Annotated in this window: 43 protein-coding genes, 3 tRNA genes and 1 pseudogene (1 of these 47 running past the window's edge); 30 read left to right on the top strand and 17 right to left on the bottom strand. The window is 62.8% G+C overall.

Going from position 1 to position 57,671, the window contains the following annotated elements; all coding sequences use genetic code 11:
* The 4 genes from glp to RTQ46_RS21725 form a co-directional block, all read left to right on the top strand.
* A protein-coding gene (gene glp, locus RTQ46_RS21740; protein WP_312439671.1) for a gephyrin-like molybdotransferase Glp crosses the window boundary here: on the top strand, positions 1 to 456 show its end. It extends 768 nt beyond the left edge of the window; 456 of the gene's 1,224 nt are visible here — the last part of the coding sequence; its start codon lies beyond the left edge, outside the window; its stop codon occupies positions 454 to 456.
* A gap of 11 nt (positions 457 to 467) precedes the next feature.
* Complete coding sequence (moaD, locus tag RTQ46_RS21735; protein ID WP_312439670.1) at positions 468 to 725, top strand: molybdopterin converting factor subunit 1; 258 nt, start codon at positions 468 to 470, stop codon at positions 723 to 725.
* Positions 726 to 982: 257 nt separating this feature from the next.
* Positions 983 to 1,276 carry a hypothetical protein gene (locus RTQ46_RS21730; protein ID WP_312439669.1) on the top strand — a complete coding sequence of 98 codons (294 nt, stop codon included), beginning with the start codon at positions 983 to 985 and terminating at the stop codon, positions 1,274 to 1,276.
* A gap of 12 nt (positions 1,277 to 1,288) precedes the next feature.
* A complete protein-coding gene (locus tag RTQ46_RS21725; RefSeq protein ID WP_312439668.1) occupies positions 1,289 to 3,313 on the top strand; it encodes a PQQ-binding-like beta-propeller repeat protein in 2,025 nt (674 codons plus the stop codon).
* A gap of 101 nt (positions 3,314 to 3,414) precedes the next feature.
* On the opposite strand, the gene RTQ46_RS21720 is transcribed toward RTQ46_RS21725, so the two are convergent.
* On the bottom strand, positions 3,415 to 3,642 hold the full coding sequence (locus RTQ46_RS21720) for a hypothetical protein (RefSeq protein WP_312439667.1): 228 nt from the start codon (positions 3,640 to 3,642) through the stop codon (positions 3,415 to 3,417).
* Positions 3,643 to 3,775: 133 nt separating this feature from the next.
* On the opposite strand from RTQ46_RS21720, the gene RTQ46_RS21715 reads away from it, so the two are divergent.
* From RTQ46_RS21715 to RTQ46_RS21705, 3 genes are all read left to right on the top strand, one after another.
* On the top strand, positions 3,776 to 5,017 hold the full coding sequence (locus tag RTQ46_RS21715) for a TIGR03862 family flavoprotein (RefSeq protein ID WP_312439666.1): 1,242 nt from the start codon (positions 3,776 to 3,778) through the stop codon (positions 5,015 to 5,017).
* Positions 5,018 to 5,104: 87 nt separating this feature from the next.
* On the top strand, positions 5,105 to 5,440 hold the full coding sequence (locus tag RTQ46_RS21710) for a PadR family transcriptional regulator (protein ID WP_312439665.1): 336 nt from the start codon (positions 5,105 to 5,107) through the stop codon (positions 5,438 to 5,440).
* On the top strand, positions 5,437 to 5,979 hold the full coding sequence (locus RTQ46_RS21705; protein WP_312439664.1) for a DUF2812 domain-containing protein: 543 nt from the start codon (positions 5,437 to 5,439) through the stop codon (positions 5,977 to 5,979). The genes RTQ46_RS21710 and RTQ46_RS21705 overlap by 4 nt, the downstream gene beginning before the upstream one ends.
* 3 nt (positions 5,980 to 5,982) lie before the next feature.
* Here RTQ46_RS21705 and RTQ46_RS21700 read toward each other — a convergent pair whose 3' ends face one another.
* From RTQ46_RS21700 to hpnC, 6 genes are all read right to left on the bottom strand, one after another.
* A complete protein-coding gene (locus RTQ46_RS21700; protein ID WP_312439663.1) occupies positions 5,983 to 6,789 on the bottom strand; it encodes a head GIN domain-containing protein in 807 nt (268 codons plus the stop codon).
* A gap of 11 nt (positions 6,790 to 6,800) precedes the next feature.
* Entirely contained in the window at positions 6,801 to 7,598 is a 798-nt protein-coding gene (locus RTQ46_RS21695) for an HAAS signaling domain-containing protein (protein ID WP_312439662.1), read from the bottom strand.
* A 45-nt stretch (positions 7,599 to 7,643) separates the two neighbouring features.
* Complete coding sequence (locus RTQ46_RS21690) at positions 7,644 to 7,805, bottom strand: hypothetical protein (protein ID WP_312439661.1); 162 nt, start codon at positions 7,803 to 7,805, stop codon at positions 7,644 to 7,646.
* Between the two features lie 142 nt (positions 7,806 to 7,947).
* Positions 7,948 to 9,303, bottom strand: a complete 1,356-nt coding sequence (gene hpnE, locus RTQ46_RS21685; protein WP_312439660.1) for a hydroxysqualene dehydroxylase HpnE — start codon at positions 9,301 to 9,303, stop codon at positions 7,948 to 7,950.
* A gap of 4 nt (positions 9,304 to 9,307) precedes the next feature.
* On the bottom strand, positions 9,308 to 10,141 hold the full coding sequence (hpnD, locus tag RTQ46_RS21680) for a presqualene diphosphate synthase HpnD (RefSeq protein ID WP_312439659.1): 834 nt from the start codon (positions 10,139 to 10,141) through the stop codon (positions 9,308 to 9,310).
* Between the two features lie 46 nt (positions 10,142 to 10,187).
* Complete coding sequence (gene hpnC, locus RTQ46_RS21675) at positions 10,188 to 11,060, bottom strand: squalene synthase HpnC (protein WP_312439658.1); 873 nt, start codon at positions 11,058 to 11,060, stop codon at positions 10,188 to 10,190.
* 297 nt (positions 11,061 to 11,357) lie between these two features.
* Here hpnC and RTQ46_RS21670 point away from each other — a divergent pair, with 297 nt between their 5' ends.
* The 3 genes from RTQ46_RS21670 to RTQ46_RS21660 all read left to right on the top strand — a co-directional run bounded on the left by RTQ46_RS21670 (position 11,358) and on the right by RTQ46_RS21660 (position 15,850).
* A complete protein-coding gene (locus tag RTQ46_RS21670; protein ID WP_312439657.1) occupies positions 11,358 to 12,500 on the top strand; it encodes an efflux RND transporter periplasmic adaptor subunit in 1,143 nt (380 codons plus the stop codon).
* Positions 12,497 to 15,586 carry an efflux RND transporter permease subunit gene (locus tag RTQ46_RS21665; protein ID WP_312439656.1) on the top strand — a complete coding sequence of 1,030 codons (3,090 nt, stop codon included), beginning with the start codon at positions 12,497 to 12,499 and terminating at the stop codon, positions 15,584 to 15,586. Before RTQ46_RS21670 ends, RTQ46_RS21665 begins: the two co-directional genes overlap by 4 nt.
* A gap of 181 nt (positions 15,587 to 15,767) precedes the next feature.
* Positions 15,768 to 15,850: transfer RNA gene (locus RTQ46_RS21660), tRNA-Leu, on the top strand.
* Positions 15,851 to 15,920: 70 nt separating this feature from the next.
* Here RTQ46_RS21660 and RTQ46_RS21655 read toward each other — a convergent pair.
* On the bottom strand, positions 15,921 to 17,489 hold the full coding sequence (locus tag RTQ46_RS21655; RefSeq protein ID WP_312439655.1) for a hypothetical protein: 1,569 nt from the start codon (positions 17,487 to 17,489) through the stop codon (positions 15,921 to 15,923).
* 17 nt (positions 17,490 to 17,506) lie between these two features.
* The gene (locus tag RTQ46_RS21650) at positions 17,507 to 17,689 is read right to left on the bottom strand and encodes a hypothetical protein (RefSeq protein ID WP_312439654.1); all 183 of its coding nucleotides are present in this window, start codon (positions 17,687 to 17,689) and stop codon (positions 17,507 to 17,509) included.
* Positions 17,690 to 18,294: 605 nt separating this feature from the next.
* On the opposite strand from RTQ46_RS21650, the gene tig reads away from it, so the two are divergent.
* From tig to RTQ46_RS21610, 8 genes are all read left to right on the top strand, one after another.
* Positions 18,295 to 19,635, top strand: a complete 1,341-nt coding sequence (gene tig / locus RTQ46_RS21645) for a trigger factor (protein WP_312439653.1) — start codon at positions 18,295 to 18,297, stop codon at positions 19,633 to 19,635.
* A gap of 86 nt (positions 19,636 to 19,721) precedes the next feature.
* On the top strand, positions 19,722 to 20,339 hold the full coding sequence (gene clpP, locus RTQ46_RS21640) for an ATP-dependent Clp endopeptidase proteolytic subunit ClpP (protein ID WP_409518361.1): 618 nt from the start codon (positions 19,722 to 19,724) through the stop codon (positions 20,337 to 20,339).
* A 203-nt stretch (positions 20,340 to 20,542) separates the two neighbouring features.
* Positions 20,543 to 21,811: an ATP-dependent Clp protease ATP-binding subunit ClpX gene (gene clpX / locus RTQ46_RS21635; RefSeq protein WP_312439652.1), complete on the top strand. Its 1,269-nt coding sequence runs from the start codon at positions 20,543 to 20,545 to the stop codon at positions 21,809 to 21,811.
* A gap of 276 nt (positions 21,812 to 22,087) precedes the next feature.
* Positions 22,088 to 24,499 (top strand): endopeptidase La, encoded by a 2,412-nt coding sequence (gene lon, locus RTQ46_RS21630; protein ID WP_312439651.1) that lies wholly within the window; start codon positions 22,088 to 22,090, stop codon positions 24,497 to 24,499.
* 203 nt (positions 24,500 to 24,702) lie between these two features.
* A complete protein-coding gene (locus tag RTQ46_RS21625) occupies positions 24,703 to 24,975 on the top strand; it encodes an HU family DNA-binding protein (RefSeq protein ID WP_065309571.1) in 273 nt (90 codons plus the stop codon).
* A gap of 111 nt (positions 24,976 to 25,086) precedes the next feature.
* Positions 25,087 to 25,163: transfer RNA gene (locus tag RTQ46_RS21620), tRNA-Asp, on the top strand.
* 17 nt (positions 25,164 to 25,180) lie between these two features.
* Positions 25,181 to 25,257: transfer RNA gene (locus RTQ46_RS21615), tRNA-Asp, on the top strand.
* A gap of 345 nt (positions 25,258 to 25,602) precedes the next feature.
* Positions 25,603 to 27,525, top strand: coding sequence for a SurA N-terminal domain-containing protein (locus tag RTQ46_RS21610; RefSeq protein ID WP_312439650.1), 1,923 nt, complete (start codon positions 25,603 to 25,605; stop codon positions 27,523 to 27,525).
* A 168-nt stretch (positions 27,526 to 27,693) separates the two neighbouring features.
* Here RTQ46_RS21610 and RTQ46_RS21605 read toward each other — a convergent pair whose 3' ends face one another.
* Positions 27,694 to 28,269, bottom strand: coding sequence for an arylesterase (locus RTQ46_RS21605; RefSeq protein ID WP_312439649.1), 576 nt, complete (start codon positions 28,267 to 28,269; stop codon positions 27,694 to 27,696).
* Between the two features lie 220 nt (positions 28,270 to 28,489).
* Between RTQ46_RS21605 and RTQ46_RS21600 the strand changes: the two genes are divergently transcribed.
* Entirely contained in the window at positions 28,490 to 29,137 is a 648-nt protein-coding gene (locus RTQ46_RS21600) for an ABC transporter ATP-binding protein (protein ID WP_409518362.1), read from the top strand.
* Between the two features lie 139 nt (positions 29,138 to 29,276).
* Here RTQ46_RS21600 and RTQ46_RS21595 read toward each other — a convergent pair whose 3' ends face one another.
* The gene (locus tag RTQ46_RS21595) at positions 29,277 to 30,818 is read right to left on the bottom strand and encodes an NAD(P)H-hydrate dehydratase (protein WP_312439647.1); all 1,542 of its coding nucleotides are present in this window, start codon (positions 30,816 to 30,818) and stop codon (positions 29,277 to 29,279) included.
* A gap of 126 nt (positions 30,819 to 30,944) precedes the next feature.
* Here RTQ46_RS21595 and RTQ46_RS21590 point away from each other — a divergent pair, with 126 nt between their 5' ends.
* Complete coding sequence (locus tag RTQ46_RS21590) at positions 30,945 to 34,517, top strand: hydantoinase B/oxoprolinase family protein (protein WP_312439646.1); 3,573 nt, start codon at positions 30,945 to 30,947, stop codon at positions 34,515 to 34,517.
* On the opposite strand, the gene RTQ46_RS21585 is transcribed toward RTQ46_RS21590, so the two are convergent.
* Positions 34,499 to 35,428, bottom strand: coding sequence for an AraC family transcriptional regulator (locus RTQ46_RS21585; protein WP_312439645.1), 930 nt, complete (start codon positions 35,426 to 35,428; stop codon positions 34,499 to 34,501). The two genes, RTQ46_RS21590 and RTQ46_RS21585, sit on opposite strands and share 19 nt — an antisense overlap.
* A gap of 175 nt (positions 35,429 to 35,603) precedes the next feature.
* Between RTQ46_RS21585 and RTQ46_RS21580 the strand changes: the two genes are divergently transcribed.
* Together RTQ46_RS21580 and RTQ46_RS21575 are read left to right on the top strand one after the other, a co-directional pair.
* On the top strand, positions 35,604 to 36,656 hold the full coding sequence (locus RTQ46_RS21580) for an NAD(P)-dependent alcohol dehydrogenase (protein WP_312439644.1): 1,053 nt from the start codon (positions 35,604 to 35,606) through the stop codon (positions 36,654 to 36,656).
* A 193-nt stretch (positions 36,657 to 36,849) separates the two neighbouring features.
* Positions 36,850 to 38,112 (top strand): HD-GYP domain-containing protein, encoded by a 1,263-nt coding sequence (locus RTQ46_RS21575; protein WP_312439643.1) that lies wholly within the window; start codon positions 36,850 to 36,852, stop codon positions 38,110 to 38,112.
* 123 nt (positions 38,113 to 38,235) lie between these two features.
* On the opposite strand, the gene RTQ46_RS21570 is transcribed toward RTQ46_RS21575, so the two are convergent.
* On the bottom strand, positions 38,236 to 39,861 hold the full coding sequence (locus RTQ46_RS21570; protein ID WP_312439642.1) for a response regulator: 1,626 nt from the start codon (positions 39,859 to 39,861) through the stop codon (positions 38,236 to 38,238).
* Between the two features lie 363 nt (positions 39,862 to 40,224).
* Here RTQ46_RS21570 and purL point away from each other — a divergent pair, with 363 nt between their 5' ends.
* Complete coding sequence (purL, locus tag RTQ46_RS21565; RefSeq protein WP_312439641.1) at positions 40,225 to 44,274, top strand: phosphoribosylformylglycinamidine synthase; 4,050 nt, start codon at positions 40,225 to 40,227, stop codon at positions 44,272 to 44,274.
* Between the two features lie 337 nt (positions 44,275 to 44,611).
* Positions 44,612 to 45,067, top strand: a complete 456-nt coding sequence (locus RTQ46_RS21560) for a tellurite resistance TerB family protein (protein WP_312439640.1) — start codon at positions 44,612 to 44,614, stop codon at positions 45,065 to 45,067.
* Between the two features lie 116 nt (positions 45,068 to 45,183).
* Here the strand turns inward: RTQ46_RS21560 and RTQ46_RS21555 are convergent, their stop codons facing one another.
* On the bottom strand, positions 45,184 to 45,726 hold the full coding sequence (locus tag RTQ46_RS21555) for a hypothetical protein (RefSeq protein WP_312439639.1): 543 nt from the start codon (positions 45,724 to 45,726) through the stop codon (positions 45,184 to 45,186).
* Positions 45,727 to 45,876: 150 nt separating this feature from the next.
* On the opposite strand from RTQ46_RS21555, the gene RTQ46_RS21550 reads away from it, so the two are divergent.
* Positions 45,877 to 47,928, top strand: coding sequence for a hypothetical protein (locus RTQ46_RS21550; RefSeq protein ID WP_312439638.1), 2,052 nt, complete (start codon positions 45,877 to 45,879; stop codon positions 47,926 to 47,928).
* 69 nt (positions 47,929 to 47,997) lie between these two features.
* Here the strand turns inward: RTQ46_RS21550 and RTQ46_RS21545 are convergent, their stop codons facing one another.
* Positions 47,998 to 48,441: a hypothetical protein gene (locus tag RTQ46_RS21545; RefSeq protein WP_312439637.1), complete on the bottom strand. Its 444-nt coding sequence runs from the start codon at positions 48,439 to 48,441 to the stop codon at positions 47,998 to 48,000.
* Between the two features lie 128 nt (positions 48,442 to 48,569).
* Entirely contained in the window at positions 48,570 to 49,739 is a 1,170-nt protein-coding gene (locus RTQ46_RS21540; RefSeq protein ID WP_312439636.1) for a helix-turn-helix transcriptional regulator, read from the bottom strand.
* A gap of 286 nt (positions 49,740 to 50,025) precedes the next feature.
* Between RTQ46_RS21540 and RTQ46_RS21535 the strand changes: the two genes are divergently transcribed.
* Genes RTQ46_RS21535 through RTQ46_RS21525 form a run of 3 tightly spaced genes read left to right on the top strand, consistent with a single transcriptional unit; the run spans position 50,026 to position 53,760 of the window.
* A complete protein-coding gene (locus RTQ46_RS21535) occupies positions 50,026 to 50,709 on the top strand; it encodes a VWA domain-containing protein (RefSeq protein WP_312439635.1) in 684 nt (227 codons plus the stop codon).
* Position 50,710: 1 nt separating this feature from the next.
* A complete protein-coding gene (locus RTQ46_RS21530) occupies positions 50,711 to 51,478 on the top strand; it encodes a PP2C family serine/threonine-protein phosphatase (protein ID WP_312439634.1) in 768 nt (255 codons plus the stop codon).
* Positions 51,475 to 53,760 carry a hypothetical protein gene (locus RTQ46_RS21525; protein WP_312439633.1) on the top strand — a complete coding sequence of 762 codons (2,286 nt, stop codon included), beginning with the start codon at positions 51,475 to 51,477 and terminating at the stop codon, positions 53,758 to 53,760. The genes RTQ46_RS21530 and RTQ46_RS21525 overlap by 4 nt, the downstream gene beginning before the upstream one ends.
* 222 nt (positions 53,761 to 53,982) lie before the next feature.
* Here the strand turns inward: RTQ46_RS21525 and nadB are convergent, their stop codons facing one another.
* A complete protein-coding gene (gene nadB / locus RTQ46_RS21520; protein WP_312439632.1) occupies positions 53,983 to 55,596 on the bottom strand; it encodes an L-aspartate oxidase in 1,614 nt (537 codons plus the stop codon).
* Positions 55,597 to 55,801: 205 nt separating this feature from the next.
* On the opposite strand from nadB, the gene RTQ46_RS21515 reads away from it, so the two are divergent.
* Together RTQ46_RS21515 and RTQ46_RS21510 are read left to right on the top strand one after the other, a co-directional pair.
* A complete protein-coding gene (locus tag RTQ46_RS21515; protein WP_312439631.1) occupies positions 55,802 to 57,190 on the top strand; it encodes a TIGR03013 family XrtA/PEP-CTERM system glycosyltransferase in 1,389 nt (462 codons plus the stop codon).
* 1 nt (position 57,191) lies between these two features.
* Positions 57,192 to 57,671, top strand: a pseudogene (locus tag RTQ46_RS21510) (PEP-CTERM system histidine kinase PrsK); the annotation flags it as partial.

Raw genomic sequence — 57,671 nt, 5'->3', positions numbered from 1 at the left:
TCGGTCGGCGAGGAAGACCATATCAAGCCGGCGGTGGAAGCGGAAGGGCGGCTGAACCTGTGGCAGATCGCCGTCAAGCCCGGCAAACCGCTGGCATTCGGCGAGGTGCAGGAGGCATTCTTTATCGGCCTGCCCGGCAATCCCGTGTCCAGCTTTGTCACCTTTTTGCTGTTCGTGCGCCCGTTTATCCTGCGCCTGCAGGGCGTGACGGGCAGCGTGGCGCCGCGCAGCTACCGGCTGGCGGCCGCGTTCGAGCGCGTCAAGGCCGACCGCCGCAATGAGTTCCTGCGCGCGAGGGTCAACGGCGACGGCGAGCTGGAACTGTTTGCCAACCAGAGCTCGGGCGTGCTGACCTCCACCGTCTGGGGCGATGGCCTGATCGACTGCCCACCGGGCCTGTCGATCGCGCGCGGTGACATGCTGCGTTTTATCCCGTTCAATGAATTGTTGTACTGAAGGAGCAGGGCGTGAAGATACAGTTGCGGTTTTTTGCCAGCGTGCGCGAGCTGGTGGGGGCGGGACAGGAAGTGCTGGCCATTCCTGATGCAGCAGCTACCGTCGGCGACGTACGCGCACTGCTGGTGGCGCGCGGCGGCAGCTGGGCCGAGGCGCTCGGCGAAGGCAGGCTGCTGCGCATGGCGCATAATCAGCTGATGTGCAAGGCTGATACGCCGCTGGCCGATGGCGATGAGGTGGCGTTTTTTCCACCGGTGACCGGCGGCTAGTCTTGTGTTTTGTGCGCCGGCCGCCTGCCGGTGCGCTTTCCTCTTTGCCTTGGTGCAAGTTCAAGCCGGCCGGAACGTTTTATAACGTGTTTCCCTGCAGACACAAAAAACGCTCATGGTGCCAGGGCCCGAGCCTGATTTGCCGGGCTCGCGTCCGCTGCTGGTCGAAGCATGGCGCCCTGTCGCCATCCCGTTTGCATGGCACGGCAATATATGCGGCAGTGGCAGATTCGGCACGCTGCACAGGCTGCATCCGCATGCCTACCGTCCACCGGCAACATGCGCGAGGCGGCGATGTGTTCGGTCACCATACGGCGCTGGCCGTCGATCCGGCCAATTACCCTGAAAACCGATTTTTAGCGTGCATGTTTTCCATTGCTGCAGTCGCAGTGAAACGAATACGAGCGAGGGCGACATTGTCTGCCGGTACGGTGCGGTTCGATCGCTATTTGATTGCCAACTTGTTTATTGAAGAAAATGTAAATCCAGGTAAAGAAAAGAATTGTATATTTCTTAAAGGAAACGCTAAAATTGCATTCCTTTCTTTTTAAAAAATAAACATAATGAGTGCAAAGCAGACTTTTGCCGCTTTATTGGCCAGTACGATGGTCCTGTCAGCCTGCGGCGGCGGCGGTGGCGGTGGTACGGAATCGCCCAATGCCAGCAACCCTTCCTCCGGAGGCACTCCGGCCGCTGACCAGGGTTGGCTGACCTTCTCTCCCAGCCCTGTCAAAGTGGACGCGGTGCAGGGGCAATCCACTGCGTTTGCAATCGCTGCACACGCCAGCAAGGCAATTGCCCAGAATTTCAATATCGGTATTTTTGAAGATACCGGCTTGATCACGACAGAAGTGAATGTCAGTGGCGGCGCCACCCAATTTGACTACAATGCTGTACTGCATGTAAGTCCATTGCTGGCGGCCGGCACCCGCAGTGGTACTTTGGTGGTCAGGTTATGCGAAGATGACCCGATGACTTGCAGCAAACCGATCAGTGGATCGCCATGGAGGGTGCCGCTGACAGTCAATGTCACTGCACCGACCTCGGGCCCGACCCCGCCAACTGATCCGACATCGCCAACCACGCCGGTCACGCCAACGACACCTGTCACGCCAACGACACCTGTCACGCCCCCTGCGCCGGCGCCGGTCAGTTTGCAGTTCAGCAAGCCAGCGTATGACGCCAGTTTTACACAAGGCGAGCCAACCACGCTCAATCTGATGGCTACCAGCAGCCGCGTCATCGAAGGCGAGGCGAAGGTGGGCGTATTTGAAAAAACAGGGCTGCTGACCAGCGGCGGCGGCAATCTTCAGCCTGCAGGTCAACAGACTTACAGTATCAGCCTGCCGTTGAACGGGAACCTCGCTGCAGGCCAGTACAACGGCACGCTGGAAGTCCGGGTATGCCAGGATGATCCGTCGATTTGCAGCAAGCCGGTCAGCGGTTCGCCGTGGAGCCTGCCACTGCGCGTGAATGTCACCCCAACCATCAACCTGAAGGCGATGACTGTGCTGCCGGGCGTGCCAGCGTGGAGCACTCATCAAGGGAACGCCGGCCACACTGGTGCCATCGCCGCCACCGTCGATCCATCGGCCTTTACGCGCCGCTTCAATCTGCCAACCACGGATCAGTACGCAAGCACCATTGCTGCTGACGGCAATGTCATCTATGTCGTGCGCAGGAGCAGAGCCAGTTCTGTCACCTGGACGCTGCAGGCCATCAGCGAAAGCAGCGGCACGGAACTGTGGCAGGCCAATCTGGGCAACCTGTATAACGTCAACCCGCCGGCGGCGGCGAACGGCAAGGTGTATCTCACTTCCACCGGACACGGCGATTCCTATATGTGGATATTCGACCAGGCGACCGGCGGGCTGCTGGCGAAACAGGCAATGTCGTCGCAGTGGTCGAATTACATGGCGCCGACCATCTATAACGGCAGCGTCTACTCGAACTATGGCTACTACGGCGGCATGGCCAAGTACGACGCCACCTCCGGCGCGCAACAGTGGACTGCTTCGCTGGCGCAGTACGACGGCTGGACGCCAGCCGTGGACAGCCAGTACGCTTACACCTATGTCGGTGGTGTTTTCTCTGCCGTCAACAACGCTACCGGCAAGATTGAATACAGCGTAACGGACCCGGCTTTCGACTGGCGCGGTTGGAGCGCCAGCAGCTCCGTTGTGCTGGGCAACGGCATGTTGTATGCCACGGAGGGGGGGCGCCTGACGGCCTTGAATCTGGCTACGCGCGCCATCAGCTGGTATGTGCAGGGCAACGGGGCGACCGGTCAACCGGCACTGAGCGCCCAAACGCTGTATCTGTTGCACGCCAACGGCACGGTGCTCGAAGCGCGTGATCCCGCTTCAGGCTCGGTGCAGTGGGTCGCCAGCCTGGGAGGAAAATACAATCAAGTCGTCGTCACCGGCAACCTTGCTTTCGTCAGCAACGCCAGCAATACCCTGGCTGTCGATCTGGGCACGCGTCAGGTGGTCTGGTCTTATCCGCTGGGCGGGACGCTGGCCATCTCCCAGCGCGGAGTACTGTATATCGTTGCCCCGCAAAAAATCGCAGCGGTGAATCTGAAGTAAAGTAACTGCGGAACGCGTTGCCATCTTCGTCAATCATGTCTTATGACGATAAGATGCGCGACGCGTTACGGGATGCGCATCATCCGTGATGCTGAGCAAGCCTATGCCTTCGGCTTGCCCTCATCCCCACACATTGCGCACTGCACCGCCTTGCGGTAGCGCCAGTATTTCGAGCCGATAAAGATGGCCGAGGCAAGCAGCGACCAGGCCAGTGCGCTCAGGACGTCGGCCTGGCTGGTGGTGCCTTTGCTAAACTCGACGACCACCAGAATAATGAACAAGATACCGCTGGCCAGCAAATAGCGGGAAATCCAGAAACCTGCGCCCATCGTCTTCTCCTGTGTGCGTTAACCGTGATCAATGACGCTCTGACTGTCGCAGTATGCATCAATTCGGTGGCCAACTGCCACTGCTTGGCCTTAAGTCGACTAAAATGCCGGGGTTTTCTTTCGCAGCTTTTTTATGTCCAGCACACCCACTTTACGCATTGCCGTGATCGGCGGCGGTCCCGCCGGCCTGATGGCGGCCCAGGCGGCGGCCGAACGCGGCGCGCAGGTCGACCTGTTCGACGCCATGCCGTCGGTCGGCCGCAAATTCCTGCTGGCCGGGCGCGGCGGCATGAATATCACGCATGCCGAGGGGTACCAGTCCTTTGTCACGCGCTATGGCAGGCAGTCGCACCGGCTGCGCCCTGCGCTCGACCAGTTCGGCCCGCAGCAGGTGCGCGACTGGGTGCATGGCCTGGGCGTGGACACCTTTGTCGGCTCGTCGAACCGCGTGTTCCCAACCGACATGAAGGCGGCGCCCTTGCTGCGCGCCTGGCTGCACCGGCTGAGGGAAAGCGGGGTGCAGTTCCATATGCGCCACCGCTGGACCGGCTGGCAGGATGGCCAGCTGGCGTTCGATACGCCCGAGGGCCAGCGCCTGCTGGCGTTCGACGCCGTGATCCTGGCGCTCGGTGGCGGCAGCTGGGCGCGGCTCGGTTCCGACGGCGCGTGGGTGCCGGTGCTGCAGCAGCAGGGGGTGGCGGTGGTGCCGCTGGCGCCAGCCAATTGCGGCTTCGACGTAGCCTGGAGCGAACATTTCAGCAGCCGCCATGCGGGCGAGCCGCTGGCCACCGTGGCGATCACGGCGAAAGATCTTGATGGCCTGGTCATCAAGCGCCAGGGCCAGTTCGTGATCACTACCGGTGGCGTTGAGGGTAGCCTGATCTATGCGCTGTCGGCGGCGCTGCGCGAGCAGATTGCGGCCGATGGCAGCACCACCATCTGGCTCGACCTGGTGCCCGATTTCAGCGCCGAACGCGTGTTCGATGAAGTAACGCGCCCGCGTGGCGCGCGTTCGATGTCCAGCCACCTGCAAAGCCGGCTCGGCATCAAGGGCGTCAAATCGGGCCTGCTGCGCGAATGCATCAGCGCCGCCGACTTTGCCGACCCCGAAAAACTGGCGCGCGCCATCAAGCTGCTGCCGGTAACCCTGCTGCGCCCGCGTCCGATCGATGAAGCCATCAGCAGCGCCGGCGGCGTCGCATTCGACGGCATCGACGGCAGCATGCTGCGCGCCATGCCGGGCGTGTTCGTGGCGGGCGAAATGCTCGACTGGGAAGCGCCGACAGGCGGCTATCTGCTGACAGCCTGCCTGGCCGGCGGCAAGGCTGCCGGCGAGCAAGCTGTTGCGTGGCTGGATACATTCCGCTCTCCATAATTGTATTGACAATAAAAAACCGCATGCGCTAATATCGGGTCTCGCTATATCGACTTTCGATATAGCGAACAACGATATAGGAGCGTCATGGACGATATCGATTTTTCGCGCTACCTGCCCTTGTCCGAGGCGACGTTCTACGTGCTGGCCTGCCTGCACGAACCCTTGCACGGCTACGCCATCATGCAGAAGGTCGATGCGCTCAGCGAGGGCAGCGTCAGCATCGGACCCGGCACGCTGTACGGTGCCTTCGCCACGCTGGAAAAGCAGGGTCTGGTCGTCAAGGTCAGGGAGGAGGAGCGGCGCAAGGTATATGGCATGACGGCGCTGGGGCGGCGCGTGCTGGCCGAGCAGTCCAGGCGCCTGGCCATCATGGCCGCCGCCGCGCACAACACATTGGCACTTCGGGGAGAGAACGCATGAGCGCAGCGATGGACGGACAGCGGGTAAGGAAATTCAAATGGTGGTGGGCGTGGCAGGATGGCATGCATGAAAAGTGGTTGCAGGCACAGGCGCGCCAGGGACTGCACCTGCGTGCCACCGATCCGCTGGGCGTGATGATGAGCTTCGAGCGCGGCGCGCCGGCCGAGATGGCGTATCGCTGGGACTATCCCGGTATCAATGCCGATCCCGCCTACACGCAGCTGTTTGTCGATGCGGGCTGGGAGCGTGTGGTGGACGTGGCTGGCTGGCGCTGCTGGCGCAAGCCGGTGGCCAACGGCAAGACTCCGGAAATTTTCACCGATGCCACTTCGAAGGTCGGCAAGTACCGGCGCAATCTCGGCTATGTACTGTTGGCCGGCCTGCCGCTGCTGCTGGTGGTGGCCATGCCGGCCTCGCGCCAGGCCATACTGGCCGAGCCGCGCGTGGCGGTGGTGGCAGGCCTGGGCCTGCTGATGGTGGCGTATGGCGCTGCCGGATTGCTGCTGCGCATACGCCAGGTGCGGACAAAGCGGGCGTAACGCCTAATGCCAGACAATGTCCCCGGACCCCGTGCGCTGCGCGTCGCGCTGGCGCGGGTTGCCGTGCACATGGATGTCGCCGCTGCCGCGCAAGGTCAGCCGGGCGTTGTCGCGCACGAAGACGGTGGCCTGGCCCGAGCCCTGGACGCTGACGGTGGCCGTGTCGGACGCCAGGTGTTCGGCATCGATATCGCCTGAACCGCTCAGCTCGCTGTTCAGGACCCTGGTGTTGCCGCTGGCGTTCAGATTGCCCGAACCGATCAGCTCCAGCGAGATCTTGTCGCTGTTGCCGGCATTGATGTCCAGATTGCCGCTGCCGTTGACGGACGCTTCCACTTCCTTGTAGCGTCCCGTGAAGCTGATATCGCCCGAGCCACCCAGTTCCAGCGTGAACTTGTCGCCGCTGAAGCCCGTGATGCGGCTGCTGCCATTGCCATGCACTTCGACGCCCGTCAGCGCGGGCAGCACCAGTTCCACCTGCAGCGGCTGCTTATGGTGGAACAGCATGCCTTTCGGACCGATATGGATGGTGGCGCCGTCCACGGTGGTGTCCACATTGGCCAGCAGGCGCTGCTCGCCGCTGACTTTCAGCGACGGCGTGGCGCCACGGCGCAGGGTCAGGTCGATCGGTCCGCTCAGGTCCACATGGGTGACCGTGGCGGGGATGGTGCGGGATTCGGCGCGTAACGCGCGGCCGGCGGAACTGCTGGGGCTGCTGATGCCCTTGGCGCGCAGCGCCGTATAGGACATCGCGATCAGGACCAGGGCCAGCACGAACATGGACAGGCCAACTTTGAACAAGCGTTTCATGGCGGGCTTTCTTAGTGACCTTTGAGCAGGGAAACATTCATGGCGATATAGCGGCGCAGGCCGATCAGCGTATAGCGGCTGACGACCAGGCTGAGCAGGAACAGGGCGATGCCGCCCAGCACCATGCCCATGCCGAAGACGGATTGCGTGGTGCGCGCATCCTGGTCCAGGTCGGTGGAGATATGGATGCCGCTGCCGGCCAGCGCCTCGGCCCGTTCAATCATGCGCGAGGAGGCGGGCGGCGCGTCCGGCGTGCCTGACGGCTCGGGGGGGCGCTGGACCTGGCCTGGCAGGTGATCGACTTCGATGCCCGTGACGCCGATCGTGATGCGGGTCTGGCGCCGGTCGTCGCCTTCGCCGCCATCGTCGTCATGAACCAGCATGTAGCGCAGCGGGCCGTCAAGCACCAGTTCGTTGGCGCCCGACAGGCCGCTGGCCGTGATCGCGATGCCGGCAAGATAAAAGCTCAGGCTCACGGCATACAGGGTGGCCAGCAGCGCCCCGTAGACGGCGGCGGGTATCACCATGAACAGGTTGAAGATGGCCAGGCCGGCGAGCGAGACCAGCAGGCGCAGCAGGTTGACCGGGGTCTTTCTGAGTTCGAAGGCCTGGCGTTGCGTATTGCTGCGCAGGGTGAGGGCGATTTTTTTCGGGTCACCGAGCTCATGCGCAATTTCCGGCGCGCTGCGGCCGGCCGCCAGTCCTTCATTGAAGGTCTGTTCATAATAGCTCATGGTTTTGGCGACCAGGTCCGGCGGGAGGCCGCTCAGCGCGCGCCGCAGCGCGTCAAGGTATTCCTGTTGATGCATGGTGTGTTTCCTGTGCAATGTTCTTGCTGACTATGCCGAGACTGCTCAGCCAACTGCCGGCAGCAGCATGCTGGCCTGGCTCAGCATCAACGGCGCGTGCTGCGCCGGATGGCCCTGCTGCGTGCCGGCGACGACCGCCATCGCCGCCGCCACGAAAGCAAGCAGCAACAGGGTTTTGCAGGCGGTTTTGAAGGGCGTCGTTTTCATGATGGTGTCCGTGCTCGCTGGTTTGTCGATGATCAGACTGTATCCAAACGCTGGCCTGCGCACCAGTGCGGTGCGACAGGATGCAATTTTCAAGGAGCCAGCGACGCCAGAGGGCGATGCACGGCGGGTTGCGCCGGCTTGCTCAGTGCGACCTGGCCGGGCGCAGGAGTGCGGCAGCCTGCACGCCGCTGCGTACCGCTGCCTCGATGGTGGCCGGATAATGGCTGGCCACATCGCCGCTGGCGGTATAGTCGCCGGCCAGCACCAGGCCCGGCAAACCGCTGGCGTTGCCCGGCCGCTGCAGATCGGGCGTACAGGCAAAGGTGGCGCGTTTTTCGGTAATTACCTGCGTCCAGACAGGTGCCGCCAGCTGCGCCATGTCCAGCGCCTGCGCCAGTTGCGCCGCCACCGCCTGCGCCAGCGGCCCATGGCCCTGCGCGGCCGCCGCGCCCGAGGCGCTGATGACGACCGCCAGCAGCCCGCCCTGGCGCGCATCGAGCTGGCCCCGGTCGAACACGAACTGGCCCCAGTGCGCCAGGTCCGGTGCGTCAAGCAGGGCGTAGAACGGCAGGCCGAGGCGCACGCTGGCGTCGTATCGCAGATAGCAGGTGGTGATCGGTTCGTACTCGAAGGCCTGCAATGTCGCGACGACATCGTCGACAGCCGGCGCCTGCAATCCTTGCAGCAGGGTGGCCGCCTGCATGCAGGAGGTCGCCAGCACCACGCCGTCATGCGTCCCGGCGCCATTCACTTGCCAGCGGCCATCGGGCTGCTGCAGCAAGGCTTCCACCTTGCTGCCCAGCATGACTCGTCCACCCTTGCTTTCCACATAGCGGATGGCCGCTTCGGGAAACAGCGCGCTCAGGTCGGTTTTCGGGATCAGCATGTCCGAGGCGCTGCGCTTGCGCGCGCCCAGGCTGTCGCGCAGCACATTGACAAACACCCGGGCCGAGGCGCGCTCGGGCGCGGTATTCAGGGCCGCCAGGCAAAGCGGACGCCACATCAGGCGGATCAGGCGGTCGGTCTGGTCGAAGCGTTCCAGCAGTTCGCTGACCGTGCAATCGTTGTACAGCTGCCAGCCCATCCAGCGCATGGCGCTGGAAAAGCGGATCAAGGCCACCTTGTCGGCGCGCGCCAGGCCGTGGGCGCGCAGCAGCGCCCACGCCAGGTGCAGCGGCGCCGGCCAGCGCGGCGCGACAAAATCCATGCCGTCACTGCCGGCCGGATAGCGCATCTGCAAGGGCAGGTCGAGAATCAGCTCGCGCGGGTCTTGTGCGGCCAGTTTGAGCAGGCGCAAGGTTTCGGTGTATGCGCCCAACAGGATATGCTGGCCGTTGTCGAATACCATGTCGTCGCGCTCGACACGGCGCGCCCGCCCGCCGGGCGTGCGGGCCGCTTCGTGGACGGTAACGCGATGGCCGGCGCGCGTCAGTTCCATGGCGGCGGCGCAGCCGGCCCAGCCGCCGCCAATGACGGCGAACGACAGGGGTTCAACCACAGGCTTAGCCACGAACCCAGGTCTTCCAGGCCAGCCACAGTTTGCGGATCGGTGTCAGCGAAATGCGCTGCGTGAGCACATGGTAGCCGTCGCGCTCGACTTCGTTGAGCACGGTGCGGTAGATGGCGGCCATGATCAGGCCCGGGCGCTGGGCGCGGCGGTCTTCGGCAGGCAGCAGCGCAAACGCGTCGTCGTAGGCCTGTTGCGCGCGCGCCACCTGGAAGCGCATCAGCTTTTCAAAGTTGTCCGTATGGCGGGCGTTCAGCAGGTCGGCCGCCGTGACATTGAATTGTTGCAGTTCGCTGATCGGCAGGTAGATGCGCCCCTTGCGTGCATCTTCGCCCACATCGCGGATGATATTGGTCAGCTGGAAGGCATGGCCCAGTTTTTCCGCGTACAGCAGGGTTTCCGGGCGGGTCGCGCCAAAGATGCTGGCCGATAAAATGCCGACCACGCTGGCAACGTGCCAGCAATAGCGGCTCATGGCCTGGTAATCGAGGTAGCGGGTCTGGTTCAGGTCCATTTCCATGCCGTCGATAATCGCCTGCAGATGCTTTTCTTCCAGCTGGTAGACGGCCAGGTGGGGCTGCAGCGCACGCATCACGGGATGCGTGGGGTTGCCTTCGTACATGGCCTTGACTTCCTTGCGCCACCAGACCAGCTTGGTACGTGCCACGTTCTCGTCCGTGCAGTCGTCCACCGTATCATCGACCTCGCGGCAGAACGCATACAGGGCCGTGATCGCCTTGCGGCGTTCGGCCGGCAGGAACAGGAAGCTGTAGTAGAAGCTGGAACCGCTCTGGGCGGCCTTTTGTTGGCAATATTCGTCGGGAGACATAGTCAGAAGAGCAAGGGTTACAGATCGAAGCCGCTATTCTATCGTCTTACAGAGTGGGCGACGGGGGAAATAGCTGGTTTACTTGAGCAGCCTGGGCCACGCTTTTGCGCGACATGCGCATGGCGCGCCACAAAATGACCAGCCAGTCGCGTTTGGCGAGCGTCGGCCGGCGGCGGAACACGTCGTAATTGACCGCTTCGATCAATTCCAGGATGCGCAGTCCGCCCTGTATTACCAGCCGCAGTTCCCAGCCGATGCGTCCGCGCAGGCGCAGAGCCAGCGGCGCGCCGGACAGCATCAGCGCGCGCGCACGCGCCACCTCGAAACGCATCAGCGCGCTCCATTTGCCATGCGCCTCTGGCCGCTCGAAGGCGGCCGGCGAAACGGCAAAGCGCGCCAAATCCTCCATCGGCAGGTAGATGCGTTCCTTCTCGCGGTCGATGGCAACATCTTGTAAGAAATTAATTAGTTGCAAAGCAGAACATATTGCATTCGAATCGCGTACATTCTCTTCATCGGCGGCCTTGTACAGGCTCAGCATCAGCAGGCCGACCGGATTGGCCGAGCGGGCGCAATAGTCGAGCACATCGCCATAGCTGGCGTAGCGCGTGGTGACCACGTCCTGTTTGAAGGCAGACAGCAAGTCGTAGAACGGCTGTATCGGCAACTCGAAGCGGGCGATCACGCCGGCCAGGCGCACGAACATGGGATCGGTTTCAGGTTCATGGCGTTCGATGCGTTGCAGCGCCGCCTCGTAGGCGTGCAGCGCGGCCAGCCGTTCGGCGGGCAGCGCGTCGCCTTCGTCGGCCAGGTCATCGGCGCTGCGGGCAAATGCATAGATGGCTTCAACCGCAGGCACCAAGCGGCGCGGCAATAAAACGGATGCGACGGGAAAATTTTCGTAATGGTCTACAGGCATGAACACACTTCTCAAGTCATGCATGGACGCCATGGGCGACCGATGCAAAGGCGACACAGTAAATAGTTATCGGCAAAACAAACACAAAATTAATGACGCATAAGTCACTAAAAAGATTCGGCACGATTATAATTACTAACCGGAAAGTCAGTAAGAGCAAATCGTCCTTGCCTGACTACCCCGATATTGTCACAAATTTAAGGATATTGCGTGAGAAAAAGTTTGGCTCCACCCAGTCGGCAAGCAAAAAGTTTCCTCATATAAAAATCTACAGCCCGCATAGTAAAGGAAAATACCTTGTTTGCCCTGAAAACCCTGCGCCGCGAGACCGGCGCCCCAGCTCTTCCTGCGCTGCGCCTTGTTGCCGCCGCCGTCCTTGTTGCCACCTTGGGCGCCTGTTCCAAACCGGCGCCCAAGGTGGAAGATGTGCGTCCCGTGCGCGCCATCGTGCTGGCCAGCAGCAATGTCGATGTCAATGCCGAATTCTCCGGCGAAGTGGTGGCGCGCGTGACGTCGCAGCTCGGTTTCAGGGTGGGCGGCAAGATCGTCGAGCGCAAGGTCGATGTGGGCGCTGTCGTCAAGCGCGGACAGGTGCTGATGCAGCTCGACCCGCAAGACCTGCAATTGTCACAGGCGCAGGCCAGGGCCAGCCTGAACAGTGCGGAAACCAGCCGCGACCTGGCACGCGCGGAACTGAAACGCTACCAGGATTTGCGCCAGCAGAATTTCGTCAGCCAGGCCGTGCTCGACAGCAAGGATGCAACCTACAAGGCGGCCCAGGCGCAGGTCGAAGCGGCGCAGGCCGTGTATCGCGGCCAGGCCAACCAGTCCGGCTATGCCAGCCTGGTGGCGGACGGCGACGGCGTGATCACGCGCATCGATGCCGAAGTGGGCCAGGTGGTATCGCCCGGCACGCCGGTGGCGGTGCTGGCACGCAACGGCGACAAGGAAGTGGTGATCGGCATTCCGGAAGACAAGGTCGACGCCATGCGCGGCGTGAAAAACGTGGTGGTGCGGCTGTGGGCCGATCCGAAACAGGCGCTGCCGGGCAAGATCCGCGAAGTGTCGCCGGTGGCCGACGCCGCCACGCGCACCTATCTGGCCAAGGTCACCATCCCCGATGCGCCGCAGGCGCGCCTGGGCATGACGGCCGTGGTGCAGTTCGCCTCGACCACGGCCACGCCACAGATCCGCGTGCCGCTGACGGCGCTGTTCAATGAAAAATCGCAAAGTTCGGTGTGGGTGGTGGAACACGGCGCCGTCAAGCTGGTGCCGGTGACCATCGGTGGCGTGGCCGGCAACGACTTGTTGCTGACGTCGGGCGTGAAGGAAGGCCAGACGGTGGTGACGGCCGGCGTCAACCTGCTCAAACCGGGACAGAAGGTCACCATCCTGGGTAGCGAGCTGGCAACGCCGGCGCCGGTGCGGAGCGCCAAATGAAGGGCGGCTTCAATCTGTCACGCTGGGCGCTCGAACATATACCGCTGACACGCTACCTGATGGCCGTGCTGCTGATCGGCGGCATGCTCAGCTATGCCAACCTGGGCCAGGACGAGGATCCGCCATTTACTTTCCGCGCGATGGTGCTGCAGGCTTACTGGCCCGGCGCCACCGCCTTGCAGATGGCCGAGCAGGTTACCGACAAGCTGGAACGCAAGCTGCAGGAAACGCCGTATATCGACGAGATCACCAGCTATTCCAAGCCCGGTGAAACCTTGATTTTGCTGGAATTGCGCGAATCGACGCCGCCCAAGGAGACGGCGGCTGCCTGGTACCAGGTGCGCAAGAAGATCGGCGACATCAAAAATACCTTGCCTTCCGGCGTGGCGGGACCGTTCTTCAATGACGAGTTCGGCGACACCTATGGCTCCATCTTTGCCCTGTCCGGCGACGGTTTTACCTATGCCGAGATGAAAGATTACGCGGACGATGTGCGCCAGCAACTGCTCGGCGTGTCGCAGGTAGCCAAGGTGGAGCTGTTCGGCGTGCAGGATGAAAAGGTCAATATTGTCTTTTCGCACAAGAAATTCGCCCAGCTGGGCATTCCGTTCGAGGCCATCGTCAACCAGTTGTCCGAACAGAACGGCATCAATGCCACCGGCGTGCTGGTCACGCCCACCGACAACCTGCAGGTGCGGGTAACGGGGGCGCTGGTCACCGTCAAGGACCTGGAAAACCTGGAGCTGCGCGCCAACGGCACCACCTTCCGCCTCGGCGACTTTGCCACAGTGAAACGCGAATTCATCGATCCGCCCAAGGACAAGATGCGTTTCAATGGCAAGGAAGTGATCGGCCTCGGTGTCTCGATGGAAAAAGGCGGCAATATCATCGAGATGGGCAAGGCCCTGCAGGCGACCGTGTCGCGCATGGAGAAAGCATTGCCGGTTGGCATACAGCTGGAACGCGTTTCGAACCAGCCGGCCTCGGTGTCGGCCTCGGTGGGCGAATTCGTCCATACGCTGATCGAAGCGATCCTGATCGTGCTGGCGGTCAGCTTTGTCGCGCTGGGCCTGCATACCAAGCCGCTGCGCATCGACGTGCGCCCGGGCCTGGTGGTGGCGCTGACGATCCCGCTGGTGCTGGCCGTCACGTTCCTGTTCATGCGCATGCTCGACATCGACCTGCACAAGATTTCGCTGGGCGCCTTGATCATTGCGCTGGGCCTGCTGGTGGACGACGCCATCATTGCCGTCGAAATGATGGTGCGCAAGATGGAGGAGGGCATGTCGCGCTTCGACGCGGCCACCTTTGCCTATACCTCGACCGCCATGCCGATGCTGACGGGCACGCTGATCACGGTGGCCGGCTTTTTGCCGATCGGTCTGGCCAAGTCGACGGCCGGCGAATACACGTTCTCGCTGTTTTCCGTCAATGCGCTGGCGCTGATCATCTCGTGGGTGGTGGCGGTAGTGTTTACCCCGTATATCGGCTACCTGCTGCTGAAGGTCAAGCCGCACGCCAACAACGACCATGAACTGTTCGACACGCCGAACTTCCGCCGGTTCCGCCGTGCCGTCACCTGGTGCGTGGAGTGGCGCAAGACCACCATCGTCGCCACGCTGGGCGTGTTTGCGCTGGGCATCTATGGCTTCAATTTTATCGAGAAACAGTTCTTCCCCGATTCCAGCCGGCCGGAACTGATGGTGGAACTGTGGTCGCCCGAAGGCACGACGTTTGCGGCGAATGAAAAGCAGGTAAAGAAATTCGAGGCATTTGTCAGCCGTCTCGACGGCGTGGAAAGCGTCACCAGCTATGTCGGCACGGGCAGCCCGCGTTTTTACCTGCCGCTCGATCAGATCTTCCCGCAGACCAATGTCTCGCAGGTGGTGGTGCTGCCGAAAAGCCTGGCCGACCGCGAACTGCTGCGCCAGAAGATCGTCAAGGTGTTCAAGCAGGATTTCCCGGAAGTGCGCGGCCGCGTCAAATTGCTGCCGAATGGCCCGCCGGTGCCGTATCCGGTGCAGTTCCGCGTCACCGGCACCGAAGTGGACAAGGTGCGCCTGATCGCCGACCAGGTCAAGGACATCATGCGCGCCAACCCGAACACGGTGGGCGTGAACGATAACTGGAATGAGTCGGTGAAAGTGTTGCGGCTGGACCTGGACCAGGACAAGCTGCGCGCGCTGGGAATCACGTCCAAGACCGTGATGCAGGCGGCCAATACCATTCTCTCAGGCACGGTGATCGGCCAGTTCCGCGAGGATAACAAGCTGATCGACATCCAGGTGCGCCAGCCACTGGAAGAGCGCAACACGATCTCGGTGCTGAACGACACGAATATCCCGGCCGCCAACGGCAAGTCGGTGACGATTTCGCAGATCGCCCGCGCGCACTTCGTGTGGGAGCCGGGCGTGGTGTGGCGTGACAAGCGCGAGTGGGCCATTACCGTGCAGTCCGACGTGGGCGACGATATCCAGGGCGCTACCGTGTCGACCCAGCTGGCGCCGCAGCTTGACGCCTTGCGGGCGAAATTGCCGGCCGGGTACCGGATTACCGTCAAGGGCGTGGCGGCCGACAGCGGCGAGGCGGAAGCGTCGATCGCGGCCAATCTGCCGCTGGCGATCTTTATCATCTTCACCCTGCTGATGCTGCAGCTGCACAGTTTTTCGCGCGCGTTGCTGGTATTCCTGACGGGGCCGCTGGGCGTGGCGGGCGCCGCGTTTGCCCTGCTGGCGCTGGGCCGGCCGCTCGGTTTCGTGGCCAACCTGGGCATTATCGCGCTGTTCGGCATGATCATCCGCAACTCGGTCATCCTGGTCGACCAGATCGAGCAGGATATCAAGGACGGCTCGACACCGTGGGACGCCATCATCGACTCGGCCGTGCGGCGCTGCCGTCCCATCGTGCTGACGGCCGCCGCTGCGGCACTGGCCATGATCCCGTTGTCGCGCTCGGTATTCTGGGGGCCGATGGCGGTCGCCATCATGGGCGGCCTGATCCTGGCAACGGCCCTGACACTGCTGTTCCTGCCCGCCTTGTATGCAGCCTGGTTCCGCGTCAGGAAGCCGGTGGCGCCGGTCAAGTAAGCCGTCACGGGGCGCTGCAGTAAAAAAGGCGGCATTCCTCTAGGAAATCCAGTAGAATGCCGCCTTTGCTCTGGCAGGTCCCGGGCCATGCAAGAGCGAGGTAGCCAGAATGCTCCCGAGTTGTTAGAATCGGGAGTGCCCGCTCCCGCAGTATGGGGGCATGGCAAAGCAGTACAAATACGCGGATGTGGTGGAATTGGTAGACACGCTGGTCTTAGAAGCCAGTGCTTCGGCTTGGGAGTTCGAGTCTCCCCATCCGCACCACCCAGGTTGTTCAACCTGATATGCAGAACACGGCAAAAAATACGGCGAAGGCATTGCCTGCCTCGGCAAGCTAGGCGCCCAGCGCGCCCAATGCGGCCAGTTGCCGGCTCGACTGCTGCACCATCTGCCTGACGATATCGTGCGCCTGCGGGTAGCCATCCTTTTTCAGATTTTCCTCCGACCTGTCCTGTGCCAGCGGCAACAATGCCTGCAACACCTGCCTGCGCGCCTGCGGCCAGTCCGGCATGCCCTGCGCGTCCGTGGTCCCGGTCACGGCGGCGAGCCGTTCATCGTCCTCGCCGAGTGCCTGCAGCGCCGCGCGCGCGGCGTTCACTTCCTGCCGTGCCTGCTGTGCCAGCGTGTCGGCATGCAGGATGCCAGGCCGTATCAGAAAAACGTCGAGCTTGCGGCTTTGCCGCGCATACAGGTCCAGCAGCAGGTGCAGGCTGGCGCCGGGAGGGCGGCGTTCGACATCGAGTTCATCAAGCACGGCCAGCAGCCAGTTGCTCATCTGCCTGCCCGCCGCACCGAGCACCGGCCAGCTCACCTCGCGCAATTGCTCGCCCAGGTAACGGGCGCGGTCGATCGCGCGCCGGCTGCCGCTCATGTGGCTGCCGATCGGGCCATACGTGCCGGCCAGCCGTTCTTCCTGGCGTTCGGCCTGCAGGCACAGCAAGGCCAGTTGCACATACACGTGACATGCCGCCAGCGTGCGGTGCGCATCCCAGTAATGCGAGCCGCTGTCGTCGGGCGCGTTCCATAGCGAACACACGCGCGACGCCTCGTCGCGCTCATAACCGGGGGCCAGCAGGCTGTGGCCATGGCGAAAGTCGTACAGCTTCTGGTGCAGCGCTTCGTGCAGCAGGTGTTCGGCCAGCCACCACGGGTTGCCGATCAGTTCCTGGTTCAGGAAGATGGCGCCGTTGACGCGGAATTGCGAACTGGACGCCTTGCCGCACCAGGTGCCGACCCTGGGAAACAGGGCCAGCAGCTGCACATGGGATAGCGCGCTGCGCGTCAGCCGGGGCAGCAGCGCGTCCAGCAGTTGCACGCCGCGCCTGAGCATCGCCATTTCACTGGCGCCGGGCGTGGACAGGGGCGCGCCATAATTTTCTTCCATCACGGCCAGGAAGGCTGCCGCATATGGCGTCGCTGGCGGCACGGCGGGCTGGCGCCAGACGTACGTCGCCTGCGCGCCATTGCCGTCCGCGCCGCCGGCCAAGATCGCTTCGGGCGGCAGGTGCGCCACCAGCGGCCCGCCCGGCCGGCATTGCCGCAGATGCTCTGCCGCCAGGCCGAACAGGGCGCCGCATTGCGGCAACGGCAGGCCATACGCGTCGCCGAGGGCCAGCTGGCGCATGGCGTGCTGTACCGCGCAGCGCAGCACGGTGTCGCCGATCAGCTGGCGCTGGCGCACGGCCGGCGTGCGGTCCAGCAGGTCGGCCAGCAGGCCCGCCTGGGGCAGCGCCGCGCGCAGCTTGTGCAGCCGTCTTCGGTAACTGACTGCCAGCCGGTCGCGGATATACAGGCTGTCGCCGAATGCCCGGTGCCGCAAGAGGGCGGTCTCGACGGCATCGAGCACGGCCGCATCGGGCGCCGCGGCACGCAGCTCGCTCAGGCGTGGTGGCGCTGCCTGCATGGTGGCGCCTCGCGCGATCAGGCGACCGTCGGGTGGTCGTGATCGTGATGGCCGTCGCCTCTCATGCGCAGCTCCATTTCGTCGACTTCGGTCTGAATCTTTTGCAGGTCTTCGTCGCTCACGCCGTCCAGTAAACGGCTGAGCACCATTTGCAGTTTGGCTTTGGCATTGCTGGAACCGCTGGACTGGCTGTCGCTCATGGCATTCTCCTCGGGTTTTCACGTCAAATACGCTTGGAGAGGGCGCCCGGGCTGGAAGTTTGCGTAAAAAATGGCCAGATTGAGGGAAATCAAATGATTTTTGCAGGAAAACTTCGCTGGTGCCGCATTTCTTTGTTTGGGGCGTGGCGGCAGATGACATATACTAATAGACGAAGCGGGCTGCAAAGCCCCGTTTCAGGCGAAAACAAGGAATGCCGGAAAAGCGGCAGCGGCAGGAGACAATCAGGTTGTGGCGAGCGATACGCCGCCGCCGGCATCTTCTGTGTCCGGGCCGCAAACCCGGGCCACTTTTCCAGGTCCTTTGTTATAATGCCACGCTTTACCGAATGAAGCCCGGCCCTGCGATTTACACATGAAGCAGTGCCGGACAGTCGGAGCCCTGCTGCAGTATTGAATACAGCGGATTGTCTGGTGCCTGGTGACTATCGCCGGGCAGACCGGGTCCATTACCCTGTGGTCAAGCTGCCGCAGATGAATATGCGAGCGAGTGAAGCTGGACCCATGTCTTGCCGCCAGTCATGGCGCAAGGGGTCGGGTCTTCTTTTCTCGCACCAACAGTGTTTATTTTTTGGACGATTTTTTACATGGCAACTGCAGTCGAAACCTTGGGCAAACTCGAACGTCGTATCACGATCTCCTTCCCGCTGACGGACGTCCGCACGGAAGTTGAGAAGCGCCTGAAAGTGCAAGCCCGTACGGCCAAGGCACCGGGCTTCCGTCCGGGTAAAGTGCCGTTGAAAATGGTCGCAGCACAATACGGCTATCAAATTGAATCCGAAGTGCTGAATGACAAAGTCGGCCGCGCGTTCAACGACGCCGCCAACGAAAACAATCTGCGCGTGGCCGGTTTCCCGAACATCGTGCCGAAAGAAGAAGCAGCCGAAGGCCAGCTGGCATTCGACGCGACGTTTGAAGTGTATCCGGAAGTCACCATCGGCGACCTGGCCGGCGTTGAAATCGAAACCGTGCAAGCCGAAGTGTCGGAAGCCGAAATCGACAAGACCATCGACATCCTGCGCAAGCAGCGCGTGCACTTCCACACCAAGGGCGAAGCTGGCGAACACGGCGACGGCGGCGAGCCGGTTGCCGCCAACGGCGACCGCGTGACCGTGGACTTCGTCGGTTCGATCGACGACGTGGAATTCCCTGGCGGCAAAGCTGACGGCTACGCTTTCGTGCTGGGCGAAGGCCGCATGCTGCCGGAATTCGAAGCAGCCACGCTGGGCCTGAAAGTGGGCGAGTCGAAGACGTTCCCATTGTCGTTCCCTGAGGACTACCATGGCAAGGACGTGGCCGGCAAAACCGCCTCGTTCACCATCACGCTGCAAAAGCTGGAATGGGCGCACCTGCCGGAAGTCGATGCCGAATTCGCCAAATCGCTGGGCGTTGCCGATGGCGACCTGGCCAAAATGCGCGAAGACATCAAAGTCAACCTGCAACGCGAAGTCGCTGGCCGCGTCAAGGCACGCAACAAGGAAGCCGTCATGGACGCGCTGGTCAAAGTTGCCGAGCTGGACGTGCCAAAAACGCTGATCGCGCAAGATTCGGACCGCTTGGCCGAAATGACCCGCCAGGACATGGCGCAGCGCGGCATGAACGTCAAGGACGTGCCTTTCCCTGCAGAGCTGTTCGCGGAAAAAGCCGAGCGTCGCGTACGCCTGGGCCTGATCCTGTCGCAGCTGGTCGGCGACAACAACCTGCAGGCCACGCCTGAGCAGGTCAAGGCGCAAATCGAAGATTTCGCCCAAAGCTACGAAGACCCGCGCGAAGTGCTGAAGTACTACTACAGCGACCGTCGTCGCCTCGGTGAGATCGAAGCCCTTGTATTGGAAGAAAACGTCGTCACTTACGTGTTGGGCCTGTCGAAAGTGACCTCGAAAGCAGTCGCTTTCGATGAACTGATGGGAAGCAACGCACAAGCGTAAACCAGTTGGCATCCGGATGCCGCGATCGGCCGCAAGGCCGGTGGCGGTGCCCTCTAACTGCTTCACAAGGAAATGAAATGACAGGTATGAACCGTAATCCAGCGCTGGACACACAGATGCTCGGCCTGGTGCCGATGGTGGTGGAACAAAGCGGCCGCGGCGAGCGCTCGTATGATATTTACTCGCGCCTGCTCAAGGAACGCTTGATTTTCATGGTCGGCCCGGTCAATGACCAGATGGCCAATCTGGTGGTCGCCCAGCTGCTGTTCCTGGAAAGCGAAAATCCGGAAAAGGAAATTTCGCTGTACATCAACTCGCCAGGTGGCTCGGTCTCGGCCGGCATGGCGATCTACGACACGATGCAGTTCATCAAGCCGGATGTGTCCACCCTGTGCACCGGGATGGCCGCTTCGATGGGCGCCTTTTTGCTGGCCGCCGGCGCCAAGGGCAAGCGCTTCTCGCTGCCGAACTCGCGCATCATGATTCACCAGCCGTCCGGTGGTTCGCAAGGCATGGCATCCGATATCGAGATCCAGGCAAAGGAAATCCTGTATCTGCGTACGCGTTTGAACGGCATCATGGCCGAGCGCACGGGCCAGTCGATCGAACAGATCGCCAGGGACACCGACCGCGATCGCTTCATGTCCGCCGACGAGGCTGTCGAGTACGGTTTGATCGACAAAGTGTTGACCAGCCGCGCTTGATGCGTCCCTACCGGTATTGCTAAGGTTGTAAGTAAACGCCCGGGCGCTCAAACGTTCGGGCGTTTCGCTTTTATTTCGGGTAGCATGGTGCTTGTGCATGCTTCTTTGACTTGCGCCATGGGTGCCAGCCTTACGGGATGGCCACCGCAGTCCCGGCCAGCGATTTTGCAATATTGTTAATGCAGTTCCAACCAAAATGCCTTATGTCAGACAAAAAATCCTCTAGCGGCGAAAAATTACTGTATTGCTCGTTCTGCGGCAAAAGCCAGCACGAGGTGAAAAAACTCATCGCCGGCCCGTCCGTGTTCATTTGCGACGAGTGCATCGACTTGTGCAACGACATCATCCGTGATGAAACGTCGAGCATCGAGACGGTGACCGGCACCAAATCGGACCTGCCGACCCCGCAAGAAATTGCCGCCATGCTCGATCAGTACGTGATCGGCCAGCAGACTGCCAAGCGTATCCTGTCGGTGGCGGTGTACAACCATTACAAGCGCCTCAAGCACCTGGGCAAGAAAGACGACATCGAACTGGCCAAGAGCAACATCTTGCTGGTTGGTCCTACCGGTTCGGGCAAGACCCTGCTGGCCCAGACCCTGGCGCGCATGCTCAACGTGCCGTTCGTGATTGCCGACGCGACTACCTTGACCGAAGCCGGTTATGTGGGCGAAGACGTGGAAAACATCATCCAGAAGTTGCTGCAAAGCTGCAACTATGATGTTGAAAAGGCCCAGCGCGGCATCGTCTACATCGATGAGATCGACAAGATTTCGCGCAAGTCCGACAATCCGTCCATCACGCGCGACGTGTCGGGCGAGGGGGTGCAGCAGGCCCTGTTGAAACTGATCGAAGGCACGATGGCGTCGGTGCCGCCGCAAGGCGGGCGCAAGCATCCGAACCAGGATTTCGTGCAGATCGACACGACCAACATCATGTTCATCTGCGGTGGCGCGTTTGACGGCCTGTCGAAGGTCATCTCGAACCGTTCCGACAAGAGCGGCATCGGCTTCTCGGCCAGCGTGAAAAGCAAGTCGCAACGCTCGGCCAGCGATCTGCTGCTGGAAGCGGAACCGGAAGACCTGGTGAAATTCGGCCTGATCCCGGAACTGGTGGGCCGCCTGCCGGTCATCGCCACCCTGGCGGAACTGACGGAAGAGGCGCTGATCCAGATCCTGGTCGAGCCGAAGAATGCGCTGATCAAGCAATACTCGAAGCTGCTCGACATGGAAGGCGCGGAACTGGAAATTCGTCCGGCGGCCCTGCATGCGATCGCCAGGAAGGCGCTGGCGCGCAAGACCGGCGCGCGCGGTTTGCGTTCGATTCTCGAGCACGCCCTGCTGGACGTGATGTACGAACTGCCGAGCCAGCAGAATGTGGTGAAGGTCGTCATCGATGAAAATACCATCACCAGCGGCGCCAAACCTTTGTTGATTTACCAAGAAACTGCCAAAGCCTCCGGAGAAAATTGAAAGCTGCCGTAACAAATGCATGAAAAGGGTTTTGATTCCTTAATGCATGGCAGTACAATTTAATTCAATGAGTGCAGGCTTCCATCGAAAAGCCACTCGCGGCACTTAGCTGCGCGTGGCTTTTTTATCATTGAAACTGCATTTATTACAGTCATGCGGGTGTGTTTTGCGAAATAGACAAAAATATGTTTGTTTCTCAGAATTATTTATTCTCGCCGGTCTTGTGTTTTGGCAGCGAGCGCCAACATCGTAAACACGCTTTCTATAAGGTACGCCATGACAACTTCCAAATTAACTGAGCAAACTCAACTGCCGTTATTGCCGTTGCGGGATGTCGTCGTCTTCCCGCATATGGTGATACCGCTGTTCGTTGGCCGTCCAAAGTCGATCAAGGCGCTTGAAGCTGCGATGGAGCAGGGCAAGAGCATCATGCTTGCCGCTCAAAAAGCAGCCGCGAAGGACGAGCCGTCCCCATCGGATATCTATGAAATTGGCTGCGTCGCCAATATCCTGCAAATGCTCAAGCTGCCCGATGGCACCGTCAAGGTGCTGGTCGAAGGCGCGCAGCGTGCCCGTATCAATCACATCAGCGATGCGCCGACGCACTTCATCGCCGACCTCACGCCGCTCGAATCCGAGCCGGGCGACGAGTCGGAAGTCGAAGCGATGCGCCGCGCGATCGTGCAGCAGTTCGACCAGTACGTCAAACTGAACAAGAAGATTCCTCCCGAGATCCTGGCGTCGCTGTCGGGTATCGACGATGCCGGCCGCCTGGCCGACACGGTGGCAGCGCATCTGCCGCTGAAACTTGAGCAAAAACAAGTCATCCTGGAAATTTTCAGCGTGGCCAAACGCCTCGAACACCTGCTGGGCCAGCTCGAAGGCGAGCTCGACATCCTGCAAGTGGAAAAACGCATCCGTGGCCGCGTCAAGCGCCAGATGGAAAAATCGCAGCGCGAGTACTACCTGAACGAACAGGTCAAGGCGATCCAGAAAGAACTGGGCGAGGGCGAAGATGGTGCCGACCTCGACGAGCTGGAGAAAAAAGTCGCTTCGGCCAAGATGCCGAAGGAAGCGCTCGACAAGGCCACCAACGAGCTGAAAAAACTCAAGCTGATGTCGCCGATGTCGGCCGAAGCCACCGTCGTGCGCAACTATATCGACACCCTGGTCAACTTGCCGTGGAAGAAAAAATCCAAGGTCAACAATGACCTGGCGAACGCCGAGAAGGTGCTCGAGGGCGATCACTATGGCCTGGACAAGGTCAAGGAACGCATCCTGGAATACCTCGCGGTGCAACAGCGCGTCGACAAGCTGAAAGCGCCGATCCTGTGCTTCGTCGGTCCTCCGGGCGTCGGCAAGACCTCGCTGGGCCAGTCCATCGCCCGCGCCACGAACCGCAAGTTCGTGCGCATGGCCCTGGGCGGCGTGCGCGACGAGGCCGAGATCCGCGGCCACCGCCGTACCTACATCGGCTCGATGCCGGGCAAGATTTTGCAATCGCTGTCGAAAGTCGGCGTGCGCAATCCGCTGTTCCTGCTCGATGAAGTCGACAAGATGGGCGCCGATTTCCGTGGCGATCCGTCGTCGGCCCTGCTGGAGGTGCTCGATCCGGAACAGAACCACACGTTCTCCGACCATTACATCGAAGTCGATTTCGACCTGTCCGACGTGATGTTCGTGGCGACCTCGAACTCGTACAACATTCCGCCGGCGCTGCTCGACCGCATGGAAGTGATCCGCCTGTCCGGTTACACGGAAGACGAGAAAACCAGCATCGCCCAGCGCTACCTGCTGCCGAAGCAGATCAAGAACAATGGTCTGAAGGAAGATGAAATCTCGGTGGCCGAATCGGCGCTGCGCGACATCATCCGCTACTACACGCGGGAAGCCGGTGTGCGTTCGCTGGAACGCGAAGTGTCGAAGATCTGCCGCAAGGTGGTCAAGATGCTGCTGCTGAAAAAGTCGGACAAGAAGGTCATCGTCAACTCGAAGAACCTGGACAAATTCCTCGGCGTGCGCCGCTACGACTTTGGCGTGGCCGAGAAGGAAAACCAGGTGGGCCAGGTGGTGGGGCTGGCCTGGACCGAAGTGGGCGGCGATCTCTTGACCATCGAAGCGGTGTCGATGCCGGGCAAGGGTGGCATCATCCGTACCGGTACGCTGGGCGACGTGATGAAGGAATCGATCGAGGCAGCGCGCACCGTCGTGCGCAGCCGCTCGGCGCGCCTGGGCATCAAGCCCGAGGTGTTCGAGAAGAGCGACATCCACATCCACGTGCCGGAAGGCGCGACGCCGAAGGACGGTCCGTCCGCCGGCGCGGAGATGACGGTGGCCATGGTGTCGGTCTTCACGGGCATCCCCGTGCGTGCCGATGTGGCGATGACGGGCGAGATCACCTTGCGCGGCGAAGTGTTGCCGATCGGCGGCCTGAAAGAGAAGCTGCTGGCGGCGCATCGCGGCGGCATCAAGACGGTTCTGATTCCCGAGCAGAACGTGAAAGACCTGGCCGATATTCCGGACAACGTCAAGAACAAGCTCGAGATCGTGCCGGTGCGCTGGATCGACAAAGTGCTGGAAATCGCCTTGGAACGCATGCCGGAAGCACTGGCCGACGTGCCTGCGGTGGAGCCGGTAGCGGCTGCCGCAGCCAAGCCTGACGCTGCCGGCGAGGTAGTAAAACACTAACGTTTTACTTGTGTTTTCCCCAAACAAGCGCTTTTAGAGCGCTTGTTTCATATTGAAACGTGAATTGCGGCCCCAAAGCGCTTGACACATCTGCAGTGCGGCTTGTTTAATACGGCTGCACATTTTTTTCGCCGGATCGTTGCAGTGCCAAAAGTGCCGCAGCGACGGTAAAACGTTTTATACCTTTGTAATTGGGGATGCTAGTGAACAAGACTGAATTGATCGACCACATTGCTGAAACAGCTGACATTTCCAAAGCCGCCGCTGCGCGCGCACTCGACGCTGTTATCGGCGGCGTGACGGAAACTTTGAAAAACAACGACAGCGTCACCCTCGTTGGTTTCGGCACTTTCTCGGTAAGCGAGCGTGCAGAACGCACCGGCCGCAATCCACGTACCAAGGAAGCGATCACCATTGAAGCGGCAAAAGTTCCAAAATTTAAAGCTGGTAAAGCTTTGAAGGATGCTGTAAACTAACGGACTTCGGTGAGGTGACAATCACCGGAAACATCTGGCGGCGCTCTCGGGTGCCGTATTCGAGCCGGGCAACTGGCTACAAGCAGATGCAAGCAGTACTGTGTATTTTTCGGAGTGGTAGTTCAGTTGGTTAGAATGCCGGCCTGTCACGTCGGAGGTCGCGGGTTCGAGTCCCGTCCGCTCCGCCAAAAAAATACGCTCTTTAGGAGTGGTAGTTCAGTTGGTTAGAATACCGGCCTGTCACGTCGGGGGTCGCGGGTTCGAGTCCCGTCCGCTCCGCCAGAATATGAAAACCCGCGCTGCATATTATGCAGCGCGGGTTTTTTGTTTTATGCGCCAGATTATCTTTGTGCGTGTCGCCGTAATTGCGGCGCGTTATTTTGATTATCAAATCCGCCTCGATTTAAATCCGGCTTAAGCTTCGGCTGGTCTGATGCACAGGCTGCAAAGGCCGTTAGCGAGCCCGGCTGCACCCCTGATTTACCCTTGCTATAGCGCTATGGGCATTGTAGAATCGGGAGGTAAAGGGGAAGTGGGCATCAGTCCCGTCCATTCCGCCGAAGAAATCAAGGCGAACGCATGTTCGCCTTTTTTTATAGTGATCCACTCATCCCGAATTGGCTGACCATGTTTGAATTTATTCGTACCCATCGACGCTTGATGCAGTTTCTCCTGATGCTGATCATCGTCCCGTCATTTGCACTGGTCGGTATCAGTGGCTACCAAAGCTTCGGCGACGGCGCGAACACCATCGCCAAGGTCGGCGACCAGGTCGTGACGCAGCAGCAATATGAAGAAGCGCAACGCCAGCAGATCGAACGCTACCGCCAGATGATGGGTGAGCAGTTCGACCAGAAACTGTTCGACACGCCGGAAGCGCGCCAGAGCATCCTCGACAACCTGATCGCCGAGCGCGCGATAGCCGCCGAAGTGGGCCACAGCAAGCTGGTCATCAGCGACGCCGTGCTGCAGAAGGAAGTACTGGAAATTCCTGGCCTGACCCTGCCGGACGGTAAATTCGACCTGGAACGCTACAAGGCCATGCTGGCCGCGCAAGGCATGACGCCGCAGATATACGATGCGCGCCGCCGCAGCGACCTGGCCCTGCAGCAACTGGCCGGCGCCGTGCAGAACACCGCCTTCGCACCGAACGCCGTGTCGAAACGCCTGTCGGACATCACCTCGGAAGAGCGTGAAGTGCAGGAACTGCTGTTGCCGGTCGCGCAGTACGTGCCGCAAGTCAAAGTGACGGACGAGATGGTCAAGGCCTTCTACGACAAGAACGGCAAGTTCTTCGAGATTCCCGAACAGGCCAAGATCGAATACGTGGTGCTCGACGGCGCCGCCGTGGGCGACCAGGTCGAGGTCAGCGACGCCGACGTGAAAAGCTACTACGACAAGAACCAGAAAGCCTATACCAGCGCCGAAGCACGCAACGCCAGCCACATCCTGATCACGGTCAAGAAAGACGCGTCGGCCGCCGACAAGGCAGCCGCCAAGGCCAAGGCCGAAGCGATCCTGGCCGAAGTGCGCAAGGCGCCGGCAACGTTCGCCGCCGTGGCCAAGGCCAAGTCCGAAGACCCGGCTTCGGCTGAATTGGGCGGCGACCTCGGTCCGGTCGTCAAGGATGCGCTGCCGAAACCGCTGGAAGACGCAGCGAACAAGCTCAAGCAAGGCGAGATCAGCGACGTGATCGCCTCCGACTACGGCTACCACGTGCTGACCGTAACCTCGGTCAAGCCACAGCATGTCAAGACGCTGGACGAAGTCAAGGGCGAGATCACGGCCGACTTGCGCAAGCAGTTCGCTGCCAAGAAGTATTCGGAAATGGCCGAGCAGTTCACCAACACCGTGTACGAACAATCGGACAGCCTGAAACCGGTCGCCGACAAGCTGAAACTGAAGGTGGAAACCGTCGCCAACCTGTCGCGCACGCCGTCGCCGGCACTGGGCACGGCGCCATACAACAACGCCAAGTTCCTGACCGCCATCTTCTCGAACGATTCGCTGAAGGACAAGCGCAACACGGAAGCCGTGTCGGTTGGCGCCAATACCCTGGTTGCAGGCCGCGTGGTGGAATTCAAGCCGGCTTCGAAACGTCCGCTGGCCGAAGTCGACGCCATGATCCGCCAGCGCGTGACGCTGGAAGAAGCGGCGAAACTGGCCAAGAAAGATGGCGAAACCAAGCTGGCCGCCCTGAAAACCTCGGGTGACGCCACCGGTTTCGGCGCCGCGCAGTGGGTTTCGCGCAGCAAGCTCGACGGTGTGAACCGCGCTGCGATTGCGCAAGTGATGAAGGCCGACGCCAGCAAGCTGCCAGCCTACGTGGGCGTGGAACTGCCAGCGCTGGGCTATGGCATCTACCGCGTCGGCAAGGTGCAGCAGCCGGCCGAAGTGGACGCCGCCCGCCGCCAGCAGGAGAAGGACCAGATCAACGGCATCCTGGCGCAACAGGAAATGTATGACTACATCGAGTACCTGAAACACAAGGCCAAGGTGAAGATCGTCAAACCGGTCACCGCCGCCGCCCCGGTAGCCGAAGCGCCGTAAGCTTCTTCCGCCTCAAAAAAATAGCCGCTTTCGAGCGGCTATTTTTTTATCTGACCAAAATTGTCGGATTACGCCGCTGCGCGGCTAATCCGACCTACCTTGCTCGCAACAACGGCGACAGTTCGCAGGTCGGATTACGCGGCGTTGCCGCTAAACCGTCCTGCCTGCTTACTTTGCCTCCAATAAAGGCGACAACTGCGGCCAGATATTTTTCAATATCGCCGGATGCGCCTGCGCGGTCGGATGCAGGCGGTCGGCCTGGAACAGCTGCGGCTGGTCGGCGATGCCTTCGAACATGAATGGCACCAGCGGCGCTTTCCACTCTTTGGCCAGCTTGCCGTACACGCCGTAGAACTTGTCGGCATAATCGCGGCCATAGTTCGGCGGCATGCGCATGCCGACCAGCACCACCCTGGCGCCGGTCTTTCTGGCGGCGTCGCCCATCGCGCGCAGGTTCGCTTCGGCGGCCGCCACCGGCAGGCCGCGCAGGCCGTCGTTGGCGCCCAGTTCGATCAGCACCACGTCCGGCTGGTGCTTGGCCAGCAGGGCCGGCAGGCGCGCGCGCCCGCCGCTGGTGGTCTCGCCGCTGATGCTGGCGTTGACGATGCGCGTATCGTTTTTCTGCGCTTTCAGGCGCTGTTCCAGCAGCGCCACCCAGCCCGTGCCGCGCGCCAGCCCGTACTCGGCGGAGAGACTATCGCCGAGCACCAGCAGCGTTTTTGGTGCAGAATAGGCGTTCGTCATGCTCGATACCAGCAGCAGGGCTGCCGCAGGAAGCAAGGACAGGGTGCGCCGCCGCGAGCGGCTCGTACTTCCGGTACTTATTTGTTCACGAAATTTTTTAAGATAGATCAGCATGCCCGAATTCCCTAAAGCGACTTCCACCAGTTTCATTCCCCAGGCAGCCTCCGGCCAGCAGCCGGTGCCCGCCGCAGCGAACCGTAGCGGCCAGCAAGCCATCGACGTGGTGGGGCTGGCCAAGCGCGTACCCGATGCCGACGGTGAGCTCACCATCCTGCATCAACTCGATTTTACCGTGCAAACGGCAGAGACGCTGGCCATCGTCGGCGCGTCCGGTTCCGGCAAGTCGACCCTGCTCGGTTTGCTGGCCGGCCTCGATACCCCCAGCGCCGGCAAGGTGATACTTGACGGTACCGATATCTTCGCGCTCGACGAAGACGGGCGAGCCGGTTTTCGCAAGGAAAAGCTGGGCTTCGTGTTCCAGTCCTTCCAGCTGCTGGCGCACCTGACGGCACTGGAAAACGTGATGCTGCCGCTGGAGCTGCGCGGCGATCCCGATGCAAAGGAAAAGGCGCAGGCCATGCTGGGCCGCGTCAACCTGGGCAGCCGCCTGAAGCACTATCCGAAATACCTGTCCGGCGGCGAGCAGCAACGGGTGGCACTGGCGCGCGCCTTTGTGACGCAGCCGCCATTGCTGTTTGCCGACGAACCGACCGGCAGCCTCGATGCGGCCACCGGCGAAGCCGTGATCCAGCTGATGTTCGAACTCAACCGCGAACGGGGATCGACCCTGGTGCTGGTCACGCACGACACGTCGATTGCGGCGCGCTGCGGGCGGACCATCACGATTGCGGCGGGAAGGCTGGTTTGATGGAGGTTGCTGGTGGCGTCGGTTGATGTTGATGGTGGCGTCGGATTACGCGCTTGCGCGCTAATCCGACCTACCCGACCTGCTTGGGTTGGGGCAGGTTGGATTAGCGCAGCGTAATCCAGCACACCCGCGCCTCACGTCATGCCGACAAGGCATTGATCAACTTGCGGATCGCCGGGATCAATTCCCCGGCCGTGAGGCCGATCGGTCCCGTACCTGCCGCCACCAATGCGTCGGCCGCGGCCCCATGCAGCCAGGCGGCGCCGATCGCCGCTTCCCATTCCGGCCAGCCCTGCGCCAGCAGGCTGCCGCACAGGCCCGCCAGCACGTCGCCGGTGCCGGCGGTGGCCAGCGCCGGGCCGCCGGTGGTGTTGATCACCACGCTGCCATCCTGGGCTGCGATGACCGTGCCCGAACCTTTCAGGATCACGATCACGCCCAGCTGCGCCGCCAGCTGGCGCGCCGCCGCCAGGCGGTCGGCCTGTACTTCGGCCACGCTGATGTCGAGCAGGCGCGCCGCTTCCAGCGGGTGCGGCGTCAGAATGGTGGCGCCCGCACCGGTACGCGTGGCCAGCGCCGATTGCAGCTCCGGTTCGGCCGCCATCAGGTTCAGTGCGTCGGCGTCGAGCAGCAGCGGGCTGTCGCTGTCGATGGCGCGCTGCAGCAGCTCCACGCTGTCGCTGTCGTCACCGAGGCCGGGACCGGCCACCAGTGCACCGAAGGCCATGCCCGCGAAATCCATGTCCTGCGCGCGCTTGCACATCAGCTCGGGCTGGCCACCGTCATGCGCGAGCGGCGTGCCGGCGAAGCCGATATGCACGCGTCCCGCGCCCGCATGCAGCGCCGTGCGTGCAGACAGGATGGGGGCGCCGGCCATGCCGCTCGCGCCGCCGATCACGGCCACGCTGCCATAGCTGCCCTTGTGCGTATTTTGCCGGCGCGGCTGCAGGTGGCGGATAAACAGGTGCAAACCGGATAGCTGGGCGCTGGCCTGCGGCAGCAATTGCGGCTCGATCGCCAGCGCCGCCACCTCCACGCTGCCAGCCTGGTCGCGGCCATTGGCCGTGTGCAGGCCCGGCTTGTCGCCGATAAAAGTGATGGTGTGCGTGGCCTTGATGGCCACGCCATCGACGGCGCCTGTGTCGGCATGCAGGCCGCTTGGCACGTCCAGCGCCAGGACCGGACAGCGCTGCTGGTTGACCAGCTGCGCCATCTCGCGGCACACGCCAGCCAGCGGACGCGCGGCGCCGATGCCGAACAGGCCATCGATGATCAGGTTCCATGGCGCCGCGTTGACGGCGGCGGTGGCCATGGTGGTGTCGCCGTCGATAAAGCGCGCGGCGCTGTTGCGCGCACGCGATAAAGCCTGCTCGCGCTCGGGCGAGGTCGAGCGGGCCTCTGGCGCCAGACACACCAGCACTTCGATGCCGGCACCGGCCAGGTGCGCGGCCGCTTCCAGCGCGTCGCCGCCGTTGTTGCCGGGACCTGCCAGCACCAGCACGCGCATGTGCGCCGCCTCGCGGTCCTCCATGTGATTGAGTATCTTCAGCGCGGCGCTGGCGGCGGCCTGGCCGGCGCGCTGCATCAGGGCGCCTTGCGGCAGCGACCTGGCGGCGGCTTCTTCGATGGCGCGGATGTCGGCGATGGTGTAGAGCGCAGTAGCGGTGGCGTGCAATGTCATGTAACGGTTCCTTTATCAGTATGCTGTGAACATAAGGCCGATTGCATTGGAAGGCAAGGCGCACGCGTGCCGGGCGCGCGGCAATGTAGCCGCTACAATAGCCATCTCACACAGCGGAGGATGGCGATGGACTGGCAATTCTGGATCGACCGTGGCGGCACCTTTACCGATATCGTGGCGCGCCGCCCTGACGGCAGCCTGGCCACGCACAAGCTGCTGTCCGAACATCCGGAACGGTACCGCGATGCCGCGCTGGCCGGCATCCGCCATCTGATGGACGTGGCGCCCGGCGCGCCGCTGCCGGTACGCCAGATCGGCGCCATCAAGATGGGCACCACGGTGGCCACCAACGCGCTGCTCGAGCGCAAGGGCGAGCCGACCGTGCTGGCGATCACGCGCGGCTTTCGCGACGCGCTGCGCATCGCTTACCAGAACCGCCCGCTGCTGTTCGCGCGCCAGATCGTGCTGCCCGAGCTGCTGTATGGCGAGGTGATCGAGATCGGCGAGCGCATCGGCGCGCATGGCGACGTGGTGCTGGAGCTCGATGACGCCGCCGCGCGCAAGGCGCTGGCAGAAGCCCATGGCCGCGGCCTGCGCTCGATCGCCATCGTGCTGATGCACGGCTACCGCCATCATGCGCACGAAGCGCGGGTGGCGCAGCTGGCACGCGAGGCGGGTTTTACGCAAGTGTCGGTGTCGCACGAGGTCAGTCCCATGATGAAGCTGGTGGCGCGCGGCGACACCACCGTGGTCGACGCCTATCTGTCGCCGATCCTGCGCCGCTATGTCGACCAGCTGGCCAAAGAGCTGCCCGGCGTGCACCTGCAGTTCATGCAGTCGAACGGCGGCCTGACCAATGCGCGCGCGTTCCAGGGCAAGGACAGCATTCTGTCGGGACCGGCCGGCGGCATCGTCGGCATGGTGCGCGCCAGCGCGCTGGCCGGCTTCGACAAGGTGATCGGCTTCGACATGGGCGGCACTTCGACCGACGTGTCGCACTATGCGGGCGAGTTCGAGCGCGTGTTCGAGACACAGGTGGCCGGCGTGCGCATGCGCGCGCCGATGATGAGCATCCATACGGTGGCGGCCGGCGGCGGTTCGGTCCTGCATTTCGATGGCGCGCGCTACCGCGTGGGGCCGGACAGCGCGGGCGCCGACCCCGGCCCGGCCAGCTACCGGCGCGGCGGGCCGCTGGCGGTCACCGACTGCAATGTCCTGCTGGGCAAGCTGCAGCCGGCGCATTTTCCCAGGCTGTTCGGCCCCGGCGCCGACGAGCCGCTCGACGTGGCCGGCGTGCGCGCGCAATTCGAGGCGCTGGCGCGCACCGTGGGCAGCACGGCCGAAGAAGTGGCGCAAGGCTATATCGCGATCGCGGTCGGCAATATGGCCAACGCCATCAAGCAGATTTCGGTGCAGCGCGGCCACGACGTCACTGGCTATGCCTTGACCTGCTTTGGCGGTGCCGGTGGCCAGCATGCCTGCCTGGTGGCCGACGCGCTGGGCATGAGCACCGTCTTTATCCACCGCCTGGCCGGCGTGATGTCGGCCTACGGCATGGGCCTGGCCGACCAGAGCGCGATGCGCGAGCGGGCCATCGAGGCACGGCTGGGTGCGGATATCGGCGCCGCGCTGGCGGAACTGGGCGCGCAGGCGCAGGACGATTTGCTGAAGCAGGGCGTGGCGCCTGAACGCATCTCGCTGCTGCGCCGCGTGCACCTGCGCTACGACGGCACGGATTCGGCGCTGGTGGTGCTGTTCGATAGCGTCGAGGGCATGCAGGCGCAGTTCGAAGCGGCGTATAAAAAACGCTTTTCCTTCCTGATACCCGCGCGCGCGCTGATCGTCGAAGCGATCTCCGTGGAAGCCGTCGGCGTCTCTGACGCGCCGCAGGTGGCGGCCACCGAGTGGGCTGAGCGCGACGGCCCGCTGGCGCCATCGGACACCGTCGCCATGTATTGCGCTGGCCAGTGGCGTGACAGCGGCCTGTATGCGTTCGATGGGCTGCGCGCCGGCGACGCCATCGACGGCCCGGCCATGATCACGGACGCCAACGCCACCACCGTGATCGAGCCGGGCTGGCGCGCGCAAGTCTGCGCGCACGGTCACCTGGTGCTGCGCCGCGTGCAGGCACTGCCGGCGCGGCAGGCGATCGGCACGCGGGCAGATCCCGTGATGCTGGAGATATTCAACAACCTGTTCATGTCGATCGCGGAGCAGATGGGACTGCGGCTGCAGAACACGGCGCACTCCGTCAATATCAAGGAGCGGCTCGACTTCAGCTGCGCCATCTTTGACGCCCAGGGCAAGCTGATCGCCAATGCGCCGCACATGCCGGTGCATCTGGGCTCGATGGGCGAGAGCATCCGCACCGTCATGACGCGCAACCAGGGGAACATGGCGCCCGGCGACGTCTACATGCTGAACGACCCGTATCACGGCGGCACGCACCTGCCTGACGTGACCGTAATTTCGCCCGTGTTCGACGCCGCCGGCGAGACCATCCTGTTCTATGTCGGCTCGCGCGGCCACCATGCCGATATCGGCGGCACCACGCCCGGCTCGATGCCACCCGACTCCGTGCAGATCGAACAGGAGGGCGTGCTGATCGATAACTTCAAGCTGGTCGACGGCGGCACCGGGCTGCTGCGCGAAGCCGATACCCTGGCGCTGCTGGGCAGTGGCGCCTACCCGGCGCGCAATCCCCGGCAGAACCTGGCCGACCTGCGCGCCCAGGTGGCGGCCAACCGGAAGGGCGCCGACGAGCTGCACAGGATGGTGGCGCATTTCGGCCTCGAGGTGGTGCAGGCCTATATGGGGCATGTGCAGGACAATGCCGAGGAAGCGGTGCGCCGCGTCATCAAGCAGCTGAAAGACGGCGCCTACACCCTGGCGCTCGACAACGGCGCGCGCATCGAGGTGGCGATCCGCGTCGATGCGGCGGCGCGCAGCGCCACCATCGACTTTACTGGCACGTCAAACCAGCTGCCGAACAACTTCAATGCGCCGTCGGCCGTCTGCATGGCCGCGGTGCTGTATGTGTTCCGCACCCTGGTCGATGACGATATCCCGCTCAACGCCGGCTGCCTCAAGCCGCTCACGGTCATCATTCCGCCCGGCTCGATGCTCAATCCGCAGTACCCGGCTTCGGTGGTGTCGGGCAATGTGGAGACCTCGACCTGCATCACCAATGCCTTGTACGGCGCACTGGGGGCGATGGCGGCCTCGCAGGGCACGATGAACAATTTCACGTTCGGCAACGAGCGCTACCAGTACTACGAAACCATCTCCGGCGGCTCGGCCGCCGGCCCCGGTTTTGATGGCACCAGCGTGGTGCAGACCAATATGACCAACTCGCGGCTGACGGACCCCGAGATACTCGAATGGCGCTTTCCGGTTCGGCTCGACAGCTACCGCATTCGTGAAGGCTCGGGCGGGGCAGGGCGCTGGCGCGGCGGCAATGGCGGCATCCGGCGCGTGCGCTTTCTGGAAGCGATGACGGCAGCGATCCTGGCCAACAACCGCGTGGTGCCGCCGTTCGGTATGGCGGGCGGCGCGCCAGGCGCGCTGGGGCGCAATTATGTCGAGCGCGTGGGCGGCAGCGTCGAGCACCTGCCGCATATCGGCAAGGCGCAGATGCAGCCGGGCGATGTATTCGTAATCGAGACGCCCGGCGGTGGAGGCTACGGCATGCCCGAATAAGCCGCCTGCGCGCCCGTCAGCTGGGCGCGCAACTGCCCCACGTCACGCATCGGCGCGCGGCCGAACTGGCGGCTGTATTCGCGGCTGAACTGCGATTCGCTGGCATAGCCGACCCGGTAGCCGGCCGTGCCGGCGTCGATTTTTTCCACCAGCAGCAAGCGGCGCGCTTCCTGCAGGCGCAAGGTTTTCTGGTACTGCATCGGCGTCATGGCGGTAATTGCCTTGAAATGGTGGTGCAGCGACGACACGCTCATGTTGGCCACGCCAGCGAGCTGTTCGATGCGCAGCGGCTCGCAGTAATTATGCTGTATCCATTTGATCGCCTGTCCGACCTGGTGCGACTGGCTGCTGGCCAGCGCCATGTGACGCAGCCGCGCGCCGACCGGCCCCTTGAGCAGGCGGTAGGTCAGCTCGCGCTGGATCAACGGCGCCAGCGCCGCGATATCGGATGGCTGGTCCAGCAGGCGCACCAGGCGCAGCATGGCGTCGAGCAGGTCGCCCGGCACTTCGCTGACGGAAATGCCGCGCGTGACCGGGATCTGGCGCGAGAAGGACGCGTCGTCGCCGGCCGTCAGCGCGGCCACGTCGGCGATATCGATGCCCAGCACCACGCACAGGTGCGGCGACTGCGCACTCGCCTCGACCACGCGCGCCTGTACCGGCAGGTCGACCGACGTCAGCAGATACTGCATGCGGCTGTAGTGAAAGACCTCGCTGCCGAGCGTCACCTCTTTCGCGCCCTGGGCGATGATCGCCACGCTGGGGCGCGCCGCATGGCACAGCGAATCGGTGGGCGCGTCGCGGCGGTGAAAGGACAGGCTCTCGATCGCCGTGCCGTAATCACCGCTCCCGGGGGCATGGCGGCTGATCAGGGCGGCGATTTCATCTTGCGGCAACAGGGTAGGTATCATGGTGGCGCCAGTGTAGCAGGGCGGCGCTGCAAGCGCAGCATGCTGCCGGCCACATTCGGACTATCGTGCAAAGTTCTTGCAGGATCGCGGTAACGCGCGCCGCTGCGCTGGTGCACACTGTGACCTGTCGCATGCACGCCATGCGTGATCCCGCAACCAGACCACAGGAGTTCCCATGACCACCACCGCCAAAGGCTACGCCGCACTGAGCCCGACCAGCAAACTGCAACCGTTTACTTTTGAACGCCGCGCCCCGCGCGAAGACGACGTCGCCATCTCGATCAAATACTGCGGCGTATGCCACTCCGATATCCACCAGGTGCGCGATGAATGGGGCGGCGCCGCTTTCCCGATGGTGCCCGGCCATGAAATCGCCGGCGTCGTCACGGCCGTTGGCGCCAATGTCACCAAATTCAAGGTGGGCGACCACGTGGGCGTGGGCTGCTTCGTCGATTCCTGCACCACCTGCAAGACGCGCAACGTCGACCTGGAACAGTACATGCCCGGCCTGGTGCAGACCTACAACAGCGTCGAAGCGGACGGCAAGACCGCCACGCAGGGCGGCTACTCGGACAGCATCGTCGTCAAGGAAGGCTATGTGCTGTCGATTCCCGACAACCTGCCGCTGGACGCCGCCGCGCCGCTGCTGTGCGCCGGCATCACGCTGTATTCGCCGCTGAAGCACTGGAAGGCCGGTCCCGGCAAGCAGGTCGCGATCCTGGGCATGGGCGGCCTCGGCCACATGGGCGTCAAGATCGCCCACGCGATGGGCGCCGAAGTGACGGTGCTGAGCCAGACCCTGTCGAAGCGCGAAGACGGCCTGCGCCTGGGCGCCGACCACTACCACGCCACCAACGACGCGGCCACCTTCGAGAAGCTGGCTGGCACGTTCGACCTGATCATCTGCACCGTGGGCGCCTCGATCGACTGGAACCAGTACATCAACCTGCTCAAAGTCGATGGCAGCATGGTCATCGTCGGCATTCCTGACGGCGCCGTGCCGCCGATCAGCGCTTTCGGCCTGGTCGGCGCGCGCCGCAGCCTGTCCGGCTCGATGATCGGCTCGATCAAGGAAACCCAAGAAATGCTCGATTTCTGCGGCAAGCACAATATCGTGTCCGACATCGAGATCATCCGTATCCAGGACATCAACGAAGCATTCGAGCGCGTGGTGAAAAGCGATGTGCGCTACCGCTTCGTGATCGACATGGCGTCGCTGGCTCAATAAGCTGAAATGGCAAACAGGCGCGCGGGCGGCATGGCTGCTGGCGCGCCGTCTCTTTGTTGCCACACGCAATATTGTAAAAAGTTTCATGTTCCTGATAATTACGTTAATTTTCGTAAAAAATTCGCGCAACTGATTGTTGCTGTCGAGCACGCATGCCACAATCGATCATCGCAGCGCAGATGAAAGGTGACGGATGAGTCAGGCAAGTGCGGCAAACGGCAAAGCAGGCCCTGTCAAGCAGATCTCCGCCGAACAATTACGCGTCGGCATGTACGTGCACAAGCTGTGCTGCTCGTGGCTGACCACGCCATTCTGGCAAAGCTCGTTTCCCGTTGAAGAACAACAGACGATCGCCAAGATCCTGGCCAGCGGCGTGACGCAGCTGTGGATCGATACGTCCCGCGGCCGTGACGTGGCCGCCATCCGCCAGCATGCCAGCGAGCCGGCGCCCGTCGCCGCGCCATCCGCTACCGATCCGGCGCCGTTTCAGTTTGCGCCAGCCGCCCCGGCGCCCATGTCGCAGGAGCTGCAGCGCGCGGCCACGCTGATCGACAAGTCCAGGGGCGCCGTGCTGTCGATGTTCCAGGATGCGCGCATGGGGCGGGCCGTCGACCTGGGCAGCGCCTTGCCGCTGGTCGACGAAATCGCCGGCTCCGTCATGCGCAATGCGGGCGCCCTGATCGGCCTGGCACGCCTGAAGACGGCCGACAACTATACTTACATGCATTCGGTGGCCGTCTGTGCGCTGATGATCGCACTGGCGCGCCAGTTGCAGCTCGATGACGCCGTCACGCGCGAACTGGGGCTGGCGGGCCTGCTGCACGATGTCGGCAAGATGACCTTGCCAGCCGCCATCCTGAACAAGCCGGGCAAGCTGACGGCGGACGAATTCGAAATCGTCAAACAGCACCCGGTGGCCGGCCACGCCCTGCTGCAGGCGTCCGGCGGCATCGGCGCGATCGCGCTCGAAGTGTGTTTGCACCACCATGAAAAATTCGATGGCAGCGGCTATCCGCACGGCCTGCGGGGAGAGCAGATCAGCCTGCATGCGCGCATGGGCGCCATCTGCGACGTGTACGACGCCGTGACCTCGAACCGCCCTTACAAGGCGGGCTGGGGTCCGGCCGAATCGCTGCGCCGCATGGCCGAATGGAGCCGCGGCGGCCACTTCGACGAAAAAGTGTTTGCCGCCTTTGTCAAATGCCTGGGTATCTATCCGGTCGGCACGCTGGTGCGCCTCAAGTCGGGCAGGCTGGCCGTAGTGGCCGAGCAGCCGCTGCAAGGCTCCCTGCTGCTGCCCAAGGTGAAGGTATTCTTTTCAAGCAAATCGCAAACCTATATCGCGCCATTGCTGCTGGACCTGGCGCAGCCCGGCACGGGCGACGCCATCGTCAGCTGCGAGGAGGCGAGTACGTGGGGGCTGGCCGATATCGACCGCTACTGGATAGCGCCATAGGCGGGGAGCGTCGGGTTACGCGCTTCGCGCCTCGGCGGCCCCGCCAAGCCGGCCTGCGGCGGGCCTTTCGCAGGTCGGCTTGGCGCGCAAGCGCGTAAGCCGACGCCATTGTCGGCTCCGCAATCACGTCGCAATGCCATACTTGTGCTGCGTGGCCGCATACTGCTGCTTCAAGGACTCCAGCCGCGGATGCTTGGGATCGATCTTGCGGATTACCTGCAGCTGTTCCTGCACCTGCTCGGCCAGCACGGCTTCCCAGCCCAGCATGTTCAGCTGGCGCAAGATCGCTTCGACCGAGGCGAACAGCACCGGCAGGTTGCCCGGCGTCCTGCGCAGCGCCTGGCGCAGCATGAAGACGGCGCCCTTGAGCTCTCCGCTTTCGGCCTTGCCGGCCGCTTCTTCCAGCAGATCCTGCACCTGGTTGCGCATCTGCTGGCCCAGGCCCTTGGCCAGGTCGTGGCGGCCGGCTTTTTCAAACACGTCCACCGCCTGTTCCATGGTCACGTCGCCGTCGGACTCGCTGACCAGTTTCATCATCACTTCCGACGCTTCGTCATCGAGATTGTTTTTCAGGCAGCTCTGCACGAGTCCCACTTTCAGCTGGGTCGACAGGCCGCGCGCCATATTGGCGGCAGTGGCCGCCTGCTGCAGTTCGTTGGCGGCCGCCAGGTCGTTGCCGGCCAGCTCGAACAGCATGGCGGCCGAGATGGCGCGGCATGCTTCGACGTTGGCGCCGCCGCGCAGCGAGCGCTCCATGTCGCGCAGCACGCCGCTGGCCTGCGGGCCGTCGCCTTTCCTGACCAGCGTGCGTACCAGGTTGACATGGTCTTCCGGGTCGCGGAACTCCGAGTATTTGGCCTTGGTGACGACCTGCTTGTAGGCCCGCTCGGCCGCGCCGATATCGCCCGATTCGAACGCCATGCCGCCCAGGCGGCGCAAACGGCGCACCACATGCGGCGAGATATGCACGGCGTCTTCGAGGATCTTCTTGGCCTGCAGCGGCTGGCCCATCGCTTCGTGGTTCTGCGCCAGCAGGTCGTAGGCGGCCATGTAGCGGGGATTCTGTTCGATCAGTTCCAGCAGCGCCGCTTCCACCTCCTCGTGGCGCTGCTGCGCGAACAGCGTGCGCGCCAGCCCGAGCCGCACCCAGGCCATCGGCCGCGTCAGCAGCATCTCGACGTACACCTGCTCGGCTTCCTTCCATTCGCCCAGCGACAGGTGCAGCTCGGCGCGCAAGCGCGCAAAGTCGCCGGCCAGGCGCGGGTGGCGCTGCTCCGCCGTCTCGCAGCTGGCCACGGCCGCGCGCAGATCGCCCTTGTCGATCAGATGGTAAGTGGGCAGGAAGACGGCGCGCCGCTCGATGGCGCGCGCGATGCGCCCGCTCAGCACATCGACCGTAAACGGCTTGAGGATATAGTCGGCCGGCGTCAGTTCGGCCGCGCTGACCACCTTGCTGTGGATGGCTTCGGAGGTCAGCATGATAAAGATGGTCCACGGCTTGATCAGCTGATGGTGGCGCAGATCTTCCAGCAGCTGCTGGCCGTCCTGGCCGTCGGAGCCACTACCAAGATCGTATTCACACAGGATGATATCGAACGGTTTCTTGTTCAGCAGGCGGATCGCCGTGCCCGAATTGACGGCATATTCGACCTTGTTGATGGCCGCCTGGTTCAGCATATTGTGCAGATTGCCGCGCATGCTGGGGTTGGGGTCGATGATCAGGACAGACAGGTCGCTATTTTCTGGCATCGTTCAGCTCTCGTTGATCCGTTCAGTCATGGGCCGCCGCCATCGGGCAGGCCGGCCCGGCAAAATCCGCTAAGTTTCCACTACGTCCAGCATACTGCAAAGGCGGCTCGCCTTGCCACCAGCATAGCGCGCATTGCATGCCTGGCCGGCGCGGTGGCGCCAGCGTGGTGCCGGGTTTCAGTGTATCGCCAGATAGCGTTGCGCGCACACACCAGTGCGCAGGGCGCCGGCAGGCCATATTCGGCCAAAAAGAGGGGGTAAAAACGGGTATAATGCGCGCAAAGGAAATTTGCCACACCATGATCTTGTCTTGTCATACCTACCTTTAACCCGCAGCCACGCTGCATCAACCACCTTCCAACCATGTTGATACTGCCGGGTTCCAATGCCCTGTCCGCCTTCCGTAGCCACCGTCTGCTCACCCAACTGCAAGCTGTTTCGCCTGCCATCGTTGCGGTGCAGGCACGGTATGTCCATTTCATCGATGCCAGTTCGGCCTTGTCCGACGACGACAGCACGCGCCTGGGCGCCTTGCTGACCTATGGCGAGCCGGCGCAGCCGGACAATACCGATGGCGCGTTCGAGGAATTCTTCGTCATCCCGCGCTTCGGCACCATCTCGCCGTGGGCCTCGAAGGCCACCGACATCGCGCATAACTGCGGCATGGCGCACATCAAGCGCGTCGAGCGCGGCGTCGCCTTCCGCATCAACCTGAAAGCGGGCATCCTGGGCAGCGCGATCGGCGCCGGCAAGCTGGCCGTTGAGCAGGTACAGGCCGTGGCCGACCTGCTGCACGACCGCATGACCGAATCGGTGCTGCGCAGCGCCGACCAGGCACAAGACCTGTTCCGCACGCTGGAAGCGCGTCCGCTCGAATCGATCGATCTGCTGGGACAGGGCAAGGCTGCGCTGGAAACGGCCAACACGGAACTGGGCCTGGCGATGTCGGAAGACGAGATCGACTACCTGGACGCGGCGTTTACAAAAGCCGGCCGCAATCCGACCGACGTGGAACTGATGATGTTCGCGCAGGCGAACAGCGAGCATTGCCGCCACAAGATCTTCAACGCCGACTGGACCATCGACGGCGTGGCGCAGCCCAAGTCCTTGTTCGGCATGATCAAGAACACCCACGAACTGCAGCCGAAAGGCACCGTGGTCGCCTACAGCGACAACTCGTCGATCATGGAAGGGGCCACCGTCTCGCGCTTCTACCCGCGCGGCGAAGGCCACGAATATGCAGCCTCGGAAGAGCTGACGCATACCCTGATGAAGGTGGAGACGCATAACCACCCGACCGCCATTTCGCCATTCCCCGGCGCCTCGACCGGCGCGGGCGGCGAGATCCGCGACGAAGGCGCGACCGGCCGCGGCGCCAAGCCGAAGGCCGGCCTGACCGGCTTTACCGTGTCGAACCTGTCGCTGCCTGGCGCCGTGCGCAGCTGGGAAACCGCGGCCTCCGTCACCGCGCCGCTGGCCGGCCGCAAGGAAGCAGCGCAATACGGCAAGCCGGAGCGCATCGCCTCGCCGCTGCAGATCATGATCGAGGGCCCATTGGGCGGCGCCGCGTTCTCGAACGAATTCGGCCGTCCGGTACTGGGCGGCTACTTCCGTACTTATGAGCAGAACGTCGGCGCAAAGGAAGCAGGGACTGCGGACGCCGTGTTCGGCTACCACAAGCCGATCATGATCGCCGGCGGCATCGGCAATATCTCGGCGCAGCACACGCATAAAAACGATATCCCGGTCGGCAGCCTGCTGGTGCAGCTGGGCGGCCCCGGCATGCGCATCGGCATGGGCGGCAGCGCCGCCTCGTCAATGACCACCGGCAGCAACACGGCCGACCTGGACTTCGATTCGGTCCAGCGCGGCAACCCGGAAATGGAACGCCGCGCCCAGGAAGTGATCAACGCCTGCTGGCAGATGGGCCCCGACAATCCGATCATCTCGATCCACGACGTGGGCGCCGGCGGCCTGTCGAACGCTTTCCCGGAAATCACCAACGACGCCAAACGCGGCGCGATCTTCGACCTGCGCAAGGTGCCGCTGGAAGAATCGGGCATGGCGCCGAAGGAAATCTGGAGCAATGAGTCGCAGGAACGCTATGTGCTGGCGATCGCGCCGGAAAGCCTGCCATTATTTAAAGCCATGTGCGAGCGCGAACGCTGCCTGTTCGCCGCCGTCGGCGTGGCCACCGAAGAACGCCAGCTGAAACTGATCGACACGGAACTGGGCAACGAGCCGGTCGACATGCCGATGGACGTCTTGCTGGGCAAACCACCAAAGATGCAGCGCGACGTGGTCCACGTGGCCAACGACTTCCCGGCGATTGATCTTACCGGCATGGACCTGGTCGATGTGGCGCAAAAAGTGCTGCTGCTGCCAACCGTGGCCGACAAATCGTTTCTGATCACGATTGGCGACCGCAGCGTGGGCGGCATGACCGTGCGCGACCAGATGGTGGGACCATGGCAGGTGCCGGTGGCCGATTGCGCCGTCACCACCATGAGTTTCGAAGGCTACCTGGGCGAAGCGATGGCGATGGGCGAGCGCACGCCGCTGGCCGTGATCGACGCCGCAGCCTCGGGCCGCATGGCCGTCGGCGAAGCCGTCACCAATATCGCTGCCGCTGCGATTGGCGACATCTCCGATATCAAACTGTCGGCCAACTGGATGGCCGCTTGCGGCCAGCCTGGCCAGGATGCGGCGCTGTACGACACCGTCAAGGCGGTCGGCATGGAACTGTGCCCGGCGCTCGGCATCAGCATCCCGGTCGGCAAGGATTCGCTGTCGATGCGCACCACCTGGAAAGACGAAGACAATGGCGCGGCCAAGTCAGTCACCTCGCCGGTGTCGCTGATCGTCTCGTCGTTCGCACCGGTGACGGACGTGCGCAAGTCGCTCACGCCGCAGCTGAAAACGGACGCGGGCGACACCTCGCTGATTTTGATTGACCTCGGCCGCGGCAAGAACCGCCTCGGCGCTTCGGCGCTGGCACAGGTGTTGCAGCAGCTGGGCAATGCCACGCCGGACGTCGACAGCGCGGAAGACCTGAAAGGCTTCTTCGCTGCCATCCAGCAGCTGAACGGCGAAAACCGTCTGCTGGCCTACCATGACCGCTCGGACGGCGGCCTGTACGCCACTCTGGCGGAAATGGCCTTTGCCGGCCACACCGGCATGTCGGTCAACCTCGACATGCTGACCATGGAAGGCGAGCACTCCAGCGACTGGGGCGACGCCAAGAACTGGACCGGCCAGGTGGCCGAGCGCCGCAACGAACTGACCCTGCGCGCGCTGTTTTCCGAGGAGCTGGGCGCCGTCATTCAAGTGCGCGCCGATCAAAAATCCATCGTCATGGATGTGCTGCGCACCTACAACCTGGGCGCCTGCAGCCATATCATCGGCAAGTTGAACGACCGCGACGTGGTCGAATTCACGCGCGACGCAAAATTGATCTACACCCAGCCGCGCGCCGAACTGCACCGCCTGTGGAGCGAAACGAGCTGGCGCATCGCCCGCCTGCGCGACAATCCTGCCTGCGCCGATGCCGAATACGACCGCCTGCTCGACCTGCAGGACCCGGGCATGACGCCTGTCGTCACGTTCGACCAGACCGAGAATATCGCCGCGCCATTTATCGCCACCGGCGTGCGTCCGCGCGTGGCCATCCTGCGCGAGCAGGGCGTGAACTCGCATATCGAAACGGCCTACGTGATGCACCAGGCAGGCTTTACGGCGGTCGACGTGCACATGAGCGACCTGATCGCCGGCCGCGTGAAACTCGATGACTTCCAGGGCGTGATCGCCGTGGGCGGCTTCTCGTACGGCGACGTGCTGGGCGCCGGCGAAGGCTGGGCCAAGACCATCCTGTTCAACGCCAGCCTGGCCGACCAGTTCGCGCGCTTCTTCGCCCGCACCGACAGCTTTGGCCTCGGCATCTGCAACGGCTGCCAGATGATGAGCAATTTGAAGTCGATCATCCCCGGCGCCCACGCCTGGCCCAAGTTCACGCGCAACAAATCGGAAAAGTTCGAGGGCCGCTTTGCCATGGTCGAAGTGATGGACTCCCCGTCGATCTTCTTCAACGGCATGACCGGCACCCAGGCCGGCATCGCGATTGCCCACGGCGAAGGCTACGCCGACTTCTCGCAAACGGGCGACATCACCCAGGTCCACAAGGCCATGCGCTTTGTCGACAACAAGGGCGCCGCAACGGTAGCGTACCCGTACAACCCGAACGGCTCGCCCGAAGGCATCACCTCGGTGACCACGCCGGACGGCCGCTTCACGGTGCTGATGCCGCATGCGGAGCGGGTGTTCCGCTCGGTGCAGCAGTCGTATCATCCTGAGGCTTGGGGTGAGGATTCGCCCTGGATGCGCATGTTCAGGAATGCGCGGAAGTTTGTGGGGTAATGAATGATCAAGCGGCACTTTGGCTCAAGGTGCTGCCGGATAAATGAAAAGCCGCTGTCGCAAGGCAGCGGCTTTTTGCATCTTATTTACGAGAAAACTGAAGGCGATAAAAATTGAGCTGCCTTGCCAGTGGCGATGATTGCAGACCCCATCAGTAAAACTGCGTAATCATCTTCCCCTGCGATGGCATGAGACTGCCTGTTTTGCGGCTGAAAAGTGCGCAACTTTGGCTGATGGGCCACAGTGCTGCCAGCTTGCATTCCAGGCTGGCGCCCCAAGCTGGGTTCTGGTGGTAGTGTTCACCGCTACCTGACATCAACCAACCCGGAGATCCCCCATGAGTTTCGATTCCTTCCTGTCCAAACTGAAGACCAAAGCAAGTGAACTGAAGACCGAAGCGCTGAAGTACAAGAACAAGGATTTCCTGAACGCCGCCATGGCCGGCTCGGCCCTGATCGCGATGGCCGACGGCAGCGTCAGCTCGGAAGAGAAGCAGAAGATGGTCAAGTTCATCGAGACCAATGATGCGCTGTCGGTATTTACCACCACCGACGTGATCAAGGCGTTCCAGGATTTTGTCAGCCAGCTGGAATTCGACAAGGACATCGGCGAGGCCAAGGCGTATCAGGCGCTGGGCAAGATGAAGTCGAATGCGGAGGCGTCGCGGCTGCTGGTGCGGATGATTATTGCGATCGCTTCGTCAGACGGCAATTTTGACGCCAACGAGCAGCGCGTGGCGGGCAAGATCGCCCGGGAGCTGGGGTTGAATCCGGGGGAGTTTGAGTTGCAGTAATTCTTACTGTTTGCATGCTGCAGGCGTTAGTTTCAAGCCGGATGCAAGATCCGGGGTCAGACCCGCCGGGTCTGACCCCGGTTTTACTTTGCAGCCTGCAACAGCAGTAGCGGCATTCACGCGCGGGGGTTGTCTCTGTTCTCCCACCAACCCGGCGTCGATGACGAAGTCGGGCACGCCATTTTTACTTCCCTGATCCTGTAGTCAATCTCTATCACCTGGCCCGGACTGAACGGGCCGGGAATCCATTTGCCCGAACTAAACACATAAGCCTTGCCATTGATGCAGCGCTCGCCCGGATAATCGCCGATGGGGCCGGTCGAGCGCAAGGTGACGCGCACTTCGCCGTTGGCGTCGAGTGGCGTGTCGCCGCTCATAAACAGCAGGTCGATGCCGACGTCGCAGGTCCTGGTGCTGCCCGGCTTGCTGCATTGCGTGATCGATAACTGCTGGCGAGCGACAGCGATGTAGTTGTCATGGCGCATGGGCTTGCCGCCGTCGTAGGTGAAACGCAGGATGACCGGCGTCGGTTCGCTGGCCGGATGGCGCATGGTGCTGGAGCAGGCGGCGCTGGTCAGGGCCAGCAGGGGCCACGCCAGCAGGCGCAATCCGCGGCGCAGCAGGAGAGTGAAGCGATGACTGCGCGGGCGTTGCTGCATGGGCGATTGCCATTATCTTGGATAGGTGCGGCGATCATAGCACGCGGCCGGGGTAGCAAATGTCGGCACGGCTGGCATGGTGTTTTCAGAAAGCAATTGCTATATTAGTAAAAAATTATTAATATTATAATTTCATCTGAAGGATACGCCATGCGCTTTGCTTTTAACGGTGTCGCCGTGCTCCTGAGCACCTGCGCAATGGGCCAGGCCGTGGCCGCGCCCGATATCTTCCTCTCCGCCAGTCCACAGGTGGTGGCCAAAGGCAGCGCTACGTCGATCGCCTGGGACGCCATCGGCGCACAGTCGTGCTCGTCTTCGTGGGCCTCGTCGGTGCCGCTGACCGGCTCCTACACCACGCCTGCACTGCAAGCTGCTGCCAGCTATAGCGTGACCTGCCAGGGCGGTGGCGCTACCGTGTCGAAACAGGTCATGGTCGAACTGGCGCCTGTGTGCACGGTCAACTGTTTCACCAAGCGCTGGATCTACTTCTATGGCGATGTGGCCTGGGGAAAATTGACAGCCAATGCCGATTACAACAAGCTGACGGCGCTGATCATCCAGGCAAAATTGAATGGCTATAACGGGATTGTGGTCAATATCGGCGGCGAAGATTCGTATATTGCTGAGACAGGGCCGTACACCGATCTGGAGGAGAATCTGACGGCGTTGAAACAGACTGCACTCGAGCAGGGGATAGAACTGATACCGATGGGTGGCCACCCGCAGATTCCCGCGCAAATCAATTCCCAGCTGTCGGAGGCTATTCTTGTCGACAAGACGCCGTTTGTCGTCCAGCAGGGGAGTGCAAAACCGGTGGTGCAGTGGCTGGCCAACGACCATTTCGCAAACGGCGCGGGCGCCTGGCAGATGATGGATACGGGCACGGTCAGCTTTGACAGCAGCGTCGGGCGCGGCACCGGGCTAGGATCGATCAAACTGACGCAGCCCAATATCATGATTCCCGATCCTGAGGATGCCAGCCGGATGATCAGGAAATCGCAGACCCGGTTCTACAGAAGGTTTGCCAATCTGACACCGTATACCGCTTACCGCGTCTCGTTCTGGCTGCGCACCGACAACTACAAGGCGCCGATGAAAGTGCAGGTGCTGGAAGACGAGAGCGATGTGCCGGTCTACAACAACCTGTATCCGATGGGTCGCAGCACGCTGGCCGATGGTACGTGGAATCCCGCGCCCAATACGGTCGCTCCAACTCAGGGCTGGACAAATTATAACTTCGACTTCAATACGCGCGACCTGACCGCCGTGCGCTTTTACATGGGCGCGTGGGCCAATGCAAAAGACGATGAAGCCGGCACTGCCTGGATCGACGATATGCAGATAGGCAAAATTGGCCTGGCGCATACGATCGCACGCCCCTCATTGCCGGTGACTGTCACCTCGGCTGGGCCCGTCAATTCGCGGGTGACTTACCAGGAGGGGGCGGACAAGGATTATACGGTCGGCAACGAATCGCTGACGATTTCCGCCGGCAGCACGATTGCCGATGGCAGCCAGTTGCTGGTGTCCTGGTACCAGGAGGCCAAGAACATGATGCCGGTCTGGACCTCGCCCGCCAGTGCCTGTCCGCCGGAATACATGACGCTGCAAACGCAGGGCTACCGGAAAATCAAGCAATTGTATCCATCCAGCCAGACGTTTTTCATCAATTATGACGAGTGGCGCATCATGAACTGGGATCCTTCGTGCGGCAATATCAGCGCCGCCACCTATCTGGCCAATACCATGACGGCCATGCAGGCGATGGTGAAAACGGAAAATCCTGGTGTCAAGCTGTATGTGTGGAACGATATGTTTGATCCGTACATGAACGCGGTCGACAAATATTTCATGGTCAAGGGCAGCCTGGCTGGCGCCGCCACCGGCATCCATGCCGATACGGTGGTGGTGAACTGGACGCACAATATCGGGCCGTCCGTTCCCCCGGAAGACCCGCTGCAGGTCAAGTCGCTGAAATACTTCCATCAGCGCGATTTGAAACAGATGATTGCGCTGTATTACGACGATCTGGCCCTGACCGACACATGGCTCGACAGCCTCGATGCGGCCGAAGCCGATGGCGTGACAGGCGTGGACGGTTTCATGTACACGACCTGGGAAGACAATGGCCGCTATGACGACCTGAAAGCGGTGGCCGACAAGATCAAGGCGCGTGTCAAGGCGCGCTGGCCGCAGCAATAAGTTCGATGGCAATCCGGCGCCGGCCGAGAACCTGTTTTGGCTGGCGCCAGCCTGCCATGCAATGCCGCCTTACTGCCCCGGGAAGGCGATCGAAGCGATGCGCTCTTCGGTCATGCTGCCGTCGGCCAGTTTGTGGGCCGGCACCACCATCACCAGTTCGCCGCCGACCGTGCCATCGTCATGGTGATCGATGCGCACCTTGAGCTGGCGGTCGAGCGCGACAAACGAGTTGCGGCCGGTGGCGACGATGCGATGTTCGTCCTGCTTGCCGATGCGCGCATACATCAGGCCGCCAGCCCGGCGCAGGGCCAGGGTGTCGCCATTGGACAGGTCGTACTCGCCGGCAAACTGCTTGAAGTCGTCGGCCATCATGTAGCGCGGCCTGGCAGGTACCTCGATTGTCAGCGCGCGGCCCGGCACGTCGACGCGCGGGATGTCGCCGGCGGTATCGGACTGGGCTACGGTGGTGCTGGCGGCCAGGGCAAGGATGGCGCTCAATAACAGTGTTTTCATGGTGCATTCTCCAGTGATATGTATGCCGCATCGGGTGCGGTCTGAACGGTATCGCCTCAACATTGATCTTGCAAACAAGACATGCCGGAAGGCTGGAGCCAGTCTAGGAAAGCGCAGGCGGCGGCACATCATCCGTTTGGTGGAGGCGGTGCAAAAGACTGGGGCACGGCGGCGATGCACTGGTGAACCAGCGCAATCAGCTCACCCTGGCGCCTGGTGCCGGTCTTGCCGTAGATATGATGCAGATGGGTCTTGACGGTGCAGGCCGAGACCGCGCAGGTACTGGCGATCTGGTCGACGCACTGGCCTTGCGCCAGCGACCGGCATACCTGCGTCTCGCTGGGCGTCAGCCCGAACAGCTGTTGCAATGCCAGCAGCGACGCCTCGCACACGCCGGGGTCGCGCGCCAGCAGCATGGCGCAGGGCCGGCCGGCATGCGGACCGCTGGTACTGCGGTACGGGGCGACACTGACGATCAGCGGTGCACCATCGTCACGCTCCATGCGCAGCGACTGGCATGCGGGGCCCTGCAACCGGCCGCCGATGGCCGCGCTTACGGCCCTGGCCAGTGGCGGCGTGAGTTGCCAGCGCGGACAGCCTTTGGTCGACACCTGCAGCGATGCCGGCACGTCCGCGCCAAACAGTCTGATCGCCGCCGCATTGGCGTACAGCACGTTCAGCTGCGCGCCGAGCAGCACCACCGCCACGTCCAGGGTGTCGAGTATCTGGGCGCTGCATGCCGGTGGCGCGGCGGCGGGCGCGAGGCGGTGGCGTATCTGCAGCGCGCGCTGCAGGTGCGGCAGCAGGGTTTCGACCTGCAGCCGTTCAAGGGCCGTGTAATGCCGCTGGCCCCGCTGGCGGTGGATGCCCAGCAGGCCCAGTTCGCCGTCGGCCACGGGAAACACGCTGCCGATCACGTAGAACACGCCGAGCTGGCGGCAGAAGTCGGCATAGAATTCCGTACGCTCGAAGTCGCGGTCGCTGATCATGTCGGCGCTGGTAAACACGCGCGCCAGGCCCGTCTGCATGGCGCGCATGGCCCAGACGTCGCACTGCCAGTAATGTTCCTCGTACGAGGCGATCATGGCGTCCGAGAAATTGTCGCTGCGGCCGAGAAACTGCTTTTGACGATGGGTTGGCAATACCACCACCGCGCTGCTGGTTGCGCCAAACGAAGCGGCAAGGCCGGCACATACCGCGCGCCAGGCCGCGTCGTCCAGCGCGGCTTCGTACAGCTTGCCGATTAATCCATGTTGCCGCGAAGTCAGTGGCGATGCCGTGTCCGCAAGACTGTTCATGCGCTTCCCCTTGCCAGGTTGACGGTGCTTACGGCGGCGCGCGGCGGGTAGGGGTGGGAAGCAGGCGTGACGGGGTACACCGTCGATAGCTTGATCCACCTTATGAGTAAGCAAGTATCGGTAGTTATTTTGATATTTATCAAGATAGGACAAAATGTCTCCGCGTGCAACGTGAAGCTGATAATTTACTAATAGATGCTTCAGTGCATGCCAACTGCGCGCATGAAAAGTGTATCCATAGGGTAAGCTTCGTCTGTAAGCTATTTCGCAACCCTAACAAAAACACATGACGCCAATAATGATTCCCGATGTCGCGCTGGTCGACAATACCGAACAACGCACGCCGCTGGTGCTGGTGCTGGACTGTTCCGGCAGCATGGCGGGCGACCCTGTCGCTTTCCTGAACGAGGGCCTGGCCTTGCTGGAACAGGAGCTCAAGGCCGACGTGATCGCGGCCAAGCGCGTGCGCATCCTGGTGATCCAGTACGGCGAACACGATGAAGCGATGGTCGCGCGCAACTGGTGCGATGCGATGGACTTTACGGCGCCGCGTCTGGAAGCGAACGGCACCACGCCGACCGGCGCCGCCGTCGAACTGGCGCTGGCCGAAATCGAGCAGGAAAAACTGCGCTTCCGCCAGGCCGGCGTGGCCTATACGCGGCCCTGGCTGTTCCTGATGTCGGACGGCGAGCCGACCGACCGCTGGCAGCATGGCGCCGAGCAGGCACGGTCCGCCGAGCAGGCCAGCAAGGTGGCGATTTTTCCGATTGCCGTGGGCGAGGGCGCCAATATTGACATGCTGGGGCAGTTTTCCAGCCGCGGCGAGCGCGGCGTCAAGCAGCTCAAAGGCTTGCAGTTCCGCGAACTGTTCCTGTGGCTGAGCGCCAGTATGCAGGTGGTGTCGCAATCGCGTCCGGGCGCGCAGGCGCAGCTGGCCTCGACCGATGGCTGGTCGGTGGTGCCTACCTGAGATGGCGGCAACTGACCAGGCAGAAAACGGCTGGCGCGTGTTCGGCGCCTCGGTGGTGGGCAAGTCGCATCTGGACAAGGGCTTGCCTTGCCAGGATGCGCATGCACACGTCAACGCGGGCGAGTCGCTGGTGGCAGTGGTGTGCGACGGCGCCGGTTCCGCCAGGCACAGCGAGCTGGGCGCGCAGTTCGTCGCCACCACGCTGGCGCAGGCGCTGGCGCGCCGGCTCGAGCAGGGCGCCAGCATCGAGCAGCTGCGCGACGGCATGCTGCGCGAGTCCATGGCGCAGGTGCGCGGCGCGCTGGAAGAAATGGCGGACAACCATGGCGCCGTGCTCGACGATTACGCCACCACGGTGGTGGGCGTGGTGATGGGGCCGTCCGTGGGCGTGTTCTTTCATCTCGGAGACGGCGTGGGCGTGGCGCAGCTGGACAATGGCAGCGAGCTCATTTCGCTGCCGGCCAATGGCGAATATGCCAATGAAACCTATTTTCTCAGCGGCGAGCGCTGGCGCGACCAGCTGCGCCTGCTGCCGATACCGCATGGCGTGCGCGGCCTGGTCCTGATGTCGGACGGCTGCATGCCGTTTGCCATGGGCAAGCACAATGCCGCGCTGTATGCGCCGTTCATGAGTGCGGTGCAAAATTATCTGCGCTGCATGGACGATATTACCCTGGGCGAGCAGGCGCTGGCGCAGACGCTGCTCGATCCGCGCACGCACCAGATCACCGGCGACGACAAGACGCTGCTGCTGGCCTTGCGCGCATGAGTGTGGGCAAGGCGGTGGGGCCGGGCCAGACGATCTGGCTCGATGGCAAGCATAGCCTCACTCTCGGCAAACTGATCAAGAGTGGCGGCGCGGGCAGCGTCTATCTGTTGCCCGGTTCGCCTGCGCAGGTTGCCAAGCTGTATCACCCGCATTTCGACCGGATTGCCAACCGGCGCAAGCTCGACGCCATGCTGGAACTGACGCCCGAGTTGCCGGACAAGCTGGAGAACGGCAAGCGCTACGTGCAGATCGCCTGGCCGCAGGCGGCCGTGCATGACCGGCAAGGGGAATTTCTCGGCTTTGTGATGCCGCTGCTGGACATGGCGCATACGGCCGAGCTGGAACAGATCCTGCAGGAACGCCAGGCGCGCGCGGCAGGCTTGCCAGTTGGGCTGGGTGCCAAGGTGACGCTGGCGGCGAACCTGGCCGGCGTGCTGGCGGCGCTGCACCAGCAGCATCATTATGTGATCGACCTGAAGCCGGTCAACCTGCGCTTTTATCGCGATTCACTGACCATCGCCATGCTCGATTGCGATGGCTTTTCCATCCAGGGCAAGGGCGAGCGCTACCGCGCGGAACAATTTACCAGCGACTACCTGGCGCCCGAGTTCCAGCGCAAGGGCATGCCGCCGGGCGCGGAAGCCGCACAAGACCGTTTTGCGCTGGCCGTCGTCATCTTCCAGTTGCTCAACTTCGGCATCCATCCCTACAGCGGCCGGCCTGCCAACGCGCAGGTGCCGACCGATATCCCGGGCCGCATCCGCGATGGTTACTATGCCTATGGCCTCAAACGCCACAAGGGCATTGCGCCGAACGTGACCAGCGGCCACGCCCTGATGCCGCCCGGGGTGCGCGCGCTGTTCGACCGCGCATTCGGCAGGCAAGGCGGCGCGCGGCCATCGGCCAGCGACTGGGCGCAGCTGCTGCGCACCCTGGCGCTGCGCCACGCCGACCCGGCGCAGAACGGCATCGTGGTCTGCCAGGTCAACCCCGAACACCAGCATTTTGCAGGCATGAAATGTGCGGCCTGCGTGCGCGAGCAGGCCATCGCGGCGGCTGGCGCTGCGTCGCTGGCCGCGCAGGCGCCACCGGTAGTCCGGCGCCAGCCCCCAGGGCAGCGCTCTTCCCGTGTGACGCCCATCCTGCAACCAGCGCAGGCGCCGTTGCCATCGGCCGGCGTGTCGGGCAAGAGCTGGGTGGTGATCGTGATCCTGATCGTGCTGTTCCTGATCGGTTTTTCGGCGTACACTTCGTCGCCAACCACGCAGGCGCAGAAGCAGGCCGACGCCGTGCTGGCGCAGCAGAATGCGTCGACCTACAAGCTGCAATGGCAGCAGCGCAGCCGTATCGTGGCGGAACCGTCCAGCGTGCGGGCCAGCATCCGCACGCTGGACAAGGCGCTGGAAGGCAAGCGCGATGCCGATGTGCAGATGGGTTTGCAAGTGCTGTACAACATGCAGCAGGATCAGAGTCCCGGCGACCCGACGCTGTCGCGCATGCGCCGCACGCTGATGGAAGCGTCGGGCTGGGGGTTCGGCATGGATGCGGCGCAGGCCGACAAATTGCGCGACCAGCTGATTGCCCAGCCGCGCGACTACCTGGTCGCGACCGCGCTAGGCAGCATGCACCTGGCGCTGCGCGAAACCGAGGCGGCGCGCCAGTATTTCGAGCAGGCCATCTGGGGGCTGCCGACCGACGCCGTGCCGTGGCTGGGCCTGTCAGCCACAGCGCTGCGCGGCAATCAGCCCAAGCAGGCGGTACGCATGGCCGCGCTCGCCTACCTGAGCGCCGTGCGCCATCCCGAAGCGGGTGGGCAGGACAATATTGACATGCGCATCCAGCGCTCGACCACCATGCTGGGCCTGGCCATGCCGCCCGAGACGCGCAAGCAGTGGACGGCGCTGCTGGCGGATGGGCAGCAGGAGATGTACCGGCTGGCCGCCTTGCCACGGCTGGCCGACCGGCCTGCGGGCGTCGAGCGCGACACGCTGCATCCGGTACTGCATGACGATGACGGTCCGCTCAAGCTGGCTGGCGACAGCACGCTGACGATCAGCATCGACGCGTCCGGCCTGCCGCAGAAAATCGTTGCCAGCAAACCGGCCCACGAAAAGCTCAACAGCGCATGGCTGGAGCAAGCGAAGAAATGGCGCTACCTGCCGGCCATCAGCAAGGGCCAGCTGCAGGCGTCGGAGGTGGAGGTGCTGGTGCGCTACCGCGACGGCAAAAGCAGTTTCAGCCCGGCGCCGGTAGCCACGCCTGCGGCCAGTGACCAGGAATAAGCTGCCCAGGTCGATACGTGGGTCGGATAGATCGGATCAGGCGCGCAGCGCCGTAATCCGACAACAGTGTTGGCGCTGTCCGTAGTGTTGTCGGGTTACGCGCAAGCGCTCACCCGACCTACGGGTATATGCCGATAGCAATGATTACGGACAATATCATCGGCGCAGGGTAGGTCGGATTAGGCGCGCAGCGCCGTAATCCGACAACATTGCTGCCCTGTGTTACCGGTGCGGCGGCGTCAGCACGCTGGCGATCGCCTTCGGCAGGGTCTCGGGATAATCGCGGCTGAAGTGCAGGCCGCGGCTTTCGCGGCGCGACAGGGCGCTGTTGACGATCATCGACGCGACGTCGACCAGGTTGCGCAACTCCAGCAAATCGTGCGTGATGCGGAAATTGCGGTAGTACTCGTCGATTTCTTCCTTCAGCAGGCCGATGCGGTGCTGGGCCCGCTCCAGACGCTTGGTGGTGCGCACGATGCCGACGTAGTTCCACATGAAGCGGCGCAGCTCGTCCCAGTTGTGGGAAATCACCACTTCCTCGTCGGCATCGGTTACGCGGCTTTCGTCCCAGTCGGGCAAATATGGCGTGCCGAGCTTTTCCTTGCTTTCAATATCCTGGGCGCAGGCGCGGCCGATCACGATGCATTCGAGCAGGGAATTGCTGGCCAGGCGGTTGGCGCCATGCAGGCCGGTACAGGCCGTTTCGCCCACCGCATACAGGCCCGGCAGGTCGGCGCGGCCGGCCAGGTCGGTCACCACGCCGCCGCAAGTGTAGTGGGCGGCCGGCACGATCGGGATCGGCTGTTTGGTGATGTCGATGCCCAGTTCCAGGCAGCGCGCATAAATGGTGGGAAAGTGTTCGATCAGGAATTCGGCCGGTTTGTGGCTGATGTCCAGGTGTACGTAGTCGAGTCCCCGTTTCTTGATCTCGAAGTCGATGGCGCGCGCCACCACGTCGCGCGGCGCCAGTTCGGCCCGCTCGTCGTGGGCCAGCATGAAGCGCTGGCCGGCTGCCGCGCCCGCTTCCGGTGGCAGTTTCAGCAGGCCGCCTTCGCCACGGATCGCTTCGGTGATCAGGAACGACTTGGCATACGGGTGATACAAACAGGTCGGGTGGAACTGGATGAATTCCATGTTCGACACGCGGCAGCCCGCGCGCCAGGCCATGGCGATGCCGTCGCCGCTGGCCGTGTCGGGGTTGGTGGTATATAAATACACCTTGCCGGCGCCGCCCGTGGCCAGCACGGTATGCTCTGCGGCAAAGGTCAGCACCTTGCCGGTTTGCTCGTCCTGCACGTACAGGCCGTGGCAATGCGGCTGCGCATTGCGCTGCACCGGCTTCATGCCCAGCTTGTCCGAGGTGATCAGGTCGATCGCGCAGTGGTGTTCGAACAGCGTGATGTTCGGGTGCGAGCGCACTTTTTCTTCCAGCGTCACCTGCACCGCGTGGCCGGTGGCGTCGGCCGCATGGATGATGCGGCGCTGGCTGTGGCCGCCTTCGCGCGTCAGGTGAAAGCCCAGTTCGGCCGTGGCGTCGCGCGTAAACGGCACGCCTTGCTCGATCAGCCATTCGATCGCTTCGCGGCCGTGCTCGACGATGTAGCGCGTGGCGCTCTCGTCGCACAGGCCGCCGCCGGCGATCAGGGTGTCTTCGATATGCTGCTGGTGGCTGTCCCCCGAATCGAGCACGGCCGCGATGCCGCCCTGCGCCCAGTTGCTGGCGCCATCGAGCAGCGCGCGTTTCGAAATGATCGCGACAGTGCGCGTCTCCGCCAAATGCAGTGCAACCGAGAGACCCGCCAGGCCACTGCCGACAATCGCTACATCAAATTTCATGACATTTATATTTTTTTAGGGGAAGCATACTATAGTCCATTTCACATCGATCGGACATGTGTTGAGATAAATTCTGTGAACGAAAGATAGCCGCGGCTGCGGTTTGCGACGCATCAACGCTTGGGCTGGACAGTTGTCCATGATTGCAAGACCAGTTCCACCACGCCAGATTCCGCGCGGCAGGGACCTTGCTCAAGGGGGTGACATGATCCGCATATTCAGCCATTACGTGTCGAAAACAGCGTTTGTGCTGCTGTTGCTGGAAATTCTGATACTGCTGCTGTCGGCCACGCTGACGTCCGTGATCTGGCTGGCCGACAACCGGCCCATCGTGCGCGCCGCCGATGTGTATCTGTCCGCCACGCTATTTACCCTGGTTATCGTGCTGTCGATGAGCGCGCTCGGCATGTACCAGCATCGCTCGCGCGAGGATGTGCGCAACACCCTGCTGCGCATCCTGCCCGCCTTTGCGCTCGGCTATGCCGTGCTCAGCGTGCTGGTGCGCTTCATGCCGTCGCTGCATGTCGGACGCGGCAGCGTGATGATCTTCGGCCTGGGCGCCATCGGCGTGCTGCTGGCGCGGCTGGTGGTGTTCAAGTCGTCGCAGTCGGCGCTGATGGAAGGACGTCTGATCCTGGTCGGCGGCGGCGCGCTGGCGCGCGACTGCATGGAGCTGGCAGCGAGCAAGATCGGTTTTCACCAGTTTACGGTGGTCGGCTGCATCAATGTGCCGGGCGAGCAGTGCTGCGTGCCTGCCTCGGCCATGCTGCCGGCCGGCAGCACGCTGCTGGCCATGGCCCAGCGCTATGATGCGCAGGAAATCGTCGTCTCCGTCAGCGACCGGCGCAATGCCGCGTTTCCCATCCGCCAGCTGCTCGAATGCGCGCTGGGCGGCGTCAGGGTGATCGACGCGGCCACCTTTTTCGAGCGCGAAACCTGCCAGATCCGTATCGACTCCCTGCAGCCCAGTTATCTGATCTATGGCGGCGGCTTCGACCAGAGCCTGGTGCGGGCCGCCTCCAAGCGCCTGTTCGACCTGGCCGCCAGCGCCGCCATTTTTATCGCCGCGCTGCCGGTGATGCTGCTCACCATGCTGTGCATCAGGCTGGAAGACGGTGGCCCCGTGTTCTACCAACAGGAACGGGTGGGGCGCAATGGCGCACTGTTCAATGTATTGAAATTTCGCAGCATGCGCTGCGACGCCGAGCGCGACGGTACACCTACCTGGGCCCAGGCCAACGACAGCCGCATCACGCGCGTGGGCCACTGGATACGCAAGCTGCGCATCGACGAGCTGCCGCAGATGCTCAATGTATTTCGCGGCGAGATGAGTTTCGTGGGCCCCCGGCCCGAGCGCGCGTATTTTGTCGATCAGTTCAAGGTACAAGTGCCTTATTACAATATTCGTCACAGCATCAAGCCCGGTATCACGGGCCTGGCCCAGGTGCGCTACCAGTACGGCGCTTCGGTCGATGACACTGTCAAGAAGCTGCAATACGATCTGTATTACGTGAAGAACAACAGCCTGTTCCTCGACCTGCTGATCCTGCTGGAAACGGTGCAGGTGGTGCTGTTTGGCAAAGGCAGCCGGTGACATGCAGACGGCCGATGCGCCGCTGGACCATGCGCAACCGGTCCTGCTGATGGCCGCCGATGCGGCCGCGCTCAGCTACGGCCTGGCATCGCTGGCGTTTTTCGCGCTGTCGCTGCTGCTGATCAGCAACTGGCGCGCGCGCCAGCAGGCGCGCAGCCTGCTGGCCGCCTGCCTGGCCACCGGCGTGTGGGCCACCGGCACGGTGCTGCTGGTGCTGCTGGGACGGCGCTGGTCGCTGGCCGCCGACGCACTTGAATTGCTGCGCACGCTGGCCTGGCTGCTGTTCCTGCTGCTGCTGATCGCGCCATCACGCGCGCGCCTGGTGGCGATGCTGGTGGGATTGGCCGCCATCGCCGCCATCGGCGTGCTGCAATGGTGGTCCGGCACGCCGCAGCTGGCGCTGCCGCAAGCGGTGGCGTTCCGTACCGCTGCCATCGCCTGCCATCTGCTGCTGGCCGTGCTGGGCATGCTGCTGGTGGAA

This window comes from Janthinobacterium sp. (assembly GCF_031995485.1).
Classification (GTDB): domain Bacteria; phylum Pseudomonadota; class Gammaproteobacteria; order Burkholderiales; family Burkholderiaceae_D; genus Janthinobacterium.
The sequence above is the reverse complement of the archived record's forward strand: the minus strand, read 5'-3'. Positions and strand labels throughout refer to the sequence as shown.

Coding starts and splice junctions, on each gene's coding strand:
- RTQ46_RS21730 (WP_312439669.1), top strand. CDS start 983: ATGCCTACCGTCCACCGGCAACATGCGCGAGGCGGCGATGTGTTCGGT.
- RTQ46_RS21725 (WP_312439668.1), top strand. CDS start 1,289: ATGAGTGCAAAGCAGACTTTTGCCGCTTTATTGGCCAGTACGATGGTC.
- RTQ46_RS21720 (WP_312439667.1), bottom strand. CDS start 3,642: ATGGGCGCAGGTTTCTGGATTTCCCGCTATTTGCTGGCCAGCGGTATC.
- RTQ46_RS21715 (WP_312439666.1), top strand. CDS start 3,776: ATGTCCAGCACACCCACTTTACGCATTGCCGTGATCGGCGGCGGTCCC.
- RTQ46_RS21710 (WP_312439665.1), top strand. CDS start 5,105: ATGGACGATATCGATTTTTCGCGCTACCTGCCCTTGTCCGAGGCGACG.
- RTQ46_RS21705 (WP_312439664.1), top strand. CDS start 5,437: ATGAGCGCAGCGATGGACGGACAGCGGGTAAGGAAATTCAAATGGTGG.
- RTQ46_RS21700 (WP_312439663.1), bottom strand. CDS start 6,789: ATGAAACGCTTGTTCAAAGTTGGCCTGTCCATGTTCGTGCTGGCCCTG.
- RTQ46_RS21695 (WP_312439662.1), bottom strand. CDS start 7,598: ATGCATCAACAGGAATACCTTGACGCGCTGCGGCGCGCGCTGAGCGGC.
- RTQ46_RS21690 (WP_312439661.1), bottom strand. CDS start 7,805: ATGAAAACGACGCCCTTCAAAACCGCCTGCAAAACCCTGTTGCTGCTT.
- hpnD (WP_312439659.1), bottom strand. CDS start 10,141: ATGTCTCCCGACGAATATTGCCAACAAAAGGCCGCCCAGAGCGGTTCC.
- hpnC (WP_312439658.1), bottom strand. CDS start 11,060: ATGCCTGTAGACCATTACGAAAATTTTCCCGTCGCATCCGTTTTATTG.
- RTQ46_RS21665 (WP_312439656.1), top strand. CDS start 12,497: ATGAAGGGCGGCTTCAATCTGTCACGCTGGGCGCTCGAACATATACCG.
- RTQ46_RS21655 (WP_312439655.1), bottom strand. CDS start 17,489: ATGCAGGCAGCGCCACCACGCCTGAGCGAGCTGCGTGCCGCGGCGCCC.
- RTQ46_RS21650 (WP_312439654.1), bottom strand. CDS start 17,689: ATGAGCGACAGCCAGTCCAGCGGTTCCAGCAATGCCAAAGCCAAACTG.
- tig (WP_312439653.1), top strand. CDS start 18,295: ATGGCAACTGCAGTCGAAACCTTGGGCAAACTCGAACGTCGTATCACG.
- clpP (WP_409518361.1), top strand. CDS start 19,722: ATGAACCGTAATCCAGCGCTGGACACACAGATGCTCGGCCTGGTGCCG.
- clpX (WP_312439652.1), top strand. CDS start 20,543: ATGTCAGACAAAAAATCCTCTAGCGGCGAAAAATTACTGTATTGCTCG.
- lon (WP_312439651.1), top strand. CDS start 22,088: ATGACAACTTCCAAATTAACTGAGCAAACTCAACTGCCGTTATTGCCG.
- RTQ46_RS21610 (WP_312439650.1), top strand. CDS start 25,603: ATGTTTGAATTTATTCGTACCCATCGACGCTTGATGCAGTTTCTCCTG.
- RTQ46_RS21605 (WP_312439649.1), bottom strand. CDS start 28,269: ATGACGAACGCCTATTCTGCACCAAAAACGCTGCTGGTGCTCGGCGAT.
- RTQ46_RS21595 (WP_312439647.1), bottom strand. CDS start 30,818: ATGACATTGCACGCCACCGCTACTGCGCTCTACACCATCGCCGACATC.
- RTQ46_RS21590 (WP_312439646.1), top strand. CDS start 30,945: ATGGACTGGCAATTCTGGATCGACCGTGGCGGCACCTTTACCGATATC.
- RTQ46_RS21585 (WP_312439645.1), bottom strand. CDS start 35,428: ATGATACCTACCCTGTTGCCGCAAGATGAAATCGCCGCCCTGATCAGC.
- RTQ46_RS21580 (WP_312439644.1), top strand. CDS start 35,604: ATGACCACCACCGCCAAAGGCTACGCCGCACTGAGCCCGACCAGCAAA.
- RTQ46_RS21575 (WP_312439643.1), top strand. CDS start 36,850: ATGAGTCAGGCAAGTGCGGCAAACGGCAAAGCAGGCCCTGTCAAGCAG.
- RTQ46_RS21570 (WP_312439642.1), bottom strand. CDS start 39,861: ATGCCAGAAAATAGCGACCTGTCTGTCCTGATCATCGACCCCAACCCC.
- purL (WP_312439641.1), top strand. CDS start 40,225: ATGTTGATACTGCCGGGTTCCAATGCCCTGTCCGCCTTCCGTAGCCAC.
- RTQ46_RS21560 (WP_312439640.1), top strand. CDS start 44,612: ATGAGTTTCGATTCCTTCCTGTCCAAACTGAAGACCAAAGCAAGTGAA.
- RTQ46_RS21555 (WP_312439639.1), bottom strand. CDS start 45,726: ATGCAGCAACGCCCGCGCAGTCATCGCTTCACTCTCCTGCTGCGCCGC.
- RTQ46_RS21550 (WP_312439638.1), top strand. CDS start 45,877: ATGCGCTTTGCTTTTAACGGTGTCGCCGTGCTCCTGAGCACCTGCGCA.
- RTQ46_RS21545 (WP_312439637.1), bottom strand. CDS start 48,441: ATGAAAACACTGTTATTGAGCGCCATCCTTGCCCTGGCCGCCAGCACC.
- RTQ46_RS21540 (WP_312439636.1), bottom strand. CDS start 49,739: ATGAACAGTCTTGCGGACACGGCATCGCCACTGACTTCGCGGCAACAT.
- RTQ46_RS21535 (WP_312439635.1), top strand. CDS start 50,026: ATGACGCCAATAATGATTCCCGATGTCGCGCTGGTCGACAATACCGAA.
- RTQ46_RS21530 (WP_312439634.1), top strand. CDS start 50,711: ATGGCGGCAACTGACCAGGCAGAAAACGGCTGGCGCGTGTTCGGCGCC.
- RTQ46_RS21525 (WP_312439633.1), top strand. CDS start 51,475: ATGAGTGTGGGCAAGGCGGTGGGGCCGGGCCAGACGATCTGGCTCGAT.
- nadB (WP_312439632.1), bottom strand. CDS start 55,596: ATGAAATTTGATGTAGCGATTGTCGGCAGTGGCCTGGCGGGTCTCTCG.
- RTQ46_RS21515 (WP_312439631.1), top strand. CDS start 55,802: ATGATCCGCATATTCAGCCATTACGTGTCGAAAACAGCGTTTGTGCTG.